This window comes from Nesterenkonia sp. Act20 (genome assembly GCF_019173455.1).
Taxonomy (GTDB): Bacteria; Actinomycetota; Actinomycetes; order Actinomycetales; family Micrococcaceae; genus Nesterenkonia.
This window is the reverse complement of sequence record NZ_JADPQH010000001.1, coordinates 1,089,380-1,146,463: the sequence shown is the minus strand read 5'-3', so window position 1 is coordinate 1,146,463 and position 57,084 is coordinate 1,089,380. Positions and strand designations below refer to the sequence as shown.

Sequence of the window (57,084 nt, the reverse complement as noted above, 5' to 3'; positions counted from 1 at the left end):
TCATGGCGGCGTCGGCAGGGGTGGCCACGCCGCCGGCGACGAAGAGCACCACCGGGAGGCGTCCTTCGCGGGCGACCTGCTTCACCAGGGCGTAGGGTGCCTGAAGATCCTTGGCGGCGAGGTAGAGCTCATCCTCGGCCAAGGAGGTCAGCCGGGCGATCTCGGCGTTGATGGTGCGGATGTGCTTCATCGCCTCAGAGACATCCCCGGTGCCAGCCTCACCCTTGGAGCGGATCATCGAGGCGCCTTCGGTGATGCGGCGCAGCGCTTCGCCCAGGTTGGTGGCGCCGCAGACGAAGGGCACCTTGAACTTGGACTTGTCGATGTGGTGGACATAGTCGGCGGGGGAGAGGACCTCGGACTCGTCGATGTAGTCGACCTTGAGGTGCTCCAGGATCTGCGCCTCGACGAAGTGGCCGATGCGGGCCTTGGCCATCACGGGGATGGACACCGTCTCGATGATGCCGCTGATCAGATCCGGGTCGGACATCCGGGCGACACCGCCGGTGGCGCGGATGTCGGCGGGCACGCGCTCGAGAGCCATGACGGCGACGGCGCCGGCCTCTTCGGCGATGCGTGCCTGTTCGGGGGTGACCACGTCCATGATCACGCCGCCCTTGAGCATCTGGGCGAGCCCGGTGTTGACGGCGGTGGCGCCGGTGGCCTCGGTGGCGGGCGTGGTGGCCTCAGTGGTCACGGATATCTCCTGAAGTGTTGGATGCTGCGGTGTCGACGGAGTGCCGGGATGATGAACGACGGCGGCGACGACAATGGGGAGTGAACGTCGAGTTCACCCCCCATTGTTTCATCACTTCGGCGGGCTCATCGCCCGCACGTCATACTCTGTTCAGCCGCGCTCGCGGTCCTCGGCTTCAAGCTGGGCAAAGTCTCGCTCGTCGACTCCGGTATCGGCGCTGTCGGCGCTGCCGGTGCCTGCGCCGAGGGCGCCCTGTGAGGAGCTGCCGCTCTTCAGCGCTGCGAGGCGCGCATCGACCTCGGCCTGCTCGCCCAGGTCCTCCAGGGACTCGAACTGCGCATCCAGGGAGGAGGCGGCGAGCTCGTTGCGCCCGCGCACCCGGGCCTCTTCGCGACGGATCTTCTCTTCGAAGCGTCCGACCTCCGAGGTCGGGTCCATCACGTCGATGGACTTCACGGCGTCGTGGACCTGGGACTGGGCGTGGGCGGCGCGGGAGCGAGCGATGAGCTCATCACGCTTGGACACGAGCTGCTGACGCTTGGTCTTCATCTGCTCAAGACCGGTCTTGAGCCGGTCCACGATCTCGCGCTGGGAGGTGATAGTCGGCTCGGCGGACTTCGCCGAGGACTCAGCCTCCATCTGGCGCTGGATCGCGACCTTGGCCAGGTTGTCGAACTTCTGCGCGTTCTCGGTGTTGCCGCTGTCGCGGAACTCGTCGGCCTTGCGGGAGGCGGCGAGGGCCTTCTGGCCCCAGGAGCGCGAGTTCTCGAGATCCTCGCTGTAGTCGTCCTCCATCATGCGCAGGTTGCCGATGGTCTGAGCGATCGCTTCTTCGGCCTCCGAGATGTTGTTGGTGAAGTCTCGGACCATCTGGTCGAGCATCTTCTCCGGGTCCTCGGAGCGATCCAGCATGGCGTTGACGTTCGCGCGTACCAGCTGGGACATGCGACCTAAAATGGACTGCTTGCTCACGGTGCTCACCTTTCCTCAGGCGTCAGGTTCTATGAATTGCTCACGGTGTCGATACTAGTCACGGCTCCTGGTCACGGCCATGACACTGGCGCAGAAGTTCTCCCAGGGAGTAGGGGCTGGCGTGCGGGACGGTGGTTTGGGCGCAGGGGCGGGTGAAGGCGCGGGGCAGGTTCAGAACATCCGACGACGGCGCCCGAAGCCGCCCATCGAGCCGCGGCCAAAACCTCCGCGTCCCATATGCCCGTAGCCGCCGGGCATGCCGAAGCCGCCGAAACCACCTCCATAGCCGCCCCCGCTGCCGCCTCCCATCAGGGCATCCTCGGCGGACTCCTGTCGGGCGATCTGTGCGGCCTGGACTCCAAGAGTCTTCGCCTGGGTGGCCAGCTCCAGGGCTTTCGCGGGTTGGGTGTCGCCGAGGGACTCGGCTTCGGCGAGGCTGCGCTCGGCCTCGGCCATGCGGGTCCGGGAGGTCGAGCCGCCGCGTCGGGCGCGGAGATAGTCCCGCGAGGACTGGACCTGGTGCCGGGCGGTGAGGATCTCGGTCTGCAGCACTTCCCGGGCGCGGCGGTCTCGTGCCTGCTGATCGCGGACGGCGTTGAGCGGTTCGTCCAGCTCCCGGTGGGCGACCTCCAGGGAGTTCAAGAGATCCAGCGGGTTGATCTTCTGACCGGAATCCAGATCCCGGCGCACCTGGGTGACCGCCGCCTGGGCTGCGGCGATGGGCCCGGCAAGATCGTGTGACTGGCCCGCCTCCAGGGTGGCGCGCGCCTGGGCGATGTCCTGCTCGGTCTGGTCCAGACCGATGCTGAGGTTCTGTTCAGCGCTGCGCAGCCGCAGCTGGGTCTCTTCGAGTGACTCGATCAGTTTTCCTGCCTCGCCGGCGGATTCCTCGCCGGCGTGGATGGCGACCACCGCCTCTGAAGGTTCGGCGGAGTCGAGCGCGGACTCCGCCGTGTCGGCCGCAGCGGACGCCGCCTGCAGACTGTGTGCGGAGTGCTCCAGACCCTCGATGAAGGACGTGAGTGCCTCGTCGTCGTACTTGGACTGCAGGTCGGGGAGGCGTTTCTGTGCCTGGGCGCGGCGCTGGTTCAGCTCCTCGATGCGTGTTCGCAGCTGGCTCAGCGCGGGTCGTGGATCAAGCTCCAGGCTTCGCAGCGATTCGAAGTCCTGACGGTGGGATTCCAGCGTCTCGCTGACCCGCTGGCAGTTGGCGATGACGTTGCGCAGCAGCTCGCGCGCCTCATCCTCGGACTCCGGCGGATCACGGTCCACCTGATGCTGCATCCGGAAGGACTCCTGGAGGTGCTCGCGAGCCTCTTCGACATCACGTTGGAACGGCGCCACCTGGTCATCTCCGTAGGCGGCGCTGGCGAAGAGGATCTCCTGCTCTGAGGAGTTCACTGCATTGTCCGCGGCGATCAGCAGCGACCCCGCCTCGCGCCGCAGCTCCTCGAGACTCATCTGCTGCAGACGCCGCTGCTCGGCGGTGAGCTGGCGAGCTGCCTCGCGGCGACCGCCGAACTCCTGTCCGCCCGCGGCGCCCTGGAGGCGGCGGGTCTGTTTCTTGCCGCCGGAGAGCCATACTGCGCCGAGTCCGATCAGGCCGAGGATCACTGCGCCGATCAGCAGCGGGCCGATGAAGATCGCGCCGAGGGTGATGGGTGGATTGAGGACTGCGTCGGGCACCATGGACCGAGTGTATAAGTGCCCCCTGACACCGTCCATTGAGAAGCTGTGACACCCTCGAACGAGGCCCCGTGAGGCTGACTGACGCCGGCGGCGGTGATGAATTATGCGTCCACTGGAATCGTCCAGCAGGCGTCCAGGAGGCTATCGTCATCGGTACAGGGTGAGCGCAGACAATAGCAGGCAGACCAATCATTGAGTGCTCGCATCACACTCCCGCTCTATTGCTTCGCAAGACCGCAAAGGTAGGTTTCATCATGAGCTCAGATCCGAATCACACCGGAGATCGCGATCCGATCCATCCCGCTGAGGATGCCACGCAGCGGATTGACCCGGTCTCCTCCGCGCAGGACTCCCCGCAGCACGCTGCGCAGGGCCCCGCGCAGGACCCCGCTGCCGGCGGTGAGCACAGCGTCCCGCAGGTCCCTGCTCCGGAAGCCGCGCAGGAGACCTACTCCGCAGGGTGGCCCGCCGCCGCGTCCACGCCGCAGCACCAGGCAGACGCTGAGCGTGCTCAGCCCCCGGCCTATGACCCGACCTCGCCGCAGGGTGAGCCGACGCCGCCCCCGGCATATGAGCAGGCTCAGCCCTTCTACGGTCAGCAGACCTATGGGCAGGAACAGTATGGCCAGCAGCCCTACGGCCAGAATCAGTACGGGCAGCAGCCGTATGGCCAGCAGTCCTATGGTCATGAGCCGCATGGCAACGACCAGTATGGCCAGCCAACCTATGGGCAGAACGCACACGGTCAGCAGGCAGGGTTCAGCCCCTACGCCTATGGCCAGGCTCCGGGGGGCGCGCAGACGCCTCCCGGACAGCGGCCGCCACGCGCCAAGCGCACCGTAGGCGTTGGCGGACTGGCGCTCGCCGTCGTCCTCGCGGGTCTGTTGGGCGGGGGAGTCGGAGCCGGCACCGCGGCCCTGCTCGATGACGATGGGGTGACCACCTCCTCGGCGGGGGGAGTGGAGATCAACAATCCTGAGAGTGCCACCGTCGTGACAGCGGCTGCGGCCAAGGCATCGCCCTCGGTGGTGACTCTGGCGGTCAGCGAGGGCGGTCAGGGCGGCTCCGGCTCCGGAATCATCCTCGATGACCAGGGCCATGTCCTGACGAACACCCACGTGGTGACCCTCGGCGGCGCGGCGGCCGACCCAGAGATCCAGGTGCGGATGGATGATGGCTCGGTCACCAGTGCGGAGGTCGTGGGCACTGATCCGCTCAGCGACCTGGCAGTGGTCCAGCTCGAAGACATCGAGGGCATCCAGCCCGCCGAGCTCGGCTCCTCCGCAGACCTCAATGTGGGCAACCAGACCATCGCCATCGGCTCCCCACTGGGCCTCACCGGCACCGTCACCGACGGCATCGTCTCGACGCTGAACCGCACGATCTCCGTGGCATCCTCCGCGGTGGAGGATGAGGCAGCCGACGCCCCCGACGCGCCGGAGGAGGCCCCGGACAGCGAGGGCTTCGAGTTCTACTTCCCCGACATGGAGGGCTCACCCACTCAGGGCTCCATCCACCTGAACGTCATCCAGACCGACGCCGCGATCAACCGCGGAAACTCCGGTGGCGCCCTGGTCGATGATCAGGGTCGCGTGATCGGCGTCAACGTGGCCATCGCCTCCTCCGGCGGTTCGGCCGAGACCGACGCGGGATCGATCGGTGTCGGTTTCGCGGTACCCATCGACTATGCGCAGCGGGTCGCCGAGGAGATCATCGCCAACGGCGAGGTCTCCCATGGGCTCCTCGGCGTGACCGTCGCGGCCGCCGGGTCCCAGTCCGGTGCCGAGCAGAACGAGTCCGGTGCGCCCACGATGTCTGGCTTCACAGTGGGCGCGCTGATCGATGATGTGCCGGACGGGTCACCGGCGCAGGAGGCCGGCCTCCAGGCGGGAGACATCATCACCGCGGTCAACGATCGCCGGATCGAGGACTCCATCGCGCTGACGGCCACCATCCGCGAATATGCCGCCGATGAGTCCGTCACCGTGACCTACCAGCGCGACGGCCAGCAGGACGAGGTCGAGGTGACCCTTGGCACCATCTGAGTCGGCGCTGAAGACCCCCGATCAGCTCGTCCAGCAGCATGGGATCACCCGGGTCCTGGCCTTCGGCGCACACCCCGATGACATTGATTTCGGGGCGGCAGGCACGATCGCCGGTCTCACCGCCTCCGGCGTCCAGGTCACGGTGTGTCTGCTGACCTCCGGGGATGCCGGCGGCTTCGAGCTGGGACGCGACTCCGCCGAGATGGCCCGGCTGCGAGAGATCGAGCAGCGCGAAGCCTCGGCCCTGCTCGGAGTGCACGACGTGATCATGCTCGACGAGCGCGACGGGTTCGTGGCACCCACCGACGAGCTCGTCGGCAAGATCGTGCGGGTGATGCGTCAGGTCCGGCCCGAAGTGGTCATTGCACCGCATCCCGAGCGGGCCTGGGACCGGCTGCAGAAGTCCCACCCGGACCATATGGCCTGCGGGGAGGCCGTGGTCCGGGCGGCGTACCCGTTCGTGGAGAATCCCTTCGCCTACCCGGAGCTGCAGGCCGCGGGTCTGGAGGCGTTCAAGATCCGGCATCTGCTGCTGACCACAGCGCCGCAGCACCAGGTGAACCTGCGCCTGGACGTGACCGGGCAAGAAGCCGTGAAGATGGCTGCCCTGCGCCAGCATTTCAGCCAGCACCCGGACGCCGCACGCATGGAGGGATTCGTGCTGGATCAGATGCGCCAGATCCATGCCGGGGACGGATTCGCCGAGGAGTTCCACTGGGTCACCGTCAACGCTGCGGACACGATCAGCGGATTCTGATCTCCCGGCCCGGCGGGTTCGGATCAGCCTCTTCCAGGGAGCTGGGTCGTCCCTCCGGCCGGGTCAGGCGGGGGTGACCAGCACCCCATCCTCATCGGACCACAGCGTGGCTCCCGGGACGAAGGTGACCCCACCGAACTGCAGCGGAACGTCGATCTGCCCCAGTCCGTCCTTGACGGACTTGCGTGGATTGGACCCCAGCGCGCGCACGCCGAGATCCATCTTCGCAAGGTCCACGCGGTCGCGGATGGCGCCGTGGACGACCACCCCGGACCAGCCGTTCTTGATCGCGGAGGCTGCCATCAGGTCTCCCATCAGCGCGGAGTCGACGGATCCAGCGCCGTCGACGACCAGCACCGAACCGTCGCCGGGGGAGTTCAGCAGCTCTTTGACCAGGCCGTTGTCACGGAAGCAGCTGATGGTGCGCACCCGTCCGGTGAAGCGTTCTCGACCGCCGAGGTTGAGCAGCTGCAGCGACAGCGACTGCAGCGACTCATCGGCGTCGTAGAGGTCGCAGGTGGTGAAATCGGTGTCCATGAAGTCTCCCGCCCTAGGTTCGTGGCTGATCAGCCGCTGCTGCTCAGTTCTGCTCCTCGTCCTCCGGTGATCCGCCGTACTGGGGGCCGTCGGTGATCCTCTCGCGCAGCTGGACCTCGGCCACGGTCTCGCCCATGGGCCTTTCGACCCCGCGGATGTCCTCCACCGTGATCTGCAGGGCGCGGTGCGAGGAGATGCCGTCCACGGTGACGACCTCCTCTTCCAACTCCTCCGCGGTGAAGTTGCCCAGCGAGCTGGGCTGACCCGTCTCATGCGGCATCAGCCACAGCTGGTAGGTGTCCTCACCCTCGAGTTCGCCGACGTCGGAGAAGTCCACGTAGCCGACGTCCTCGGCGGAGGACATCACTGCTCGGGCGGTGCCGCCCTGGGAGAGTTCGATGTCCTCGGTGACGCGAGCCTCGGGGTCCCCATCAGCGGTGGCCTCGATGTCCTGACCTGCGGTGAACCCCCAGATCAGGAGCACCGCGGCCAGCACGACGACGGCGAGGCCCGTCAGGATCATCCACCGCTTCATGAGCGGCTCGCGCTTCGGCGCCTCTTCGGTATGGCTGGAGATCGATTCCACCATTCCCATCCCGACCTCCTGGTCGGAGAGGTTGTGCAGGACCTCATCGAGCAGGTGGCTGGGCGGGACCACCGGATGGGCGGTGAAGATCTCGGCAAGCGTGCGTCGAGCGGCCAGCACCCGGGTGTCCCAGGCGCGTGAGGTCGCCTCGTCGGCGGTGAGCGCCGCCTCATCGAGCAGCGCACGTTCGCGGGTGTCGATCGCGTCCAGCGCGTGGATCTCGGCGAGCTCCACGAGCAGTCCGTGCTCCACGTCGGAGCTGATGTCCTCGGTGAAGTTGCGGTTCACCCCTCCGGAGCGTTCGACGTCTCGCTTGGTCACCGCAGCGCGCAGGATCGGATCAAGCTCCGATTCCCGCGTCGTGCGTTGGGCGTGCATACGGGTCATGCCGTCGCGCAGCCGGGACTTCACGGCGGGGACGGCCGCACCGACAGCCTCGGCGACCTGCTGGTGGGTGCCGCCGGCCAGGTAGCTCAGCGCGAGGGCCTGGGTCTGCGAGTCCGAGAGTGAGTCGATGTCCTCGATGATCTCCTCGGGCAGACCCGCCACCCCTCCACCTTGTTCGGGGGGCACTGCTGAAAGCGTGATCGGGGTGGCCATACCCTCGCGAAAGCGCTCCACCATGATCTGGTGCGCCAGGGGAATGAGCCATTCCAGCACGAGCTCGTACTCCGTGGGCCGGTAGGCGTTCTCGGGATCCACCTCGTCGGCGGCGTGCTCATCGGTGAGCAGCTCCGAGGCCTGCGACTGCAGACGCAGATCCTGGGCGCGCTCCTCCGCCTGGTCCCACAGCTGGTGGTAGACGGCGAGGGTCGAGTCCTGGGCGCCTTCGGCGTCGGCGTGCATGAGCAGCGCAAGACCATAGACGACGTCGGAGGTCGCCTCATAGAACGTGGCGAAGGAGGGCTGGTCTCCGCGCGCCGAACCGGCGAGCAGCTCACTGAGCGTGGGATCGCTGAGCTGCTCCGGGGCATCCTGGTCCGGCATGTCCTCCGGGAACGTCTCATCCTCGGAATCGACGTATTCGACGTGCTCATCTTCGGTGTGATCCGAGGGTGTCGCGGCACCGTCAGGACGGTCCTCGGGGCGGTCCGATGCGGGGCGGTCAGAGGCGGTGTCCATGATTGCTGAGTTTAGCGATGCTCAGCTGGTCCCAGCGCCACCAACACCCTCACGGGAATCAGACGGAGCCGGTGAAACCGTCCTGACGCCAGGCCTCGTAGACGGCGATGGAGACCGAATTCGCCAGATTCAGCGATCGTCGGGACGCCAGCATGGGAATCCGCACGCGTTCCGTGATGCGCGGATCAGCCTTCACCGTGTCGTCCAGCCCGGTCGACTCCCGTCCGAAGAGCAGCACATCGCCGGCCCGGTAGCTGATGGAGGTGTGCGAGACCGAGCCGTCCCCGGTGAAGGCGAAGATCCGCTCCGGTGAGAGAGCGGCGTAGGCGGCCTCCAGGCTTGGGTGCACCGTCATCACCGCGAGGTCGTGATAATCCAGGCCAGCCCGGCGCAGCTTCGCGTCGGCGAAGTCGAAGCCCAACGGTTCCGCGAGGTGCAGCTCAACCCCGGTGACCGCCGCCAGTCGGATCAGGTTACCGGTATTGCCGGGGATTTCAGGCTGGTCCACCAGCACACGAATCGGAGTCTTCACGCCGGTCATCCTACCGTCGGGTGTCCTCGTCCCTGACGGCTCAGGCGATGAGACATCAGCAGGCCGTCGGGCGTCTTCGCCCCTGGTGGGGTTTGTTCAGTCCTGCGGGTGCTGAAGCTGAGCGCGGAGCGCGGCGAGCAGGTGCCGGTCGATCACGTTGGCCTGCTCCGAGGCGGCGAGCTGCTCGCGGATGCTGCGGAAGGCCCGCGCAGGAGCCAGCGGGGTGCGCACGCCACCGGAGGGCGTGCCGCGCGTCTCCACCACAGGACTCTGCATGCTCTGGTCCGGCGCGTACAACACGACCTGCTGGCCCAGACTCAGACTCGTCTCGCGCCCGGTCTCGCGCATCGCCGCCTCCAGGAGTGTGCGCAGTGCGCGGGACTGCCCGGTGAGGTCCGGCATGGCGAGCGAACGGCCGGCCGCGTGCAGGGAGCGTCCGTCGAAGGATGCGGTGGCGGCGTGGACCTCCAGCGAAGAGACGACGACGAGCGTGTCGCCGCAGACCAGCACGTGATCTGCTGCTCGTCCCTTCGGGGGTCGAGCCTGGCCCCGGCGATCGCGAACGGAGGGCTGCAGCGCCACCGTGTTGAACAGACGGGCTGTGGGAAGGTCCGAGAGGACGTGCTTCTCCAGCAGGTCCGCGGTCTGCTGGGCCCGGCGCAGCGCGCGGCCACCCCCAAAGAGACCAGCTGACCGGAAGCCCCCGTGGGTGCGCTGACTGGTCAGCGGAAGCGAGAGCGGCTCAGGGCTGGAGAGATCGGGGATGTAGACCGGTGCGAGGTGCGCCGCACCGGAGGGCGTGCGCGCTGAGTCAGAGCTGCCTCGTGTGGGGGAGGTGCTTCCTGCCGCGGTGGTCCTGAAGCCGCCGAAGCTGGAGCCGCGCCCGTAGTGGGGTGCGTCCTCCGCCTGGTCTGCGTCCTCGGCAGAGTCGGCTCCACGTGCGGGGCGGCGCAGTTCGCGATCATAGGCGGCCCGGGCCTCGGTATCGCCGAGCACCTCCCAGGCGGACTGCACCTCGTGGAACCTCTCGGCAGTGCCCCCGGCATCGGGGTGGGCACGTCGCGCCTGCCTGCGGTAGGCCGCGCGAACGGCCTGCGCGTCGGCGTCGGGGCCGATGCCCAGGACGCTGTAGAGATCTGTGGGTTGACTGCTCATCGAGGATTCACGATATCCCCAAAAGCGTAGAATCGTGGACACGATGTCATCTGCAGACCACGCCCTGAGCTCCTACTTCGACCACGCGGCCACCACGCCGGTGAAGCCCACCGCCATGCGCGTGCTCACCGAGGTCATGCCCGCGCTCTCCAACCCCTCCTCGCTGCATGGATCCGGACGGCGTGCCCGGCTCGCAGTCGATTCGGCCCGCGAACAGCTGGCCCACGCAGTCGGGGCTCACGCCTCTGAGGTGATCTTCACCTCCGGCGGCACCGAGGCTGACAACCTCGCGGTCAAAGGCCTCTACTGGCAGCGCCGCGAGCAGAACCCCGCTCGGACGCGGGTGCTGCTCCCCGGGATCGAGCACCACGCGGTGCTCGAGACCGCCGAGTGGTTGGAAGCCCACGAAGAGGCCGAGCTGGGAATCATCCCGGTGGACGCCGACGGGATCGTGGATCTGGTGCAGCTGGAGGCCATGCTCACCGAGTCTGCACCGCGCGTGGCCCTGGTGACCGTGATGTGGGCCAATAATGAGACCGGCGCCGTCCAGCCTGTGGCGCAGATCGGCGAGCTCTGCGCCCGTTTCGACGTGCCGCTGCACACCGACGCGGTCCAGGCCCTCGGGTCCGTGCCCGCCGGTGCCGCGCCGATGAGCTTTCGTGAGTCCGGCGCCGCCACCATGGCGATCAGCGGGCATAAGATCGGCGCCCCGGTGGGCGTCGGCGCGCTGCTGGTGCGCCGGGACGTGGTGCTGACCCCTGTGCTTCATGGTGGCGGGCAGGAGCGCGACATCCGTTCCGGGACCCTGGACGTGGCAGGGATCTGCGCCTTCGCGGCGGTGGCCGAGGAGCTGGTGGCCTCTCAGGTGGAGGAGTCCCAGCGGCTGGCGCAGCTGCGAGACCAGCTGCTGGCCGCCGTCGTCGGACTCGAGGGTGTGACCCTGCGCGGCCCGGACCCCAGGACGCACCCGGAGCTGCGGCTGCCGAACAACCTGCACATCACCGTGGATGCGGCGGAGGGGGATTCGCTGCTGTTCATGCTGGACATGGCGGGCTTCGACACCGCCACGGGCTCCGCCTGCACGGCGGGCGTGCCGCGTCCTTCGCAGGTGCTGCTGGCGATGGGCCTGAGCGAAGAGCAGGCACGCGGCGCGCAACGCTTCACCCTGGGCTGGACCACCACCCGGCGCGAGGTCGAGGCGCTCGCCGAGGCGCTGCCGGGGGTCATCGCCCAGGCGCGCACCGCGGGGATGGCCGCCGGCCGCCGCTGAGTTCAGTCTTCGCGCCCCACCGATGGAGAATCGGGCAGGAGAGGCGGGGAGTGAGGTGGCGGGGTCGCGAGGTGACGGAGCGCGCCGCGGGGAGCGGGCGAGTCAGCTCGCGCGGGGAGCCTGCGGCAGCACGATCTCGTTGACCTCACCCGGAGCCCACGCGATCTCCCAGCGGAATCCACCGGGATCCGCAAAGTACCCGGTGTAGCCGCCCCACGCGCGGTCCTCAGCGGGGAGGACCTGCTCCGCGCCGGCGGCACGCGCCTGGTCCAAGACCTGATCGACCTCCCGCGCGGATCCCACGTTGTGCGCCAGGGTCAGCGGCGCGATCCCTGAGCCGATCGGTCCCACCTCGGCCTCGAACTCGCGGCGATCCCAGAAGGAGAGCAGCAGGTGTTCTCCCGCGCGCAGCATCAGGACTCCCGGTGCCTCCACTGCGGGCTCCCATCCGAGGCCCTCGATGTAGAAGGCCCGAGTAGCGGGCAGATCTTCCACTGCCAGGGTCACCAGCGACAGTCGCTGATCCATGGTGCGGTCCCCTCGGAGTACTAACATCGATTGGGCGAGAATCGTCGGAATGCGGCTCTCCCGCGGACTCATTCCGACAGATTATGCCCAATGGATGAAAGCGGGAAGATGAAAGCGGGAAGATGAAAGCGGGAGAGGGGGTCAGGCTTCGCGGATCTGCTCGCGCAGCGCCTCGGAGGTGTCCCGGACGCGGGTGAGCACCCGCATGGCGGAGGGTTCACCCAGTGAGGCGACATGGGACCGAGCGGGCTCTCCTCGGTGTCGATCCGAGGAGCCGACGAGTAGGAAGTTCTCCAGCCCGTCCAGCGGCATCCCGAGCCGATGCCAGGGCTGCTGCACACGCCTGGACAGCTCGCTGACCTGGGGCAGCCCCGTGGTCGCAGCCGCCGCGGTCTCCGCGCCGGTCAGCATCGAGGCGAGCACCGTGGCCCCGGATTCGACCAGCTCGGCGGTGCGCTCCCATCCGGCCGCCTCCATGACGGGCAGGTCCACGCCGAAACCATGCACCGAGGGGCCGCGTCCTGCGCGGAAGTCTTCGAGATGTTCGGACTCCACGACGCCGCCGAGGTCCAGCAGGACCTCTTCCACGCCTGAACTCTGCAGGGCCTCGATCATCAGCCCGATATGCCCCCGGGTCTCATCGCGGTCCAGCGAGCGAATGGTCCGGTAACCGCTGACCGTGGGAATCTTCCCGCCTCGGGCGCGGGCGTAATCGGGTTCGGTGATGATCACGGTCAACGACGACGGCGCGCAGGCCCGTCTGACATGGGCGACATGTTCTGCGGTCCCGTTCGCCAGGGAGGCGGCCAGATCGCGGCGCGCCCCGTGATCGATCAGGACCTTCTCACCGGAAGGCAGCGCAAGCCCCGCCATGAGGCTGATCGGGCCCATCAGCTCGAGCACCAGGGGAGGGGCGAGGCCGTCGTCGTCGGGGTCTGCGCCGGTTTCGGCACGGTGCCCGCGCACATCGGCGAGCGTGTCCACATCCGAGCGCAGCCAGCCGCGGATGCGCTGATCATCGGCGCCGGGGCGCTGGGTCAGCCGCCAGCCGTATGAGGTCAGCTCGGCGGAGAGCTCGGAGAGCTGGGCCAGGCCGCGGGCGAGCAGGCCCGAGTGCAGGCCGCGGTCGGGAAGCTCGGGCAGGCCTGGCAGGTGCGGTGCGGGCAGCTCGGCGGCCTGAAGTCTGGCGCTGCGCATCAGATCGGTGCCGGGCATGACCCCGGCCGCGGCAGAACGCAGCGTCATCGGTTCTCGGTCTCCGCCGCATCGGGTGCAGAATCGGGCCCGGACTGAGCCGCTGCCGCGGTGCCGTGGGCGGTGGGAGTGTCGGCAGCCGCGTCGAGGTCGCCGGTGGTGGCCCCGGCCGAGGCGGAGATCGCCTGATGGTGGCGGATGACCTCTTCGATGATGAAGTTCAGGAACTTCTCCGCGAACTCGGGGTCCAGCTGGGCGTCGTCGGAGAGCCGCTTGAGCCGTTCGATCTGCTTCTTCTCGCGAGCCGGGTCGGCCGCGGGGAGCCGGTGCTTGGCCTTGAGCACTCCCACGCGCTGGGTGGCCTTGAAACGCTCAGCGAGCAGATAGACCAGGGTCGCGTCGATGTTGTCGATGCTGGCGCGCATGGACACCAGCTCGTCGAGGATCTCGGGCTCTACATAGGCTGCGGCCTCGCCGGCGCGGGGATCTGTGCTCATGCCTCCAGCCTACTTGCCGGGCACCGGTCGGTTCAGCTGGCCACGGGGTGGTAGTTCTTCGAGCGGGCGGTGTCGATGGTGGCCTGTCCCAGCACGCGGGTTCCCTGGTACATCACGGCCGTCTGGCCCGGGGCGACCCCCTGGAGAGCCTCCTGCAGCTCGACCATCAGCCGCGGGGCGCCGTCCTCGGTCTCCGGGTCCAGCGTCTCGACTCGTGCGCGGGCCGGGACCGGATCCGCATGGGCGCGGATCTGCAGGTCCAGGTCGAACCATTCGCCCGTGGAGGACTCCGCCACCGGGGCGCCCGCCCAGGAGAGCCGGATGCCGGAGAGCCGGTCGATCTCGAGCAGCTCGCGAGGACCGGCGACGACGGTGTTCTCCTTCGGCCTGATCTCCAGCACGAACCGGGGCTTGCCGTCCGGGGCGGGATGTCCGAGCTTGAGGCCGCGCCGCTGCCCGACGGTGTACGCCTCGGACCCCTCATGCTCACCGATCTGCTGACCCTCGGCGTCCAGGATGGGGCCGTTGCGCAGCTCGATCTGCTCGGCGAGCCAGCCGCGGGTGTCACCGTCGGGGATGAAGCAGATGTCATGGGAGTCCGGCTTCTTGGCCACGGAGAGCCCGCGCTCGGCGGCCTCGGCACGGACCAGGTCCTTCGACGGGGTCTCACCGAGCGGGAACATGCAGTGCTCCAGCTGCTCGGTGGTGAGCACGCCGAGCACATAGGACTGGTCCTTGGTCCAGGTCGCGGCGCGGTGGAGTTCAGGGTTGCCCTCAGCGTCCCGGAAGACCTTGGCGTAGTGCCCGGTGGCCACGGCGTCGAAGCCCAGCGCGATCGCCTTGTCGAGCAGCGCCTCGAACTTGATCTTCTCGTTGCAGCGCATGCAGGGGTTGGGGGTCCGGCCGGCGGCATATTCACTGATGAAGTCATCGACGACGTCGGCCTTGAAGCGTTCGGAGAAGTCCCATACGTAGAAGGGGATGCCGAGCTTCTCGCAGGCTCGCCAGGCGTCGGAGGAGTCCTCGATCGTGCAGCAGCCGCGGGAACCGGTGCGCAGGGTGCCGGGCATGCGGCTCAGCGCCAGATGCACGCCGACCACCTCGTGGCCGGCGTCGACGGCGCGGGCCGCGGCCACGGCGGAGTCGACTCCGCCGGACATGGCTGCCAATACCTTCATGAGATGACTTTCAGTTCGAGGATGCGCTCGGCGGCCGTGCCGAGGCTGGTGCCCAGTATTCAGCAACCCAGGGGGTCGGCGCATTCCCGCCGGTCAGGACGGTCTCACAGCCGACCGGAAGCCTTGAGACGGATATAAGTGTCGGCGAGCTGGGGCGGCAGCTGGTGGGGCGTGGCCTCGACGACCTCCACGCCGAGCGAGCTCAGCTGGCGCCGCAGCGCCTCCTTCTCGATCAGTCCACGTTCTGCGGCCGCCGCTCGATAGACCTCGCTGGTGGTCTCCCGCGCCCGAGCTCGGCGGTCGAGCTCGGGGTCGCGCACCGCCGCCAGGACGACGAGGTGCCTTTGCACGAGGGCGGGCAGCACCGGCAGCAGACCCTCTTCCAGGGAACCGGAGTCCAGCGAGGTCAGCACCACGAGCAGGCTGCGCTGAGCGGTGACCGCGCGCACCTGGGCCGGCAGCTGAGAGAAGTCCGCCTCGACCAGCCGCGGCTGAACTGAAGACATCGCATCGGCCATCCGGTGCAGCAGGTCACCGCGCATCCCCGACCGAGCCTGGCCGCTCAGCCCTCGGTCAAAGGCGAAGAAGTCCACTCGGTCACCGGCTCCGGAGGCCAGGGCGCCGAGCAGCAGCGCCGCCTCCATTCCCGAGTCCAGCCGCGGCTCGTCCTCGATCCGGACCGCGGAGGTGCGGGAGGAGTCCAGGGCGAGGATCACCCGGCGATCCCGCTCGGGACGCCACGTCCGCACCACCAGATGTTGACCCTGTGAGGACTGACGGCGCGCGGTGGCCCGCCAGTCGATGGAGCGGACGTCATCGCCGCGCACGTAGTCCCGCAGCGAATCGAACTCGTGCCCCGCGCCGCGGATCTGAACCGCGGTGGCGCCGTCGAGCTCCCTCAGCCGCTGCAGCTTCGAGGGCAGATGTCTCCGGGAGTGGAAGGGCGGCAGCACGCGCAGGGTGTGCGGCACCCGGTGGACCACCTGACGGCCAGCCAGACCCAGCGGTCCGATCGAGCGCACGCTGACGTGCTCGCTGTGCAGGTCTCCGCGGCGTGAGGGCCGCAGCGGGGTCTCGATCCGTCGGGTCCGACCCGGGTCCAGGTCCACAGGAGCGATCGGTCGCCGTGCTCCGGCCGAGGGCTGCCAGCCGTCCTTGACCTGCCCGCGCAGCCGACGTGAGCCGTGATGGTGCAGCGCGGTGCTCGCCGTCGTCGGCTGTCCGAGCCGCACGGGTGTGCTCGGCAGCCGCTCCACGCTCACGCGGCGCGGAGACCCTGCCAGCGCCATATCGAGAGCCGCGAGCAGCACCAGCAGCACCGCGCAGCCGAGCAGGGTCTCCCATCCAGGCAGCACGACGACGACGGCGCTGAGTCCCAGCGTCACGTACAGGAAGCGTCGGGTCAGCACCATCGGGACGCCTCAGCGCGGAACCGGCACGGTGGCCAGGATGGACTGCAGCACATCATCGATGCTGACCCCGTCCATCGCGGCCTCGGGACGCAGCGCGACGCGGTGGCGCAGACAGGCCGGGGCCAGCGCCTTGATGTCATCCGGGGTGATGAAATCGCGCCCGGAGAGCCAGGCCCAAGCGCGGGAGGCGTTCATCAGAGCCGTGGCGCCGCGGGGTGAGACGCCCAGCTGGAAGCTGGGGGTCTCCCGGGTGGCTCGGGCGAGATCGACGATGTACGCGAGCACCTCGGGCGCGATCGAGACCTGACTGACCTGCGCGCGTGCGGCGATCACATCGGCGGCGCCGGCCACGGCGGTGACCCCGGCGCCGGCGAGGTCCGAGGGGTTGAAGCCTGCGGCGTGGCGGCGAATGACCTCGATCTCCTCACCGCGCTGGGGCAGATCCAGGTGCACCTTCAACAGGAAGCGGTCCAGCTGGGCCTCCGGCAGCGGGTAGGTGCCCTCATACTCCACGGGGTTCTGCGTGGCGGCCACCAGGAAGGGATCCGGCAGCGGGCGGCTGATCCCGTCCACCGAGACCTGACGCTCCTCCATGGCCTCGAGCAGCGAGGCCTGGGTCTTCGGCGGCGTGCGGTTGATCTCATCAGCCAGCATCAGGTTCGTGAACACCGGTCCCTCGCGGAAGCTGAAGTCTCCCGTCGTGGAGTCATAGACCAGGGAGCCGGTGACGTCACCGGGCATGAGATCCGGAGTGAACTGGACCCGAGCCGTGTCCAGGCTCAGCGAGGCAGAGATCGCGCGGACCAGAAGGGTCTTGGCCACGCCGGGGACACCTTCGAGCAGCACGTGGCCGCGCACCAGCAGCCCGATCAGCACGCTGGTCACCGCCGTGTCCTGACCGACCACGGCCTTCGCCACCTCGACGCGGACCTGCTGAAACCTGTCGCGGAGCTGATGCTGCTCCTGCGTAGACGTTCCGGTGTGTCCAGGCGAGGCTCCCGCAGCGGGGTAGCCGGGCGCGGACGCTTCCTGGGTGTGTGGGGAGCCGTTAAGAGGTTCAGTCATTGCTGCTGTTCTTCCCTTGCTGAGAGTCGGGCTGGGTGTTCCGGGGTGGATTCTGCTGGAAGTCCGACAGGGGGTCTGCGGCTGGTCCCGGCGATGGGTCTGCTGCTGGGTCTGGTGGAGCCTCTGGCCGGGCGGGTACGGTGCGGGACCGGGTGTGCGCAGTGAGCACCGCATGCTCGGCGTCTGCCTCCAAGGTCCCCAAAGCCTGCGCATAGGCCACCAGCTCGGCGTTGTTGCGCGGCCGCCGGCCGAAGAGCTCGGCAACCTCGGCGGGATCGCGGCGCACCTGCCGCGCGGCTGCCTCCAGGATGCTCGATTCAGCTGGAGCGGAGCCCAGACGGAGCAGCCGGGCGAGTCGGATCAGGTGCGCGCTGCGCAGGGTCTGCGCCGAGGCCTCCACGGCATTGGCGCTCTGATACATCCGTCCGCGTCCCTCGGCGGTCTCCGCTCCGGGGACCCGGACCGGCAGCGGCTCACCGACCACCGGGCCCGGACGGCGACCCATCACGAGCATCAGCACGAGGGCGCACAGCAGCAGCCACCAGGCCAGCGGAAACACCCAGCCGGGAAGCAGCTCGGTGGGAGAGGCCCAGTCCTCGGCGCCCAGCGCGTCCAATCCCATCGGGGTGTACCAGATGAGCTCCTCGCGCTCGCCGAACAGCGAGAGCGCCAGTGCGGCGTTGCCGACTTGGGTGATGTCGTGATTGCTGAACGCCTCGGGGGCTCCGAAGAGCAGCCCTGCCGGAGTCTCCACGAGAGCCTGGGCCGGCCCTGTGCCGTCCTCGAATCCGGTGAAGCATCCGGGGCCTTCGCTGTAGAAGAGTGCTCCCGGGGCGCGCAGGTCTTGCGCTGTGACGGCCGCAGGAATGGAACACTGCGCGCCGGCCTCCAGGGTCGCCTCCTCCATCGGGCCGCCCCCTGCGTGGGCCCCGGCGTAGCTGACCTCTGCTTCGAGAAACAGGGCGCTGACCAGCTGCGCAGATTCATCCAGCAGCACCACCGGGCGATCCGGGCCCTGGCGCAGCCGTTCCAGGAACTCCTCGTCCGGCACGTCTCCCCGGGAGAGGACCGCCAGCGCAGCCTCGGGGTGCTGCTGCATGAGCTCCTCGGCGGTCTGTGCGGAGGTGGCGGGGTGCAGCGTGACTCCCTGGTCTGCGAGGACCTGCGCCAGTGCGGCATAGCCGTCCAGCGAGGTGTTCTCCAGGCCGTACCGGTCCATATCCTCCTCGGCCATGGCCTGGACCAGCATCACGGAGAGAAGACCGAGCACCAGCAGGAGCAGCCAGAACTGCCAGCGCTGGAAGCCGGAGCGCACCGCGGAGCCCAGCGTCGCCGTCGTCATCTGCTCACCGCCTGCTCTGCGCCGTGCTCTTCATAGTGCTCTTCGCGGGGCTGGCCCGAGAGCTGCCCGGGACGTTGACCCACCGGCCGCTCGAGGCGCTGGTCGAAGGCGAGCAGCGTGTCGTAGTCGGCTCGTTGCAGAGACCGGCCGCCGTAGCGCGAGTAATTGAACAGCTCCGCGGCGCGCGCTGCGGGTGCAGCCTCCTCCGGGTGAACCTGCGCCAGCGCCTGGCCGGCCTCGGTGGCGGTGCGTCCGGCCTGTTCCGCGAGGTCCTGCCGCTCCTCGGCGGCGCGGATGATCGCGCGGAAGCGCTCGCGGCAGGCCTCATCGAAGCGGCCGACGGCGGCGTGGGCCTCTGCCTGCCCACGCAGCGCCGCCGCGGTGACACTCGCCGGACTCAGGCCCAGCTCCTCGGTCTCTGCCCCGCGCTGCAGCCGCGGACGGACCAGCACGATGCAGAGGATGATGGCGGCCAGCAGCAGGCCCAGCAGCAGGATGGGACCCAGCGGAAGCTCCACCGGTCCCAGGTTCAGCTGCATCTGGTCCAGCCAGGCGAAGAATCGGTCCGCCGTCTCGCGCAGCGGGCCCGTCGCGTCGCGCTGATATCGTGGGTCGCTGAGCTCCTCCTCGAGCAGCCGACTGGCCTCATCACGTTCGAGCTGCATGCTGATCCACCCCCTGATGCTGGGTGGCCGGGTGCTGCGGGGAGGGCTGTTGCGGGGAGGGCTGCTGGAAGTGCTGGTGGAGGTGCTCGATGGAACCGGGGACCAGCTGGTCCTCCTGGGGCCGCTCTCGCCAGCTCGGCGTGGTCTCCGCGGCCGCGAGCAGCGTCACGTCCAGTGCCTCCTGCCGGATTCTGGCGTTGAGGTACATCAGAGCGACCACGGTCCCGACGACGCCGATGAACAGCGTGGTCACCACGGTGCCGTAGAGCTCGGTGAGCGCGAAGACCAGGAACCCGGCCCATTCGCCTGAGGCGGCGGGCAGCGCCGAGCCCTGCAGGAGGTCGGCGGCGGCCACGGTGATCATCAGCGGGGCGGAGGCGATGGTGAACACGATGCCCAGGATCACGTAGAGCAGCGCCACCAGCCCGATGTTCCTCCACCAGCGGCCACGGTTGAGGCGCCAGGACCGTGCGATCGCCGCCAGCGGACCCCGCCGTTCCACGATCACCGCGGCAGGGGAGTACATCACCGCGGCCGTGACCCAGCACAGGGCGAGGAAGAGCGCGGGGAAGACCACCACGGCGCCGATGAACAGCGTGATGACCAGCAGCAGCACGGCGACGACGATCACCGGCAGCGCGAAGACGCTCAGCAGCAGGCCGAGCACGATCAGGTTGACCACGACGGGGCCGATCCTGCCCCATCGAAGTCGCATGGTCTGCCCCATGGAGGTGGGCAGGCCATAGGCGGCCCGCAGCGTCGGAAGGATCATGAAGGCCGCGGCTGTCGTGAGCACCAGCGAGGTCAGCATTCCGCTGGCGAGTGTGAGCCAGATGAATGCTGTGTCGGAGGCTATGCCCAGAGCGAGGTCCGGATCCTCGAATGCCGCGGGATCGGTGAGCATGCGCATGAAGGAGGATGAGGGCATCAGCACCATCAGCGCGAGCGTGAAGCCGAAGTTCAGCAGGCCAGCCAGGAACGGGACGCCGAGCACTGCCCGTGGGGAGCGTCGGATCACCGCCACGGCGGCGCTGAAGAGCTCGTCGGCGACCATCCGGCGCAACGGGAAGACGCTTCCTGGACTCAACAGCTCTGCGTCGGGTGAGCCGTCGGACAGGCCCGGGGAGGACGGCGAAGAAGTGGTGCTCGACGCACGTCGAGCACCACGGTGTGTCGCCGCCGTGCGGATCATTGCCCCTCCTCAAGCGCGCCTGCGCGAGTGCCCTCCGCGCCCAGCCTACCGCTCTCATATATCCTGAACGCGGTGCTGTGTGGAAACGCGCACCAACCTGCGCGCGTGAGGCGCTGTGCCGCAGGACCTCAATGGACGGAGAGCAGATGAAAGCCAGGATCCTGGTCGTCGACGACGACGAAGCGTTGGCCGAGATGATCGGCATTGTGCTGCGCAATGAAGGATTCGAGCCGACGTTCTGCTTCAACGGTGACGATGCCCTGGAGACCTTCCACAGCTCCAAGCCCGATGTGGTCCTGCTGGACCTGATGCTTCCCGGCAAGGACGGCATCGAGGTATGCCGCCAGATCCGCGATGAGGCCGATACTCCGGTGATCATGCTGACGGCCAAATCCGACACCGCCGACGTCGTCCGTGGACTTGAAGCCGGTGCCGACGACTACGTGCCCAAGCCGTTCAAGCCTGCCGAGCTGGTCGCTCGCGTGCGGGCTCGGCTGCGTCCGGCCGATCACGGGGCCCGTCCGGAGGGGGAGACCCTGTCCATCGGCGACCTCAGCATCGACGTCGCCGGCCACGAGGTGCGTCGGGGAGAGAGCCGCATCTCGCTAACCCCGCTCGAATTCGACCTGCTCACTGCCTTGGCGAAGAAGCCCTGGCAGGTGTGGAACCGCGAGATGCTCCTCGAGGAGGTCTGGGGCTACCGCCACCAGGCGGATACTCGTCTGGTCAACGTCCACGTGCAGCGACTTCGTTCCAAGATCGAGAAGGATCCGGAGAACCCCGAGATCGTGCAGACCGTGCGCGGCGTGGGCTATAAGGCCGGAGGGCAGGGGTAGTCATTCCTCCTGAATCGGAGAACTCCACAGATCACCTCGCCTCTCGAGCCTCAGCGGCCTCGACGGGCAGCATTCCGGTCATCCGTGACCGGGTGAGGTCCCCGCAGGCCGGTGACCAGGACGCTGTGGCCGGAAGCGGGGACACCAGCGCAGCGGGCGGGCGTGCCCACGCTGATTCGTCGGGGCCTGACCGGGGCCGGGTGTCGCGCGGCATCCGTCGGGTCACGGAGTTCCCCAGGATCTGGGCGCGTTCGCTGCTGATCCGTGCGGTCTTCTTCACGGGTCTGCTGACCATGATCAGCACGCTCGCAGTGGCGGCCTTCCTGGTGCAGCAGGTCACCTCTGGTCTCTTTCAGGAGCGCTTTGATCAGGCGGAGCGCGAGGCCACGGCTGGCCTCGACGAGGTGCGGAGCAACATCTCTGCGCTAAACGCCGGAAGCCGCTCTGAGGCTCAGCAGGACATCGGGGCCGTCCTCCAGGATGTCGGCGAGAGCGGTGCGGACATTCGGCGTGACGCCATGCTCCTGCCCCTGGAGAGTGGAGAGAACCTCTATATCGATGGCATCTCCAGCAGCGAGGCCCTCTCCACCGCGATCTCCCCGGAGCTGCGTGATGCCATCGCCGAGGGTCAGGGGCAGTACTGGCAGGCGGTGGCACTCGAGGATGAGGAGAGCGCCGGCGTGGCGCCCGGGGTCGCCTTCGGCACTCAGGTGGATGTTCAGGGCAACCCCTATGCGCTCTACTTCGTCTACGACTTCTCCCCAGTACAGGAAAATGTCTCCTTCGTCTTCCGCACCATGCTGGCAGCGGGGGTCGCGATCCTGTTGATCAATATGGCCATCGCCGCCTGGGTGGCACGCTCCGTGGTGCGTCCGGTCTCGCAGGCGGCTGAGGTCTCGGAGCGCATCGCTGATGGCCAGCTTGATCAGCGTCTCGCCGTGCGGGGTGAGGACGAGATCGCCCGACTGGGGCTCTCCTTCAACCGCATGGCCTCGAATCTGCAGGAGCAGATCACCCGGCTGGCGAATCTCTCCAAGATGCAGCAGCGCTTCGTCTCCGATGTCTCCCACGAGCTGCGAACACCGCTGACCACGGTGCGGATGGCTGCCGAGGTGCTGCATGAATCACGCGACGATTTCGATCCCATCAACCAGCGCTCCGCCGAGCTGTTGTACCACCAGGTCGAGCGGTTCCAGGCGCTGCTCTCGGATCTGCTGGAGATGTCGCGCTTCGATGCCGGCGCCGCTGAACTGGCCACCGCGGAGATTGACCTGCTGGCCCTCTGCCGCGAGGTGCTGGTGAGCTCGAAGCCTCTGGCGGAGAGCTCGCACACGCCTCTGGGACTGGTGATCCAGGGAGAGGGCTTCTTGGCCGAGGTGGATGCGCGCCGGATCAGTCGCATCCTGCGGAATCTGGTGAACAACGCCATCGAGCATGCAGAGGCTCGTCCGGTGGATCTCATCATCGCGTCCAGCCCGACCGCCGTCGGCATCTCGGTGCGTGACCACGGCATCGGCATGAGCCCCTCCGAGGTGGCGCACGTCTTCGACCGCTTCTGGCGCGCAGACCCCGCCCGGGCGCGCACCACCGGCGGCTCGGGGCTCGGTCTCTCCATCGCCACCGAGGACACACGTCTGCACCAGGGCGCCCTGGACGCCTGGGGCCAGAAGGGCCAGGGCTCCTGCTTCCGACTCGTCCTCCCGCGACGGCAGAGCGTGCCCTACCGTGCCTCGCCCATGGCGCTGCCGCCGGTCTACCGCGCCTCTGACCGGCACCGCATCGAGGCCATTCCGCAGGCCACCGTGACGGGCGACCCTGAACATGACCGGATCAATGAGCAGGCGCTCTACCCGCACAAGGAGGAGTCATGAGTCGTCGTCGTCCCGCTGCGGCCTCTGGGCGCCCCGCCGCGCCTGCCCGTCTGGTGGCTGTCATGACGGCGGTGATGCTGATGCTCGGTGCGTGCTCTCCGATGCTGCCCACAGACGGCCCCGTCGGGACCTCGGCTCCCGATGCCGATCCCGGATTCAACTACGCGCCCCTGGCTGAGCCGCCGAAGCCCGACGCCTCCCCGGAAGAGATCGTCGATGGATTCATCCGCGCCGGGGCGGGCCCCCAGGATGACTACGCCGTGGCACGGCAGTTCATGTCGCCGGAGGCCGCGAGGGAGTGGCGGCCCGACGCGCGCACTGTCGTCTTCACGGAGGATCAGTTTCCCATCCAGTTCTCCGGTGAGAACACCCGGAACGTCCAGCTTTCCGTCGAGTCGATCATCGATTCCAGCGGCATCCGGACCCGTCTTCCAGAACGCTCCACGGAGAGCCTTGACTTCACGCTGGAGCAGGTCGGGAGCCAGTGGCGCATCACCGATGCGCCGGACGGGACGATGCTGCTCGCTGGCACCGTGGATCAGGTCTTCCGGCCGCACACGCTGTATTACTTCGATCCGCAGCTGCGCTATGCCGTGCCGGATCAGCGCTGGTTCCTCAATCGTCCGGGCATCTCCTCCGCGATCGTCGCGGCGCTGCTCGAAGGACCGGCTCCCTACCTGGAGCCCGCCGTGGTCTCGGCGTTCCCGGACGGAGCTGAGCTCGAACGTGCCTCGGTGCCGGTGGATGAAGGCACCGCGGCCGTGGACTTCGCGGCCGAAGGCATCGCGGCTGCGGAACCCGCTGAGCGGGCGCTGATGCAGGAGCAGCTGGACCTTGCGCTGGGCTCACTGACCAGCGTCCAGGAGGTCGAGCTCTTGGTGGAACAGCGCGAGTTGGAGATCCCCGTGGAGGCCGATCTCCCGGAGGAGGACAGGCTGGACATCAACGCCTCGCCGCAGGTGGATTCCACCCAGGTCGGCATCGAGGACGGGGAACTCAGACGGCAGAATGACCAGGTCAACCTCACCGTCGCGAATCTTCCCGACATTTCGGATCTCGACCCGCAGGATCCTGCCGTGCCCCATGAGGCCAGTGATATCTTCGCCTTCCTCGACGGCGAGGCAGAGGAGCTCTACCATCTGCGCCCCAACCGGGAGCCCGATCTGGTGCTGGAGGAGGAGAACCTCACCCGGCCCTCCATGGATAACTTCGGCTGGACCTGGGTCGCTTCCGAGTCCGGGGGCGAAGCGATCGTCCACGCCGTGGCCTATGACGAGTCCCTTGAGCCCGGTCGCGCAGAGGTCAGCGCCGACTGGCTGGCAAACCGGACGATCACCTCGCTGCGCATCTCACAGGATGGCGCCCGGGCAGCCATGATCCTCGACGACGACGGCGAACGTGGCCTCTACGTGGCAGGCGTCATCCGCAACTCCGCCGGCGTCCCCCAGGGGCTTGGTCAGCCGATGCGCGTGCAGACCTCCGTGGAGCTCGAGGAGGTCCGCTGGCAGGGCCCGGACGCCCTCTACGTCTGGGCCAGCTCCGAGGAAGAGCCGATGACCCCGGAATGGGTGACGCTCACCGGCGCCAATCGGGTGGACCCTGCGCTGCTGGGACTGCTGAACATCTCAGTGGGTGAGGGTCAGGACATCATTTTCGCAGAGACGGTGGATGTGCCTTTCCAGAACCTTGCCAGCGACGCCTGGGTGGCAAGCGAGGACATCGAGATCCGGGACCTGGCGTACCCGGGCTGAGGACCTGCCTCGGTGTGTGGTGGCAAGTGGCAAGTGGCGCTGCGCCCCGCTCGCCGTGAGTGTTCCCCAGAGCCGGCGCCGCGTCGGGGGCACGTCCTGCTCTCCACAGCCGCAGCGTCTGGATCGCTCGGAGGCCAGGGTGCGCCCACACTGTGTTCATGCTTCGTGCCGTTGATATTGCGGACTCCGCGGACCGAGCCTGGTTCTCCGCCGCCGGGCGGTCCGCGCGTTCCGCGGCCAGCGGGGCCCTGGGCCTGCTCAGTCCCACCTGGTGTCACGGCTGCGGTGCCGAGGAAACAGTGTTCTGCCTCGAGTGCTCCGAAGACCTCCATGCGCTGACCCGCCACCCGTTCCCCGCAGAACAGCAGGCGCTGGCTCTGCCGCTGCTGTTCCACGGCGAGGGTGTTCTGGTGATGCCTGTCACCGCTGCTGGCCGCTACGAGGGTCTTCTCTCGCGTGCTCTGCTGGCATTCAAGGATCATGGTGCCATCACGCTCGCCCGCCATCTCGCGCCGGCGCTTCGGCGCTCGGTGGAGCTCGCGATCGAGCGGACCGGGCCCGGGACGCCGGGCCCTGGACCCGCTGGGTGGACTTTGGTGACTCCACCGCCCTCGCTGAAATCGAGGCTCAGCCGTGGATTCGATCCTCTGCAGCTGCTGCTCCAGCACGCCCTGTCGTCTCCTGGAGGGGGTGTCCTGAGTGGACATCGACAGCTCGTCTATACCCCTGGGGTGCTTCGGCAGTCGAGAAAGTCGTCCCTGCGTTCGTTGAATCCTCGCGGGGGGAGACAGAAGTCCCGGGGTGCCCGCGCGCGGCGTCGTTCTCTCGTCGGCTCGTTCGAGATCACTGCCCGAGGCGCCCGGGTGCTTCCGGGCGCCGATGTCCTGCTCCTCGACGACGTGCTCACCAGCGGATCGACCCTGGGGGAGCTCTACCGGGTGCTCGAAGCTGCGGGTGCCACGGTCCACGGTGCCGCCGTGATTGCCGCAGCGCCGTCGCCTGGGGCTGATGACGAGTTTCTGCTGGTGAGCGCTTCGCCCGAGGCATAAAGGGTGACGTGAATCGCGTCGTGCATCTAGTCTGAGGTATGGGTACTTCGATACGGTCCCATCGCGATGGCGACGGGGACAGCACTCCCGTCACCGTTGCGTCTGACATCGGATACGAGGAGGACAGAATGACTCTGCAGGTCAACTACACTGGCCGAAATATCGCGATCCCCTCCACTTTCAAGGAGCATGTCGAAGAGAAGCTCGGCAAGATCGAGCAGCTCGCGGATAAGGGACACCGCCTTGAGATCAAGGTTTCCAGTGAGAACTCCCACCGCCGAGCCGATACCAGCATCACCGTTGAGCTGACGGTCATCGGACGCGGCAAGGTCATTCGCTCTGAGGCGCAGGCGGGGGACAAGTTCGCCGCCTTTGAGATCGCCATCAACAAGCTCACTGAGCGTCTTCGCCGCACCCGAGACAAGAAGAAGTCCCGCGCCCACGCGTCACATAATGGCGCCCCCGACGTGGCCGCAGCGATGGCGAGCGTCGCCCCGGCAGCCACTGATCGGCCGCTCTACGAGCAGGTCCTCGACGCGGAGCAGGCCGATGACGTCCCGCCCACCGAAGAAGAGGCGGAGTCGCAGTCCACGGTCAAGATCCGGCGCAAGGTGTTCCCGGCACGTCCGGTCAGTGTGGATGCCGCAGTGGACGCCATGGAGCTGGTCGGCCACGACTTTTACCTGTTCGTCGACGCGGAGACCGGTCAGCCTTCGGCCGTGTATCGCCGTCGCGGATGGACCTACGGGGTGATCTCGCTGGACGAGCACTCCGATGGAGCCGAGACTCCGGTGGTGGAGGAGCGCGACTACCACGCCGACAACGGCGCACCGGCGCACTACGCCGACGCCCTCTGACCTGTCACCACCCCACCCCAGCGTTGAGCGGCGGGTTCTCGGGGCATCTCATGCGGAGATGAGCCCCATATGGTCGGAGAATCCGCCGCTCACGTATGGGTGAAGGTGAGCGCGTAGACTTGTTGCTGGCGTTTCATGTCCGTCATGAATCCCCGCCGTACCAGTAGACACCGATGGAGAACTGGCTGTGCCCACTCTGCTTGAACGAATCCTCAAGACCGGGGATAAGAAGGTCCTTAGGACTCTGCGCGCCTATGCGGACGCGGTCAACCTCCTGGAGGACGAGTTCAAGGAACTCAGCGACGCCGAGCTGCGCGCCGAGACTGAACGCTTCCGTGAGCGGCTGCGCGACGGCGAGACGCTGAACTCGCTGCTGCCGGAGGCCTTCGCCACGGTGCGCGAGGCCGCGGACCGGACCCTCGGTCAGCGCCACTACGACGTCCAGCTGATGGGCGGCGCGGCCCTGCACCTCGGCAACATCGCCGAGATGGGCACCGGTGAGGGCAAGACCCTGGTCGCCACCGCACCGGCGTACCTCAATGCGCTCACCGGCAAGGGTGTTCACGTGGTCACGGTCAACGACTATCTGGCGAAGTACCAGGCTGAGCTCATGGGACGCGTTCACCGCTTCCTGGGCCTGGACGTCGGGATCATCACCAATGACATGCCGCCCGCCGAGCGCCGCGAGGCCTATGCCGCGGACATCACCTACGGCACGAACAACGAGTTCGGCTTCGACTTTCTGCGCGACAACATGGCCCAGTCGCTCGACGACGTGGTGCAGCGCGAGCATCATTACGCCATCATCGATGAGATCGACTCGATCCTCATCGACGAGGCCCGCACCCCGCTGATCATCTCGGGCGCGGCCTCCGGGGACATCTCCCGCTGGTACACCGATTTTGCGACACTCGTGAAGAAGCTGACCATCGACGAGGACTACGAGGTCGACGAGAAGAAGCGCACCATCGGTGTGCTCGAGTCAGGAATCGACAAGGTCGAGGACTACCTCGGCATCGAGAACCTCTACGAGACGCAGAACACCACCCTGATCCAGTACCTGAACAATGCGATCAAGGCCAAGGAGCTCTTCAAGCGCGACACCGACTATGTGGTCGCTGAGGGCGAGGTGCACATCGTCGATGAGCACACCGGTCGCATCCTGAAGGGGCGTCGCTACAACGAAGGCCTGCATCAGGCGATCGAGGCCAAGGAGCAGGTCCGGATCAAGCCGGAGAGCCAGACCCGGGCCACAGTCACCCTGCAGAACTACTTCCGCAGCTACGCGAAGATCTCCGGCATGACCGGCACGGCCGAGACCGAGGCCGGGGAATTCATGTCCACGTACAACCTCGGCGTGGTCCCGATCCCCTCGAACCGGCCGCTGCAGCGCATCGACCACAACGACCTCGTCTACAAGAACGAGGTGGTGAAGTTCGACGCGGTCATCAAGGACATCATCGAACGCCATGAGAAGGGCCAGCCCATCCTCGTGGGCAGTGAGTCCGTGGAGAAGTCGGAGTACCTCTCCAAGAAGCTCGCCAAGGCCGGCATCCGCCACGAGGTGCTCAACGCGAAGAACCACGAGCACGAGGCCGCCATCGTGGCTCAGGCGGGTCGCAAGGGTGCGGTCACCGTGGCCACCAACATGGCCGGTCGAGGCACCGACATCATGCTCGGCGGCAACGCCGAGTTCAACGCGGTCCGTGAGATGGAGAAGCTGGGTCTGGACCCGGTGGAGGACGCCGAGGCCTACGAGGCCAAGTGGGACGAAGTCTTCGACAAGGCCAAGGCCGAGACCAAGGCCGACGGCGATCAGGTCCGCGAGCTGGGCGGACTCTACGTGCTCGGCACTGAGCGCCACCAGTCGCGCCGCATCGACAATCAGCTGCGTGGTCGCTCCGGCCGCCAGGGTGATCCCGGCGAGTCACGTTTCTACATCTCGCTCACCGATGATCTGATGCGCCTGTTCAACCAGGCGGCTGCCGCCCGCATCATGAACTCCAAGGCGATGGACGATGAGATCCCGGTGGAGCACAAGTTCGTGTCCTCGGCGATCGCCAATGCCCAGCAGCAGCGCGAGGGGCAGAACACCGAGACGCGCAAGAACGTGCTCAAGTACGACGACGTGATGAACCGCCAGCGTCAGGCGATCTACTCGGATCGCCGCCGCATCCTCGAGGGCGACGACGTCCACGAGAAGGTCCAACACTTCATCGAGGACGCCGTGACCCTCATGGTCGAGGAGAAGACCACGGCCAACTCTTCCGAGGACTGGGACCTCGAGACGCTCTGGGAAGAGTTGAAGTCCCTGTACCCGGTGTCACTGAGCATCGAGGACCTGGTCGAGGAGGCCGGCGGAATCGATCAGCTCAGCGTGAAGATGCTCAAGCGTGAGCTCATCTCCGACGCCAAGATCGCCTATGAGAAGAAGGCCCAGGAGATCGGCGAGAACGCCATTCGCCAGCTCGAGCGCCGAGTGCTGCTGACCGTCATCGACGAGAAGTGGCAGGAGCATCTCTACGAGATGGACTACCTCAAGTCAGGCATCGGTCTGCGCTCGATGGCGCAGCGCGATCCGCTGGTCGAGTACCAGCGCGAGGGCTTTCTGCTCTTCCAGACCATGGCTGACAGCGTCCGGGAAGATTCGGTCCGGCTGCTCTTCAGTGCCGAGGTCACCGCAGCAGCACCGGTGACGAAGGCGCCGAACCTGCCCGGCGTCAAGGATGGCCGCATGTTCGCCGCGGGCAAGCGACTTCGGGTTCCCGGCCTGCAGGACACGACCTCGACCCAGGGCTGATCCTCGCAGCTGACTCCGGTCGTCTCGTCCGCTCAGCCGAGTTCCATGGCGACCACGCGCCAGCGACGGCGGTGCGCCTCCAGGCGCATGGCGCAGGCACGGATGCGTGTGGCGTCCCCGAACACCACTGAGACCTCCCACGCACCCCGGGCTGCGCGTTGGGCGCGGACCGTGCCGAACCGCAGCGGCTGGGGTCGTGGCACCCTTGCGCCACGGTCAGCCGCAGCTCGCTCAGGTGGTGATGCGGGGGTGCGTCTGTGCGTAGGGCTCCGGCGCGCCTCCGCCAGCACCGCAGCACGCTCCTGCACCTTCTGCTGGACTTCGAGATCCATCCAGCGACTCAACTGGGTCGCGGGTCGAAGCCCCAGAAGCACCTCGCTGGTCACCTGACACACGATTCTGGAGATGGCGCAGATCTGGCGCCGCTCCTCCCGAAAGGTAGCCAGGGTCGTCGGCGGCTCAGTAGGGCTCGATGGCTGAGGCTCTCCCCGAGGGGCGCCACGGAGTCGTCGGAGGAGGGCCGGCACTTCGTCTTCACGCCGCAGTCGGTACCTGACGCCGTCCTGGTCGGACGGCTCGGTCGCCCAGGGTCCCATGGTCCGTGGCGCCGGGATGACTGTGGTCCGACCGCGCAGGAGCGGGTCGGCATCGAGGAGTGACCTCAGCATCGTGATCGCCTCCTGCGTCTCGGACGGTGTCGGCGAATGTTGTTGACCTGCAGGGCTGGCAGACATGGGATTCTCCTGGATGGGCGGATGACGGGTCCTTGAAGTGTCGGACCAGGTCAGAGGGTCAGGTTCTGAGGTTCAGGTGGGCGGGAGCAGGACCATGCCGGGCTGGATGAGCGCGGGATCATCGCCGATGGTGTGTCGGTTCGTCTCGTACCAGCGCGGCCAGCTTTCAGCGACCTCCCCATCAGTGGCGCCTGATCCCAGATGCTCTGCGGCAATGTCCCAGAGTGTGTCGCCAGGCCGCACGAGAACCTCCTCTGCGGAGCCCGATGCGTCTCGAGGAGGCTTCGTCTCAGGTGTCGAGTTCCGCTGGTGTGGCGTGAAGAGTCCGGACATCGGTGTCTCCTTCTCTTGTGTCTCTTCTGCGTGCCTTTCTCTGAAGAGGGCAGTGTCGAGACCGGGGTCGCTGGCCTCGGCGGTCAGCACGACCGCGGGTGTTGCGTGACTCGGTGGACCCGCCGTGTGACTCGCTGGACCTGCCCAGACGCCCGCTGCAGTGGAGGACAGGGCGAGACCCGCGCTCAGCGCGAGGGTTGCGGCTCGCTGGAGAAACTTCGGGGTCAGTCCTGCCAAGACATGTTCGATTCGAGCCGCTCCGTGGTGGCGGGCCAGCGCCTGGGACAGGCATGTCCCCACGGCCAGCACCGAGATCAGCGAGCCCAGCAGCCCGGCGCTGGCGGCGAGCAGTCCGATCGTCACCTCCGCGGAGTACATCCCCGACCTGCCCAGGCTGGACCATGTGGTGGTTGCCATCTCCATCAGGGCCGCAGCGGGATCTTCTGCGCTGGAAGGCCAGGTCGGAGCGGAGGGGAGGCGACTGTTCAGAATGATGCTTCCGCAGGCCCAGAGAGCTGGACCGCTTCCGATCATCGCCGCGCTCAACAGCAGATCAACGACGGCCTGTCGTTGTACCGACCGGGCGGCTGAGGGAGCTGGAAGTGGAGACACAACGTTCACCGCAGGATTCTTTAGTGTGCGTTTGATAACGTTTGATATCGATAAATTGTACACAGTGCGCCCGGGTCGTCAAGCGTCGTGCTTCACGGGGTGTGTACGCTGGGCACCTGACGGCCGGTTCTGGAGACGAGGCAGTGATGCGCTGGGACGCCCTTTTCGCCGATCTTCAAGCACAGCTGGACGCTGCCCAGACGGCGGAGTTCGACGCCGCCGTCGCAGAGGCCGCCCGCCTGGAGTCCTCTCGGTTGGAGCTGGCTGACCGTCTCCGTGCCCATCAGGGCCAGCAGCTGAGTCTCGTGCTGCCGGGCAATCGGCGGCTCGCGGTGCGCGTCGGGGCCGTCGGCAGTGACTGGCTCTCCGGGACGCTGACTCAGCACAGCGTGCTGGTGCCTCTGTCGGCACTCCGCGCTGTGGATGGGATGCAGCGATCTGCGGCTCGGGCGGAAGCCAGCGTGACTCGTCGTCGCCTGGGCATCATGGAGCCGATTCGTCGGCTGAGTCGGGACCGCTCGGTGGTGCAGGTGCACGGAGGCGAGGGGCTCCTGGCCCAGGGCCTGATCGCCGGCGCGGGTCGAGACTTCCTGGAGATCGTCGAGTTCACGGCGGGTGAGCCGCACCGTGGCTCCGCGGCCTCCTCCGCTGCCCGTCGCACGCTGCCGCTCCACTCTGTCTGTTGGCTGCAGAGTGAAGAGCAGGGGTCGGAGCCCGGGTAGTCAGGAGCCAGAGGGTTTGGTGGACGTCGTGTGGCTCTCGGAGTCTGAGGCGCGGGAGGCTCGCTGTGCGGCGTACTGCCGCTCGATGTACTCGTCGAGCTTTGCCTCCTCGACTCTCCATTGGCCGCGTCCGCCGATCTGAATTCCTTCGAGGTCACCGGTCTTGATCAGTGCGCGTGTCTGTGACATCGAGATGTTCAGTGCTTCTGCCACATCCGGCAGGGTCAGAAAGCGACGCATGGTGATCCCCCGTGGTGCTGAGCGTGTGGATAGCTGGACCCGAGGGTCCGGGACTGGATGGTGACGTTTGATGATGTTTCATTCATCATGCCACAGCGGCCAGCGTCTCCGGCGGGTATTCCCACCACGGAACGGGGCCTTCCCTCCACATTTTTCGGCTCACTGGTTCCATGCCGGGCGAGCTGTATTATTCTGAGCCTGTGCGCCCCCGTCGGCGGCCTCCGGAAGCGCGCTCACCCCCGCCGAAGCACGAGCAGGGCGACGTGCAGGGAGGCCTCATGCCGAATCCGTATTCGCCGAGCACAGACTCGAGCCCCAGGGTGCACAGCAATGGGCCACGTCCTGAGGCCCCGGCGGCCGAGCGCCTTCGACGGCCGAGCTGGCGGGATCCGCGGCTGTTGGTCGGGCTGCTCATTGTTGCGCTCTCAGTCTCCGGGGTGATCGCCCTGCTCGCGGCGCAGAACCGCACCGCGCAGGTCTATGCTGCGGACCGGCTGCTCACCGTCGGGGACCAGCTGAGTGTGGAGGACCTGCGCGTGGTGGACGTGCAGATCGACGAGGTCCAGGACTCCTATCTGTCGGCCGCCGAGCAGCTCCCACAGGAATCGCGGATCATCACCATCGTGCAAGAGGGTGAGCTGGTCCCGCGGCGTGCCGTCGGACCTCACGACCCGCAGGGCCGGCAAGCCGTGACGGTAGAGGTCGATCACGCGCTTGCCCGCGGAGTAGAGCCGGCGCGCATGGTCGATGTGTGGGCGGCCGACGCCGGAGCTGTGGGTCAGCAGCAGGAGGTCGAGGTGCAGCGCATCGCCAGGGGAGCCGAGGTGGCCGCGCTCACCGAGGCGAGCAACACCTTTGGAGCACAGGCTGTCGTCACGGTGGAGCTGCTCGTGGATCCCGAGGAGCTGCCGGCGCTGCTCGCCGCGAGAAGCTCCGCGGCGTCGCTGTCGGTGGTTCCGGCCGGCGGGGAGCCCGACCCTGAGGCTGGATCGCCCGAACCGGAATCACGCGGGTCCGACGCCGATGAGGAGGGTTAGATGCAACGGTGGTCGGTGGTCACCACGGGAGCGCTGCGCGCCGACCATATCGCCGCCGTCGAAGGCCTCCAAGGCCCGGTGACGATCGAGCGTCGCTGTGCGGACCTTGCGGAGCTCGTGGCCGTCTGTCGCACTGGCCGCTCTGACGCAGCTCTGGTCATCGGCAGCACCGAGCTGCTCACGGCCACCGTGCTCGCGGACCTGCAGGAGGGGGATCGCCAGGTGGTCGCCATCTCCGCCGTGGCTGAGGAGCGCGCAAGGCTTCGCAATCTCGGGCTCACCTGCTTCGACGACGACGTCGGCGCCGAGGCACTCGCGGCGGCGCTGCAGGGACGCCAGCCCGCCCGGTCAGCAGCCTCCGCCGAAGACTCCGACCAGGACCCCGCCCCTGATCCCGACCAGGCGCCCTCCCAGTCCCACGGGGCGGAGTCTCGCGCCGGTGCATGGTCTGGTTGGGGTCACGGTGAGGAACCGTCTCCTCTCGAATCAATGGATCCGCCCATGGTCGAGCGCGTCTCCGACGAGGCTGTGCCACCCAGCATCGACCGCTCCAGCGATGACCAGCTGATGGATGACTCGCGCATAGACGACCGAGAAGCCGTGCACTGCATCCAGGGCATCACCGTGGTCTGGGGTGCGCCCGGAAGCCCGGGTCGAAGCACGGTCGCGGTGAACCTGGCCGCTGAGATCGCGCTTCAGGGTCAAGAGGTCCTGCTCGTCGACGCCGATACCGTGGCAGCCTCGCTCGTGCCTCAGCTTGGTCTCATGGAAGAGACCGCAGGGTTGGCGCAGGCCTGCCGGGCCGCGGATCTCGGGCGCCTCGACCCGCAGGCGCTGCAGACGGCCACCTCCGCCGTTCAGGTCAGCGGCGCTCGACTCGCGCTGCTCTCAGGTCTGCCTCGGGCCGCCCGCTGGCCAGAGATTCGCGAGCGCAGCCTGCGGGCTGTCCTCCAGCTCGCGAGAACCCGGTATGACTACGTGATCGTCGACGTCGCCGCATGCGTGGAACAGGATGAGGAGCTCAGCTATGACACCCTCGCGCCGCAGCGCAATGGCGCCGCGCTGACCTGTCTGCGGCATGCGGACCGGGTCCTCGCCGTCGGCGCGGCTGATGCAGTGAGCTTCTCGCGGCTAGTCAAGGCCATCGAGGATCTCCAGCTCAGTCTGCCGGAGACCGCAGCAGCTCAGGTCGACGTGGTCATCAACAAGGTGCGCAGCGAGGTGATCGGGCGTTCACCGCGGGATCAGCTCGGGCAGACCTGGCGCCGACTGGGACCTGATCGCGGGATCGCGGCCTTCCTGCCCATGGACGCCTCCGGCTGCGACGCCGCTCTGCTGGCCGGGTAGGTGCTGGCCGAAGCCGCCGCTGAATCGGCCCTGCGGCGGGGCATTGCGGCGCTCGCCGGGGTGGATCTGGGGCAGCGTCGGAGGGGTCTGCTCCATCGACTCAGAAGGTAGGCTGAATCACACAGGCAGCGTGCGCTCTCCCCAGCGACGAGGAGCTCAGCGCGCACTCGCAATCCGAGGAAAGAGTGAGAGTACAGATGCCCGCTGAGAAGACTCTATGGACCAGCAATGACGCCGACCTTGAGACTTTGACCGATGCCTACTATGCGCACATCGCGCACGATGACCTGCAGCTTGTCAGCAGTGACCATCAGGTGCGCAGGGTCACCGAGCACCTGACACTCGCGCAGTCCCGCACGGACTCCTCACCCGTCATTCAGGTGAGCACCGTGGGGGCCCGCAGCGTGGTCCAGGTCGTCACCGATGACATGCCCTACCTCGTGGACTCGGTGACCGCAGAAGTGACCCGGCATGGACACGGCATCTCTCTGGTGGTGCACCCGATCTTCCTGAGCAGCCGCAGCAGCGGCTCCGGAGAACTGGCAGCCGTGAAATCCCTGCCCGCCGAGCACCGGGGGGTCTCCTCGGGGGACACCCAGACGCTGCCGAACCTGAAGGCGCTGCTCCACGACGATCACCAGGTCAAGATCGAGTCCTGGATCACCGTGGAGCTCGACCGCGTGATCTCCGCGGAGGACGCAGACGAATTGATCGACGGGCTTCGCAGGATCCTGGCAGATGTGCTGGCAAGTCATCGTGATCAGGACCGAATGGTTGCCCAAGTGATGACGGCAGGACGTTCTCTGCGCGGCGCCGAGGACCTCCCAGAGGCTGAGGAGTCCGCTGATCTCCTGGAATGGATGGGCTCCGGAAACTTCCTGTTCCTGGGCTACCGCGAATACGAGCTCGCCGAATACCCGGACGGCTCCGTGCACCTGGATCCGGTCACCGGCACAGGCCTCGGGATCCTCGCCGACAAGAATGGCAAGCCGATCGCGCGGCGCTCCACCGAACTCTCCGCCGCCGGTCGCGAGCGTGCCGGGCAGCGCCGTGCGCTGGTTGTGACGAAGGCCAACTCGCGCTCCACGGTGCGTCGCCGCACCTATATGGACTACGTCGCCGTCAAGACCTTCAACGTGGACGGCACGGTCAAGGGCGAACGCCGCTTCATCGGACTCTTCAGCGAACGCGCCTACAGCCAGTCCATCGTCAACATTCCGCTGCTGCGCTCCCGCGCGGATGAGCTGCTCAAGCGCTCCGGCTTCGCAGCCGACTCGCACTCGGGCAATGACCTGATGCAGATCTTGGAGACCTATCCGCGCAATGAGCTGCTGCAGATGGAGATCGACGAGATCGAGCAGGCCACCTGGCAGATCATGCAGCTTCAGGAACGACGCAGGGTCAAGCTGTTCCTGCGGCGAGACCACTACGGGCGGTTCATGACGGCGCTGGTCTACCTCCCCAGGGACCGGTACAACACTGCCGTGCGCCGCCGGATCGAGCAGGAGCTGCTCGACTACGTGCAGGCCGAGTCCATCGACTTCAACGTGCGACTCACCGATTCCGTGCTGGCGCGGGTCTTCTTCCGGCTGCGCCTGGCCGACGACGCCGCCGAGCCCGCTGGTACCCAGGAGGAGCTCGAGAACCGGCTGACCAGGGCCGTGCGGTCCTGGGCCGAAGGAATCGCGGCCGAGGCGCAGGAGCGCTACTCGAGCAGGCATGCCGAGGCCGTCGCCGCGCGCTGGAGCGAGGCGTTCCCCGATGATTACCGTGTGCTCTACGAGGTCCAGGACGCGCTCTCCGACGCCGCGCAGTTCGAGGCTCTGGAGGAGGCGGCCAAGGAGGGCGAAGCGGTGCCCCGGATGAGCTTCTACAGCTCGCGGGACGGCGGCACGGCGGACATGCGCCTGAAGCTCTACCTCACCGAGCAGAAGACCCTCACCGACACCCTCCCGGTCATCGATGACTTCGGGCTGGAGGTTCTCGATGAGCGCTCTTATACGCTGAACTGCCCGGACGGGGCGACCTTCCACCTCTACGATCTCGGTCTGTTCTACCCCGAGGGGGTCACCGCCAAGGACACCGTCTCGCTGCTGCAGGAGGCCTATCAGCAGGTGCTGATGGGGAAGGCCGAATCCGACGTCTTCTCCCAGCTCGTCCTGCGTCTGGGTCTGAGCATCCGCAGCGTCACGGTCCTGCGCGCCTACGCCAAGTACTACCGTCAGCTCGGCAGCACCAACTCCTACACGTTCGTCGCGGAGTCGCTGCTGCAGAACCCCGAGATGGCCATCGCGCTGGTCGAGTACTTCGAGACGCGCTTCGACCCGGACCTCGATGGGGACCGTGAGCAGCTCAGCTCCTCGGCCCGCGAGAAGGTCCTCGAGGCGCTGGAGCAGGTGCGCACACTGGACGCGGACCGCGTGCTCAGCGCCCTGCTCAATCTGATCGACTCCACCCAGCGGACGAACCTCTATCAAGGACACGACTGGCTCTCGCTGAAGCTGACTCCGGCCACGATCGACGCCGCGCCCAAGCCGCGCCCGGCCCATGAGGTCTGGGTCTATTCGCCCGTCGTCGAAGGGGTGCACCTGCGCTTCGCCAAAGTCGCTCGCGGCGGCCTGCGCTGGTCCGACCGGCGCGAGGACTTCCGCACTGAGGTGCTGGGCCTGGTGAAGGCGCAGATGGCCAAGAACGCGGTGATCGTCCCCTCCGGAGCCAAGGGCGGGTTCTACCCCAAGCAGCTTCCAGATCCGGCGGCGGACCGCTCGTCCTGGTTCGAGGCTGGCCGGGACGCGTACAAGATCTATATCCGGGCGCTGCTCGACATCACCGACAACCAGAGTGAACGAGACTCTCAGATGGTGATCATCCACCCGGACAGGGTCGTTCGCCACGACGGCGACGACGCGTACCTGGTGGTCGCCGCGGACAAGGGCACCGCGACCTTCTCCGACACCGCGAACGAGATCAGCAAGGAATACGGGCACTGGCTCGGCGATGCCTTCGCCTCAGGCGGTTCCGTGGGCTACGACCACAAAGAGATGGGCATCACCGCCCGGGGTGCCTGGGAGTCGGTGAAGTCGCATTTCTCGGAGCTCGGCGTGGACACGCAGAGCGAAGACTTCACGGTCCTGGGGATCGGTGACATGGGTGGAGACGTCTTCGGCAACGGGATGCTGCTCTCCGAGCATATTCAACTGGTCGCGGCGTTCAATCACCTGCACATCTTCATCGACCCCAATCCGGATGCCGCCGCCAGCTTCGCCGAACGGCAGCGGCTCTTCCACGCCCAGCGCTCCGGCTGGGGCGAATACGACTCCGAGCTGATCTCCGCCGGGGGCGGGGTCTTCTCCCGGACCGCCAAGAGCATCGAGATCACCGAGGAGATGCGTCAACGGTTCGATCTTCCGGCAGATCAGGACCAGCTGACCCCGCCGGAACTGATCAAGGCGCTGCTGCAGACCCCTGTGGACCTCTTCTACAACGGCGGCATCGGCACCTACGTGAAGGCCTCCTATGAGACCCATGACCAGGTCGGTGACCGCGCCAACAACGCCATCCGTGTGGATGGGAGTCAGCTGCGGGCCAGGGTCGTCGGGGAGGGCGGCAACCTCGGCTTCACCCAGGCCGGTCGAATCGAGGCTGCGCAGACCGGAACCCTGCTCAACAGCGATGCCATCGACAACTCGGCCGGGGTGGACTGCTCCGACCATGAGGTCAACATCAAGATCCTCATCGACCAGCTCGTGGGGTCCGGACATCTCGAGGCGGGCGAGCGCAGCGAGCTGCTGGGCTCCATGACCGAGGACGTCGCCTCCCATGTCCTGGAGACGAACCGGGACCAGAATGTGCTGCTGATGACGGATCGGCATCGGGTGGGGGAGTGGTCGCCGAGCTTCCAGCGACTCATCACGTGGTTGGAAGAGACGGTGGACCTTGACCGCAGCATTGAGGTGCTTCCCAGCAATGAGATCTTCGCCGAGCGCGCCGCGGCCGGCCAGCGCATCCTGACCTCGCCGGAACTCGCCGTGCTGGCCGCCTACGCGAAGATTCAGCTCAAGGCAGCACTGGTGGAAAGCTCGGTTCCAGATGATGACTGGTTCACCCTGACCCTTGAGGAGTACTTCCCCGCGGCCCTGCGCGAGCGGTTCTCCGAGGAGCTCTCTCGGCATCCGCTGCATCGCGAGATCATCGCCAATGTGGTGGCCAATGATGTGGTCAACGTCGGTGGAGCGGCCTTCGTCTTCCGTGCGATCGAGGAGACGTTCGCGGCCGAGGAACAGGTGGTCCGCTCCTTCGTGGCAGTGCGTCAGCTCTTCTCGCTGGAGGCCTTCGATGAGGCCATGCGCGAGCTCCCGGTGAACTTCGACCGGGACGCCTGGGCGAACACCTACCGCGATATGCGCCGGCTGCTGGATCGGGCCGTCCGCTGGTTCATCAACCACGTGAGCCGTGGCACCTCCGTGCGGGAAGATGTGGAGGCCTATGCCGAGCACATCTCACCGCTCTACGGAGACCTCACCAGCTATCTGCGCGGTGAGGACCGCAGGCGTGTGGAGCAGCGGCGGGCCGAGGCGATGGAGACGGGCATGCCCGAGGAGCTTGCCACCTGGGTCTCCGAGCTCTTCGAGGCCTTCTCGCTGCTGGACATCGCCTCGCTCTCTGCCACCCACGAGCTCGACTCTCGAGAGGTCGCCGGGGTGTACTACGCGGTCTATGCGGAGTTCAGCGCAGACTCGCTGCTGAACCGGATCACGAACCAGCCGCGTGAGGACAAGTGGCAGGCACTGGCTCGCGGAGCGCAGCGCGATGAGCTCTACAGCGCCATGGCCGAGATCACCGGGGCGGTGCTGCGCGGGACCTCCGCGGAGCAGGACCCGACGCAGCGCCTGGAGGAGTGGAAGCAGGCGAATGGGGCCAAGCTCGCCCGCACCGAGCGGCTCATCGCCGAGGTGGATGCCCTGGCCGATGACAACATCGCCTCGCTGACAGTGCTGCTGCGTCACCTGCGTGGCCTGATCGACTCCTGAGTGTTGGGCTCCGGAGCCGTGGTCAACTCCGGAGCCGCCTTCGGGTCCGCACGGTGATCCAGAGATTCCTTTCCCCGCCATCACTCATCGAGGAGAACAGACATGGCCGTCTTCCAGGATCCGCTCGTCGGTCATCGGTATCTCACGCAGGACGACGTCGAATGGCTCCATGCCCTCGTCGGGGACTGGCAGCTGCTCTCTGATCTGGCGTTCTCTGATCTGGTGCTGTGGTTCCCGCACACCGAGGAAGGGTTTCTCTACGCCGAGGAGCGTTCCTTCATCGCCCTGGCGCAGGCTCGCCCCTCGACCACGCAGACCCTGATCCACCGCGACGTGGTCGGGGACCGCATCCGGGCCGATCTGAAGCCGATGGTGGAGCGCGCCTGGACCTCCCAGGTGGAGACGAACTCCTCCGATCAGGGACAGCCCTCGCCGGCGCGCATGCGGGTGCAGGCGCTTCCGCTGCTGCACCGCGGGCGCACTGTCGGCGTGATCACCTTGCACTTCGCGGTGGCTGCCATGCGCAGCCCGTCTCGGCTGGAGCTGACGTATCGACGTTGCGCGGATGACCTGCTTGCCATGGCCGCCGAGGGCCGCTGGCCCGACGCCACTCAGGAATTCACGGGCTACGGGGGAGCGCCCCGGGTCGGCGATGGGCTGCTGCGCCTGGACGAGGAGGGGCGGATCACCTTCGCCTCGCCCAATGCCGTCTCCGCGCTGCTGCGGCTCGGCGTCTCGGACACTCTCGAGGGGCGCTCCCTGGCGGGGATCGGCTCGGAGCTGCAGCGCGCGACCGGCGTCGTCGTCGACGAGTCTCAGCCGATGATGCTGACCGGACGACGGGCGATGCGCGCGGAGCTGGAGGCACACGGTGCCGCGGTGACGCTGCGCTCGATTCCACTCTATCACGCAGCCGGCAGCGAGGCGGCGCGACAAGCTCATGGGGAGCGCTACGCGGCCCTGGTGCTCTGCCGCGACGTCACCGAGCTGCGCCGTCGCGACAAGCAGCTGATGAGCAAGGACGCGACCATCAAGGAGATACACCACCGGGTGAAGAACAACCTGCAGACCGTCTCCGCGCTGCTGAGGATGCAGTCGCGGCGGATGGATTCTCAGGAGGGCCGGGAGGGTCTGCGTCGTGCCATGCGCCGGGTGGAGACCATCGCCATGGTTCATGACTCGCTCTCCAAGGGGCTGGAGGAAAGCGTGGACGTCGATGAGCTGATGCGCCGACAGCTGCGGCTGGCCGCGGAGATGGCGCAGTCGGACAGACAGGTCGTCACTTCATTGGAGGGAAGCTTCGGTCAGCTCCCCCCGGACATGGTGACCCCGCTGGCGCTGGTGATCACGGAGATCGTGGCCAATGCCGTGGAGCATGGATTCGGCCCGGATCCGGAGCGCCGCGAGCTCAACGTGGCGATGACGGTGCATCGAGCCGCCGACGCCGCGGGACGTCAGCGGCTCGAGCTGGAGCTCACCGACGACGGTGTGGGTCTGCCCGAAGAGGAATGGGAGCCCGGCCTGGGGCTGCAGATCGTGCGCACCCTGGTCCGGGGGGAGCTCTCCGGCTCCATCGAATGGGAGCCCGCCTCCCCGGCGGAGCCGGACATGAAAAACGCGGTGAGGACCGGCACACGGGTCAAGCTCCGTGCTCCGATCCTCACCGCGTCAGCAAAGTCTGGCGGGTGAGGCGAAGACTCTCAGGAGGCGCGGCGGGCGCGAGCGGCCCGGCGCTTGAGCGCGCGGCGCTCGTCCTCGCTCATGCCGCCCCAGACGCCGGAGTCCTGTCCGGTCTCGAGAGCCCACTGAAGGCAGGTGTCCATCACGGGGCACCGGCGGCAGACGCTCTTGGCCTCTTCGATCTGAAGCAGAGCTGGTCCGGTGTTGCCGACGGGGAAGAAAAGTTCGGGGTCCTTGTCCAGGCAGGCTGCTCGGCTGCGCCAATCCATGGGATCACTACTCCTAGGGCGCCTCGTGGGCGCCGCTGTTCGGGTCTTAGGGCATTGCGCGGAGCTTCCTCGACCAAGCCTCGATCTGTGGCGGTCCCCGGTGTTGCTTCGGGAGTCACATCCGCGTCCAGGGGGCAGAACGTTCCACAGTCGAATGACCGTGGCGCCTGGACGGCGGTGCATTTCCAGACCTCGGGCGAGGTATTCTGCCATCCCGAATAAGTACGGACTCAAGGCTGGCATGTTAACGCCTGGCAAACAAGACTTCGCACTGCCGAAATGACTGCGAAACAGTGTGTACTTTGTCACATGCTGTTTCGTTCCAAACGTTGCACCAGGTCAGCGGTTGGGGAGCTGCTCCAGTGGAGAACCGTGCACCGGGTGGTTCAATGGTGAGATGGCCCCCGAAGACTCCGTCACCCCGGATTTCAACGCACCGCGTCCGCCCCGACGCTTCACTCAGGCCCGGCCGCGGCCGGTCTCCGTCTGGGTGCTCTTTCTGATCCTCTTCATCCAGGGCATGGCGCTGGCGTTCAATGCCGTGGCCAGCGCGCTGACCTCGCAGGCCCAGGTGCTCGACGCCGCCGGAGCCATTGCGCTGGTGGTGCTCTATGTCCTCTTCGGACTCGTTCTGGTGCTGCTCGGTTTCAGGATCTTCCTCGGAACGCAGGGTGCGCGGACCCCGGCGATGGTCGTGGAGCTGCTGATCGTGGTGCTGTCCTTCAGCTTCTTCTCCGGCGGGCTCCCGGCAGTGGGTGTGGCGTTCGTGCTGCCCGCCGCCGTCGCGCTGGTGCTGCTGTTCATCCGTCCCACACAGGTCTGGCTCAGCGAAGCAGATCCGCAGGACTGAGGTCCCTCACCAGCTGCTCGGCCCAGTGCAGGTAGTGCTCCCGCTGCTCGCCGCTCTCGACCCCTGGAAGCAGTGACAGCAGCACGGCGGCGGTCCGTGCGCGCAGCTCGTCGGGATCGTGATCGATGAGGCAGTGGGAGAAGAATCTGCGAGCCAGGTCGGGGACGGCCGAGTACGCGGCCGGGTTGAAGCTGGGCAGGGTGATCAGGTGCCCCAGCATCGTGGCGAGATCGTCGACCCGGTAGCCCGGCCCCACCGTGTCAGCATCGATGAGTGCCGTGGGTGTGCTCGCGGTTTGGTCCAGGAACAGGTTGGCCGGATGGAAGTCGCCGTGGGTGGGCACCACCGGCCCCGGCGTCGTGCTGAGCTTCGCGGCGATGTCATCTCCCAGCTTTCCGACCCGTTGTGGGTCTGCGCCTGCACCGATGGCCCCAGGTTCGAGGCCGCGGTGACGCTGCGCGGGTGACTCTCGAGCCGGCAGCTCCAGGGCGGACGGCGTCAACGAGTCCAACGCCGAGGTGATCGTCTTCGGGTGTACACGCGGCACGGGCTCGTGATGGTGCGCCTGGCCGCCCCTCGCTGTCGATGGTGTCGGCCGGTACAGGTGGTGGGTCAGGGGCATCCCAGGTGCCTCGGGAATGACGAGGATCCCTTCGCCGGCGTCGGCGGCCGGGGGGCTCAGCCTGGAACAGCGGTGCCGCTGAAGCAGGCCCGGCACTTTGGCGGGTCTCACAACCTTGAGGTAGAGCACCCTCTCGCCCCGAACCGAGGACACCACCGCTCGGTACACGGCTCGGCGCAGCGGGCGCAGCACCAGCCGACGCAGGTCGGTGATGCTGCACTTTTCACCGAGCAGCCGGCTCAGGCGCTCTTCAAGGGTCCCGGATCCACGGTGCTCGGCACCGGCGCAAACCTCGGCACCGGCGCCGACCTCGGCACCCGCTTCGACCACGAGCAGGCCAGGCAGCTCCGGGTCTACCGGGTGCGCCCAGATGTGCACAGTCCCCTGGACGGATTCGGCGCGCACCGCCCCCATCGCCTGGCGCTGCTGATCGGTGAGTGAGACCGTGCTGATCACCAAGGTCAGCGGCATCCCCGGGGTCTCCACCTGGTAGAGGGCGGTGGTCTCCGCCCCCGGACGTGCGTAGACCTGTTCCAGCTTCCAGGCACTCAGGGTGACATCTCCAGGTTCAAGCGCCATCCGCAGCAGCTCGCCAGCGGTGGGACCGCGCAGCACCGAGACGAGGGCGGCGAGCTGATCCATGCAGTCATCCTGCCGCACTCAGATGAAAGAACTCTCATCACCGGAGGGCCGTGTCAGGGGCACCAGGATGAGAAACTGAAGCCCATGAGCCACACGACTACGCCGGGTGAGCCGGAGGTGCCCGCGCGTTCACCGCGGCGTCGGCTGCGAAGGCGCGCAGCCCTGCGTCCGCTGAGTGTGCGAGCGAGGATTCTGGCCGCCGTCGTCGGTCTCGCTGCGCTTGCGCTGGCCGCTGCCGGCTATACGGCTTTCGCGATTCAGCAGGCTCAGGTCGAGGGGCGAATCGACGCGGAGCTTGTCGCCGATGCCGAGCAGTTCCGGGTTCTGCACGAGGTGGGGGTGGATCCCAGCACCGGTGAACCCTTCACCTCGCCCACGGAACTGGTGCGCACAGCCATGGAACGCATCATTCCCACGCGCAACGAGGGGATCGTCGGACTTGTCGACGGCCAGGTGGCCTTCACCTCAGCGGTCACGCGGGTGCGTCTGGAAGAGGATCCTGAGCTGCTGAACCTGCTGGAGGATTATGCCGTGGCGGAACGTGCGACCGTGACCACGCTCGAGACAGAGAGGACCACCTACCGCGTGGCGATCGTGCCGATCCACGGCAGCGCTGCGCCCGAGGATTCGGAGGCGGCGGAGGAGTCTCAGGTGGGAGCCCTGGTCATGGGCTACGACATGACCGCCGAAAAGGGAGTCTTTGCGGATGGATTTCTGATCTACGCCGCCGTGGCGGCGCTCTCACTGGGCGTCGTGGCGATCGTCGGAGGGGTCATCGCCGGACGGCTGCTTCATCCGGTCGGAGTGCTGGCCTCCTCGGCCCGCCACATCGGGAGGGAGGATCTCTCGGAACGGATCCCGGTCACCGGCAAGGACGACCTCACGGAGATGACCAAGTCGGTCAACGAGATGCTGGACCGGCTCGAGGCCTCCTTCCGCTCCCAGGACCAGCTGATCCAGGATGTCAGCCATGAGCTGCGCACGCCGCTGACCATCGTGCGCGGTCATCTCGAGGTGCTCGACGCCGGAGATCGCGATGATGTGCTCTCCACCCGTGAACTGACCCTCGATGAGCTGACTCGGATGAACCGGGTGATCGATGACCTGACCACTCTCGCGCAGGCAGGCAGGCCTGACTTCCTGCGACGGACGCCCACCGAGGTCGGGAAGCTCACCGATGAGGTCTATGACAAGGCGATCGCGCTGGGGGAGCGGCGGTGGATCGTGGACGCGCGCGCTGAAGGTGACTCGTGGCTCGACCGCGAGAGACTCACGCAGGCCTGGCTGCAGCTTGCTGCCAATGCCGTGAAGTTCTCTGCCCCCGGGTCGGTCATCTCGTTGGGTTCGGAGCTCGCGGCGGGGGAGGTGCGGCTCTTCGTACGTGACCAGGGCCAGGGCATCGCGGATGAAGATCAGGAGCGGGTGTTCCGGCGCTTCGGGCGCACAGACTCCAGCAAGCCGGGCTCGGGGCTGGGGCTTCCCATCGTGGATGCGATAGCGCAGGCCCATGGGGGCTGGGTGAAGCTTGAATCGGCCCCCGGCATGGGTGCCCGTTTCACCATGGTGCTGCCGCATTCAGACGAGGACCCGATGGATTTTGTGTCCGAGGCCGCCGACTCGCGAGCAGCCGACAGCCCGGATGCCTCGACCGCCTCTGAGCATTCCACGCAGACGAACAGCACAGGAGGCCCAGCGTGACGCAGATCCTGCTCATTGAGGACGAAGACCGGATCGCCTCCTTCGTGGAGAAGGGGCTGCGTGCGGCGGGCTACGCGGTCCTGCGCGGCGCCACCGCGGCCGAAGGGTATGAGTACGCGCTGAGCAGCGCCGTGGATCTGGCCGTATTGGATCTGGGGCTCCCGGATGAAGATGGCCTGCGCCTCTTGGGCCGACTGCGCGCGCAGGGGTTCACGGCGCCGGTCATCATCCTCACGGCGCGCAGCACGCCGGCGGACACCGTGGCCGGACTGGATTCCGGGGCGGACGATTACATGGCCAAGCCCTTCAGCATCGATGAGCTGCTGGCTCGGATCAGACTTCGGCTGCGCGGTGGTTCCGCGGAGGAGCCGACCAGCTTGACCGCTGGCTCACTCACGCTCGATCTCCACGCGCGGCGGATCACTGCAGGAGAGAAGCAGCACGATCTGTCCTCACGGGAGTTCGCTCTCCTGGAGACCTTCATGCGTCATCCCGGACAGGTCCTCTCCCGTGAGCAGCTGTTGGAACGCGTCTGGGGCTACAGCTTCGATCCGGGGTCGAATCTGGTGGACGTCTATGTCCGCTACCTGCGTGCCAAGGTCGGGGCTGAGCGGATCAAGACCGTGCGCGGCGTGGGTTACCGCCTCGAGGCCTGAGTGGCCTCTCGCAGGTATCGCGCGGGTCAGCTGCCGGCCGAGGGCGCTGACCAGCTCTGGGCGGACACCGAGCTCACCGGTGTCCATGCCGAGTCCGAAGCCAGTGGGGCGGGCTGATACACCGCCGGTGGAGTGGGGCTGATCGTCGCAGGACCGGGTGCGGGATCAGGGGCTGGTGCGGGCTCCGGAATGGGCGCAGGAGCGGGTTCGGGCACCGGATCAGGGGCTGGTGCTGGTTCCGCTGCGTGAGTCGGTGTCGAGCTCGCACGCGGTGCTGCCGATGCACTGGGGTCCTGATCCGCGTCGGTTGTGCGCGAGGGGGACGGACTCCGGCTCGGGGAGGGCTTCGGACTCGCCGAGGTTGGCGCAGCGCTCTGCTCGGCCACCTCCATCGCCGGTCCGAGGTCCTGTTCCGGGCTGTCTGAATTGAGCTGCGCCACTGCGGCGGTGCCACCGAGGGCGACTATGCTCAGTGCGCCGGTGAGGATCCAGCCTGTCTGCCTGCTCATGATGCACTTTTCCTTGCTCTGGTGAACCTCACCAGTTCGACGACGCTTTCTGGTGCTGGTGCTTCGTTCGATCTGTTCTCATCCTGCACCTCGAGAGTGAGGGGACCGTGAAGTCGGGATGAGAAAGTTCTCATCTTCACGCTCCTGGGCATCGAGCAGACGCAGCCTGGCGGCCACCGCGGAATAAGCCGGGCGCACCGCATAGACGCAGCCCAGCCGGAGAGCGGCCGCCTGCTCGTAGACGCGAAGCGCCGAACTCGACACGCCGATCTGAGCGGCCGCAGCGTCGACGGCGGCCACCACGGTTCTCGCCTCGTGTGGCGCCCACAGCTGCTGCAGCACGCGCAGGCGGGCATGGGCGCGAAGATTTCCCAGGTCCAGTGCAGGGTCCGCAAGGCATGCAGTGTCGACGTCGAGCAGTCCAGGACCTGCGTCCGGGCTCCACAGCAGCTGCTTGTCATGCAGGTCGCGGTGCGCTGGTCGCAGCGGCGCGTCGCGAAGCCCGCGCAGCCGCGCGGAGGCGGTCTCGACATTTCTCCAGAGCAGCTCGGGGTTCTCGATGAAGGGCTGCACCAGACCGGCCCAACGGTGCAGGACCTGGACCTCTTGGTCGGGCCCGTGCGTCACTGTCCCACCGCCGTCGGTCAGTCCACCGCCGTCGGTCAGTCCAGGGACCCCGGGCACGTCCAGGCTCCTGGCCGCATCCCGGACGGCTCGCGTCCACGCGCCCATCACCTGGTGCCACGCGCGCTCCCATTCCACCGCGGAGAAGAGAGCGGGATCGTGGAGGGTCAGACCTGGCAGCGCGGAGAAGGTCACGGTTGATTCATCCCGCGCCAGCGCCTCCGGTGTCCTGAACGTCTGGGCGAAGACCCCGGCGCGGGCGATGCCCCGCATGATGGCGGAGCTGCGGCCGCGCCTCACCACTTTGATGTAGCGCTCGCCCTGATGCACGACGGCGCGTCTGCCCCATCGATGGGAGACGACGACGCCGCCCGGTGCGGCTTCTGCCAGTGCACTGAGCTTGGTGTCAGTGGGTTGCAGCCGCAGGCCAGACTGGTCCCAGAGCGCGGCCCTGCGCTGTTCCCCATCCGCGCATTCGAGAATGAGGGTCGACTCTTCCGGGAGGGGCCAGGCGCGGGTCACGCGCAGCTCGACCCCCGCCTGGGTGAAGGTCTCTGGTGGCAGCGGCAGAGGAGTCATCGGTCCAGAGCCTCCTGGCCGAGCCGCAGCATGGTGTGCATCTGAGCGGGCCAGTCGGGTGCACGGTGCCGAAATGGGTCGGAGGCGGCGGCCAGCTGAGCGTAGGCCTCCCACGTCGCTGCGCGCCGATCGTCGGGCTCCGCGTGTTCGCGGTAGCCATCCATGAACCCGACTCTCATGGACTCCAGGTTCTGCCGGCGGCAGGAGGCCAGCCAACTTCCCACATCGCGCATCGGGTCCCCCGAGCCGGAGCGGTCGAAGTCGATGAGGCGGATCTTGTGGCTGCCCGGAGCAGCCATCACGACCTGGTCCGGCGAGAGGTCTCCATGAAGCTCGCACGGAGGGACACCCTGCTCAGCGGTGAGCCGTTCCTGGACCCCTTCCGCGAGACGACTGGCGGAGGCCGCCAACCAGGGAGCGATGATCGAGATCGACCGCTCAGCGCTGCGCAGCTCGGAGGGGATCGGCCTGCGCCGGGAACCCCGGGTGAGCCGATGCAATCGACCCACGACCTCTCCCGCTGCCTGCGCGGCCGGCGCGTGTGGGCTGTTGTTCAAGTCCTCCCACCCCCAGCGGGGTGAACTCATCGCGGTTCCCCGACGCCCCAGGGACGTGCTGCGCACCAGCGGAAGTCCGAGGGCCCTCCACCGCTGAGCCGCCTCGAGCGCAGCCGCCGTTCCCATGGAGGCCACGCGCACGATCTTGTCTCCGTGTCCCGATCGAGGATCCGGCACCACGGCCACCACTCGACGCCGGGGATTATGACGCAGAACCTGCCACGGCAGCGCTGCACCGGCCGCAGCTTCCATAGCCCGGCGTGCCTCTGCGAGGTCTTTGCCGAGCACCGGGTCTGCCCAGAGGCTTCCGCTGAAGAGATACGGTCCGATGTCTGTGTGGACGCGGAAGGACGCCGACTGTCCGCCCTCTGCCGCGCGCACGCGAGCTTTCGCAAGCTTGTCGGTGTCCAGGGTGAGCATCGCCCAGCGTGGGTCCCCGGCCTCGGTCTGAAAGGACGCGACGAGCGAATGTCCCGGTTTGGCGCGGATCCGGGTGATGGTCACCGGCTCGTCCACCAGTGAGGAGAGCTCTGCGGAATCGAGCAGCAGACGGGCGCCCGTCAGACCGACGGCCCTGGCCGCGACCTCGTCTGCCTCGGTCCACACTGATAGATCCTGCTTCATCGCGACACCCCTTCTGGCCGCAGCGCGGACCGTTGTTCTGCCTCTGATGCCTCCCCTGACCCCGTGCCGCTCTCCGCCGAGCCGGCGGGTTCGGGCTCCGCCCCCGCGGCTCCTCGCTGACTCGAAGCCCACTGCGCCAGTCGCGAACGGGGATCTGCGAGCAGCTCCGCCGGGGAGCCGTCCTCACGGATCGCACCGGCCTCCAGCCACAGCACACGATCCAAGCCTTGGATCATGCTGAGGTCGTGGGTGATGGCTACTGTGGTGCGCTCGCGGGTCAACTCCCGGATCGAAGCCTCGACGACCTCTCGAGCGGCGGGGTCCAGACCCGTCGTCGGTTCGTCCAGCAGCACGATCGGCGCGTCGCGGACCAGGGCTCGCGCGATGGCGACCCGTTGACGCTGCCCCCCGGAGAGGGTGTCACCGCGGTTTCCCAGTTCGGTCTCGTACCCCTCGGGCAGCGCCATGATGAAATCGTGGGCGCCCGCTCGCCGCGCTGACTGCTCCACCTCCGCATCGCTGGCGCCCTGGCGCCCGTAGCGGATGTTCTCCCGCACCGTGGTGCTGAAGAGCACTGATTCCTGAAGCAGGATCGCGATATTGCGTCGAAGGTCTGCTCGAGTGAGATTCCGCGCCGAGCAACCGTCGACGAGCACAGACCCGGAGTCGGGGTCCGCCAATCGAAGCAGGTAGCCCGCCAGTGTCGATTTTCCCGCTCCCGAGGGCCCCAGCAGCCCCACACGCTGTCCTGCAGGCACCTGCAGACTCAGCTCGTGGAAGAGCGGTGCGCCCCGATGGTCCCTGGCCGTGACCCTCCAGAAGGTGAGCTCGCCCTCCGCCCGTCCCATCGGCAGTGGATGTGGCGGATCCTGAATCTCGATCTCTTCATCGAGAAGGTCCGCAATGCGCTCGCCCGAAGCCGTGGCGCGGGCGATCCGACCGGTGTATTTAGCCATATCGCGCAGCGGCTTCATCGCGATCTTGAGGTACATCAGGAACAGCACCATATCGCCCGGTGTCATCCCGCCCTGCAGCACCTGCCACCCACCGAAGCCCAGCACCACGGCGGTAGCCGTCCCCACCAACAGGTCCGTTGAACGTTCGAGGCGCGCTGCCAAACGTCGTGCGCGGATCCCGGCCTTCAACGCCTTGTTGTTCCCGGCGGCGAACCCTGACGCGACAGTCTCCTCCAGACCGTAGGACTGCACCACCCGGATCGCGGCCAGCGCTTCGGCGGCATCGCCCACCAGCCGTCCCTCGCCTTTGCGGGTTGACCGCGAAGCGGCAGTGATCATCGGACTCAGCACGCGGCTCGCCAAGAGGTATCCGGCTCCGGTGATGATGACGATCAGAGCCAGCAGCGGATTGAGGATGAGCACGACCACCAGCAGCGTCACAAGCGTCAGCAGGTTTCCGACCAGCGGCAGACCTGCCGTCACGGCGACTTCCTGAAGCCGACCCATGTCCCCGACCAGGCGCTGAGAGGTGTCCCCGATGGATGCCTTGGAGTGATATCGAAGCGACAGTGACTGGATGTGGTCGAAGACTCGTGTGCGCAGACGTGCGGCCACCTTGACGCCCGTTCTGGCGAAGGCGATGGTCGAGGCGTAGTTGCAGACAGCTCGGCCCCCCACGATCAGTGCCAGTGCGAAGGCCCAGAAGATGAGCATGCCTTCAACGTTGTTGCTGGAGTCGATGGTCTCGTCGACGTCGGCACCCAGTGCCTCGGTGACGGCGTCCACTGCAAACTTCACCGGCCACGGCTCTAGGATGCGGAACGCCACGTCACCCAGCAGCGCCAGCAGTCCGGTGGCCACCAGAAGCTTGTGCTCACCCAGGTGGGGGAGCACCATGCGCAGCGTCCTCGAGAGCCCGCGCCGGTGCAGCGTGCGGGAATCCTTCGCCTCGGCCCTTTTTTCCCGGCTCATGCAGAAGCCACCTCCGCAGGGGACGTTTCTGGGGTCCCGGTTTCGAGATTCAACTGCGCAAGGTCATCCAGCAGCTCCTCGGCTCGATGAGCCCAGCTGTGTCCATGCTTGACCTGCAGGCGACCGGAGGCACCCAGTCGTGCCCTCCGTGCAGGGTCTTCGATCATCGAGATCAGCGAAACGGTCAGCGCCTCGACGTCGCCTGGGAGGACCGTTTCTCCCGCAGGTCCCGTCGAAGCAGGGCCAGCAAGCAGCTCTGGAAGCTCCCCCACCGCTGAGGCGAGGACCGGAACTCCGGCGGCGAGGTACTCATAGACCTTCAGCGGTGAGAAATAGTGCGCTGTGCCCGTTGGGGGCGCAGGATATGGGGCCGCCGCGATGTCGAACCGACGCAGCGCCGCCGGCACCTGGTCTGGGGGGAGAGGACCGGTGAACTCCACATCCTCCGCGATGCCCAGCTCCTCGGTGAGCTCTTCCAAGGCGTTTCGCTCCGGGCCCCCGCCGACGATCAGCAGCTTGAGCGCCGGCGAAGCGAGCCGCTGGAGCGCATGCGCGAACGCCTGGATCAGCAGGTCAGTGCCGTGCCATGGTTTGAGCGTTCCCAGGAATCCGATCGTCACCGTCTCACGATCGGAGTGCCGCGACTGCGGGAACACTGAACTCGATTGTCGAAAACGATCAGGGTCCACGCCGTTGGCTGTGATCCGCACCCTCGGCAGTCGGGTCCCCGTGCTGCTCATCTCGCGGGCCCACTCGGCGATGGGCGACGAGACGCAGGAGAGGAGGTCCGCCTGGGAGAAGGTCTCGCGCGTGGCGGCTGTGGCGCCGCCGACGTCGTGAAGAGTGCGATGTCTGGCCTGCTCAGCCAACAGCGGGGCGTTGACCTCCACGACCAACCGGCAGGCGCTGGAGCGCTTGGCCTCTGCGCCGGCGGTGGAGAACAGCGCATAGCGCTCGTAGAGCAAGTCGAATTCACCGTCGCCTGCCAGCGCCGCCATCGTGGACGAGGCGCGCGCGACCGCGACCTCTCGGGCAGCTGCCCCCTTGGCCCCGTCCACCGGGATCACATACACCGGAAGGTCAGCAAGATCGGTCGGCTGCGCCTCACTGTGGGGGTCACCGAACCTGTCGCCGCGTTTGGTGCAGAAGACGGTGACCTCGTGGCCCAAACCGCGGAAGGCGCGGATCATCTCCTGGGCATGCACGCTGGCTCCCTTGGTGCCGAAGATCCCGATGCCAGGGTCCGCCAGCAGGTAGGCGATTCTCATACCGGCTCCTCCACGCGCATCATCGGCAGCGGCACCGTGGTCGTTGCGGTGTCGCTGCCGACCAGGCTCTCCCGGCAGCTCACGCTCTGTGGGTCATGGACCAGCGCACGGAGCGTCGCTGCCTGACTGGTGGAATCGAAGTGGTCCTCGATGCAGCTGCGGGCGGCAGTCAACAGCGCCAGGTGTCCGGCGTCGAGGGTGAGCGCCTCCAGCAGGGCCTTGGTCAGGGCGGTGACGTCCCCGGAGGGCACCAACCACCCGGTCTCTGCGCTGCGCACGAGTTCACCGACCCCGGTCACCTGCGCCGCCACGCAGCGGATTCCGCGTGCCATCGCCTCTAGGAGGACCGTGGGAAGTCCGTCCGCATTGCCATCGGCGCCCACCACGAACGGGGCCACGAACACATCGTGTGTGCCGAGCAGCTCGCCGATCTCTTCCTGTGTGCAGGGACCGAGCAGTCGCACCCAGGAGGTCAGTCCCGCGCCGTCGATCCTCTCCTGGAGCTCGGAACGCAAGGGGCCGTCACCGGCGATGCTGACCTGTGCTGGGACGCCGAGGCTGTGCAGCCGGGACACCGCTTCGATGAGCAGATGGAACCCCTTCTTCTCCACCAGACGTCCGATCCCGAGCAGGCGAGGCGGATCACCGTCGGCCGGTCGGACGTTCCGGCCCGGAGTGAAGGGAAAACGGGAGAGTTCCAATCCGTTGCGGACCAGGTGCAGCCGGGAGGTCTCCGCAGGAAACCGGCGCTGCAGATCCTCCAGATTGAACCCTGAGATCGTGATCGCATGATGGGCGTCGGCCAATTTGGTCTGCAGCTCCGCCGGATCGACATCTTCATGGAAGATGTCCTTCGCATGCGCCGTGAAGGAGTAGGGAAGTCCGCTGATCATCCCGGCGAGACGGGCCACGCTGGTGGCCATCGAGGCGAAGTGGGCGTGGAAGTGAGTGACGCCGGCCTGCTCTGCGGACTGGGCGAGTGCGACCGCCTGCTGAGCGTCATCGTGTCCTGCCTCGAGCAGCTCGGGCAGGGCTCGTTGGAGTCCTTCGGCGAGAGCCGGCGATGCAGCCGCCTCAGCGAACTGCGCCCAGAACCGCGATGCCACGGAGCTCCGTGGGACGTGGACGACGGGAGCCCTCACGCGGGCAAGCTCGGGATGAAACCTTGCGTCGGTGCTGGGGCGCAAAGAGAAGATCACGATCTTCTCGCCGGCAGCTTCGCGAGCCAGGATCTCCGAGACGATGAACGTCTCCGAGAACCGGGGGTACATCTTCAGGACATAGCCGATGGTGTGAGTGGCGGGACTGACAGGATCGGCAGGGCCTGCGGCGCGATCAGTGGAGTCAGCTGACATGAGTCTCGAACCTCGCTTCAATGGCCGGGGCGGGGTCCCCCGTGGATGCAGGTGATGTGGACGCGTAGGAGAGGGGGTGGTGGACAGCAGGGGTGTTCGAAGGGGCCATGGCGGCGGGCGCTCTGGAGAGTTCAGTGGCTGCCAGCAGGCCGATGCGGCTGAGCCCGTCCAGATCCACGGTGTCGCGCACGGTTCGGTGGGTCACTGCCCGGGTGAAGAAGCGGCTGATCCGCTGAGGGGTGAGATTCTCCGGCTCCAACACCTCGACAGCTCCCACGGCCGCCAACGCCGCGGCCCGGCGTGGCTGTTCGGCGCGTCGTCTGCTGCGCGGGACGAGCAGTGCAGGAGTGCTGGTCGCCATGATCTCAGCGGTGGAGTTGTATCCGGCCATGGAGACGACGGCGGCGGCCTCGCGCACCAGCTGTGGAACATGTGGAGCTGAACGTGTCAGTTGGATGCGGTCATGGTCAGCAGAGTCCGCGACGGCGCGGAGCACCTTGTCATAGTCGTGAGGGGGCATCTGTGGGCCGGTCAGAATCACGTGCCGGTGCCCGGAGGGCACTCGCGCCTGTGCAGCGGCGAGAGCCAGCGCCCCGCCGTCGGAGCCCCCGCCGACCATTGTGAGCACATAGGGTCGAGCGGGCCGCAGGCTGGAGTCGAGCATTTCATCGGCGGGTCGGCCGCGGCTGAGGTAGCCGGTGAAGTGAGTCCTCGCCGCCAGCGGAACAGGGATCTCCCCACTGTCCACGGGGCTGTACACCTGTGGATCGCCGTAGACCCAGACCGCTTGATAGAACGCGGCTGCGGCGGCCGCCCCGCCCAGTGCGCGCCACTCGGCCGCGGCGGCGGGTGGCGAGTCCAACACATCACGCATGCCCAACACGCAGCGCGCCCCCCGCGCCCGCAGACCCTCCAATGCGGCGAGCAGCTCACCCCCGACGCCGAACGGGTGACGGTCCGCGATGAAGAGGTCCGGGGACATGGCATTGACCGCGGCCGCGGCTGTCGCGCTGCGGAGGCTGAAGAGGCGATCATTGCTCACATCGAGGCGTCTCGAGGTGTATCCATCGACGGTGCGGGTGAAACCTGGCAGCACGAGCCAGTCCCACCCCTGAGGGAGAGCATCAGCCGTGGCGTCGGGGTGTCCCGCGATGAGCAGGCCGCGGACCGACTGCCCCGTCAAGCGGGGCAGATCGGCGGCAAGCGCGTGGGCCAGTGCCCGGTTGCGGCGGGCATGGCCCAGGCCGACCGAGTCATGCGAGTACAAGATGATGGTGATGCTCATAGATGAACATCTTGCTGACTCCACGTGAAGCAACGATGAGAGGCGCATGAGAAAAACCGAGGGTTTCTCTCATGCGCCTCTCATCGGGCTCTCATAGAGCGACGTCAACGAGGTCTGATGCCTCGTGGTGCGGGTCCGGCCCTGTTGGCGTTAGGCCCCTGATCCTCAGTTGACCGGGCCGGTCCACTTCTCGCCCGGGCCCTTGCCCGGGGCGTCCGGGACGGAGGACTCTTCGCGGAAGGCCAGCTGGAGCGAGCGCAGACCATCGCGCAGCGGTGCGGCGTGGGTCGACCCCACCTCGGGAGCGGCTGCGGTGATCAATCCGGCGAGGGAGGTGATCAGCTTGCGGGCCTCATCGAGGTCCTTGAGCTCGTCGGCATGAGGATCATCGGCCAGGCCGAGCTTCACGGCGGCGGCGCTCATCAGGTGCACCGCAACGGTGTTGATGAGCTCTACGGCGGGAACCTCAGCGATGTCGCGTGACTGCTGATTGACCGCCTGGGCCATCGACGAATCGGATCCGTGCTCTGAGCCGTGGTCGTGGGCCTGGCCCATATCGTGGCCATGACCGTTCTCTGCGCCCTCGGCGCGGTTACTCTGCTCACTCTGCATGCTGGTAAGCTTGTCACAGTCTCTTCGGCCGCGCTAAACGCGCAAAGAGGCGTCATACGGGCTCATAAGAGTCCGCACAGCGCATCCGCCGAGAACTCCCCATTCACCGAATTCCTCATACACAGGAGCTAGACAGATCAGCGAACCACGCATCAACGAACGCATCCGCGTACCAGAAGTCCGCCTCGTCGGCCCCCAGGGGGAGCAGGTGGGAGTCGTTCGCATCGAAGACGCCCTCCGGCTCGCCACTGAGTCTGATCTGGATCTGGTTGAGGTCGCGCCGCAGGCCAAACCTCCCGTCTGCAAGCTGATGGATTTCGGCAAGTACAAGTACGAGGCTGCCGTCAAGGCCCGCGAATCCCGGAAGAATCAGAGCACCACGGTGCTCAAGGAGGTCCGCTTCCGGCTCAAGATCGATGACCACGACTACAACACCAAGGTCGGACATGCTCGCCGCTTCCTTGAGGCAGGCGACAAGGTCAAGGCGATGATCCAGTTCCGCGGTCGCGAGCAGCAGCGCCCGGAGATGGGTGTTCGACTGCTCCAGCGCTTCTCGCAGGACGTCGCCGATCTGGGCGCCGTGGAGTCTTCCCCGCGCCAGGACGGCCGCCACATGGTGATGGTCGTCGGACCGCTGAAGACCAAGGCAGAGGCCAAGGCTGCGGCGAAGAACCAGGCCAAGAACCAGGAGCCGGTCGCAGAAGATGCCGAGGCCGAGCAGCCGACGCCCAAGAACGACCGTCGTGCGCGGAAGAACGCCGAGCGACTTCCCACGGAGAAGAAGGACGCTGCGCCGCTCTCGAACTCCATGGCCGACTACCTGCCGGATGAGCTGAAGAACCTCTAGCCAGAGCTTCACCATCGCGGTGAACCTGCGCACCGGTCTCATGACGTAGACTGGTGCGCTGGTGCGTGACCCGACGTCTCGACGTCGTCGTCTCCGCCACTATAAAAGGGGTCCCACGCGTGGACTTCCAGGCGCTGCTTGGCAGCACTGCCACGCACGAGGACCCACCTCTGCGCCGCCGCGGCCGCGAACGGGCCTGACCCATTCATGGCAGAGCACAGGCGTTGCAGGTCCGAACGACATAAGGAGAACGGCACCATGCCGAAGATGAAGACCCACAGCGGGGCCAAGAAGCGGTTCAAGCTGACCGGTTCTGGCAAGATCAAGCGCCAGCAGGCCAACCGTCGCCACTACCTGGAGCACAAGTCTTCACGCCTGAAGCGCCGCCTGGCCGGAGATCACCTGGTCACCAAGGCTGACGAGAAGCGCATCAAGCGGATGCTGGGCATCTGAGCCTCAGCACTTTCATCACCGAAGACTTTAAGACTCAAGGAGATATCACGTGGCACGTGTGAAGAGGGCCGTCAATGGCCATAAGAAGCGCCGCAAGGTCCTGGACAGGGCCTCCGGCTACCGCGGACAGCGCTCACGCCTTTACCGCAAGGCCAAAGAGCAGCTGCTGCACTCGTACGTCTACAACTACCAGCACCGCAAGAAGCGCAAGGGCGATTTCCGTCGCCTGTGGATCCAGCGCATCAATGCTGCTGCCCGCTCGCACGGCATGACCTACAACCGCTTCATCCAGGGCCTCAAGGCCGCTGGCGTCGAGGTTGATCGTCGCATGCTCGCCGAGCTCGCCGTCTACGACGCGAAGTCCTTCGGCGT

General features: G+C 67.1%; 50 protein-coding genes and 1 pseudogene (2 of these 51 only partly in view). 21 read left to right on the top strand and 30 right to left on the bottom strand.

Translation table 11 applies throughout. The features are described 5' to 3' along the window. The 3 genes from pdxS to IY716_RS05300 form a co-directional block, all read right to left on the bottom strand. Positions 1–697: the 5' portion of a pyridoxal 5'-phosphate synthase lyase subunit PdxS gene (pdxS, locus tag IY716_RS05310; RefSeq protein WP_369699596.1), read on the bottom strand. It extends 215 nt beyond the left edge of the window; the window shows 697 of its 912 coding nt (coding positions 1–697); the start codon lies at positions 695–697; its stop codon lies beyond the left edge, outside the window. Between the two features lie 150 nt (positions 698–847). After that, positions 848–1,669 carry a PspA/IM30 family protein gene (locus IY716_RS05305; RefSeq protein ID WP_218220526.1) on the bottom strand — a complete coding sequence of 274 codons (822 nt, stop codon included), beginning with the start codon at positions 1,667–1,669 and terminating at the stop codon, positions 848–850. A 171-nt stretch (positions 1,670–1,840) separates the two neighbouring features. Continuing rightward, positions 1,841–3,358, bottom strand: a complete 1,518-nt coding sequence (locus IY716_RS05300) for a hypothetical protein (protein ID WP_218220525.1) — start codon at positions 3,356–3,358, stop codon at positions 1,841–1,843. Positions 3,359–3,612: 254 nt separating this feature from the next. Here IY716_RS05300 and IY716_RS05295 point away from each other — a divergent pair, with 254 nt between their 5' ends. Further along, the gene (locus IY716_RS05295; RefSeq protein ID WP_218220524.1) at positions 3,613–5,403 is read left to right on the top strand and encodes a S1C family serine protease; all 1,791 of its coding nucleotides are present in this window, start codon (positions 3,613–3,615) and stop codon (positions 5,401–5,403) included. Then, complete coding sequence (locus IY716_RS05290; protein WP_255316436.1) at positions 5,390–6,160, top strand: PIG-L deacetylase family protein; 771 nt, start codon at positions 5,390–5,392, stop codon at positions 6,158–6,160. Before IY716_RS05295 ends, IY716_RS05290 begins: the two co-directional genes overlap by 14 nt. 63 nt (positions 6,161–6,223) lie before the next feature. On the opposite strand, the gene rraA is transcribed toward IY716_RS05290, so the two are convergent. From rraA to IY716_RS05270, 4 genes are all read right to left on the bottom strand, one after another. After that, positions 6,224–6,697, bottom strand: a complete 474-nt coding sequence (rraA, locus tag IY716_RS05285) for a ribonuclease E activity regulator RraA (RefSeq protein ID WP_218220523.1) — start codon at positions 6,695–6,697, stop codon at positions 6,224–6,226. A 43-nt stretch (positions 6,698–6,740) separates the two neighbouring features. Beyond that, positions 6,741–8,405, bottom strand: a complete 1,665-nt coding sequence (locus tag IY716_RS05280) for an anti-sigma factor domain-containing protein (protein WP_218220522.1) — start codon at positions 8,403–8,405, stop codon at positions 6,741–6,743. 58 nt (positions 8,406–8,463) lie between these two features. Beyond that, entirely contained in the window at positions 8,464–8,946 is a 483-nt protein-coding gene (locus IY716_RS05275) for a tRNA (cytidine(34)-2'-O)-methyltransferase (RefSeq protein ID WP_218220521.1), read from the bottom strand. A gap of 87 nt (positions 8,947–9,033) precedes the next feature. Beyond that, positions 9,034–10,092 carry a DnaJ domain-containing protein gene (locus IY716_RS05270; protein WP_218220520.1) on the bottom strand — a complete coding sequence of 353 codons (1,059 nt, stop codon included), beginning with the start codon at positions 10,090–10,092 and terminating at the stop codon, positions 9,034–9,036. A gap of 43 nt (positions 10,093–10,135) precedes the next feature. Between IY716_RS05270 and IY716_RS05265 the strand changes: the two genes are divergently transcribed. After that, positions 10,136–11,362, top strand: a complete 1,227-nt coding sequence (locus tag IY716_RS05265; protein WP_255316435.1) for a cysteine desulfurase family protein — start codon at positions 10,136–10,138, stop codon at positions 11,360–11,362. 102 nt (positions 11,363–11,464) lie between these two features. Here the strand turns inward: IY716_RS05265 and IY716_RS05260 are convergent, their stop codons facing one another. The 9 genes from IY716_RS05260 to IY716_RS05220 all read right to left on the bottom strand — a co-directional run bounded on the left by IY716_RS05260 (position 11,465) and on the right by IY716_RS05220 (position 20,435). Next, entirely contained in the window at positions 11,465–11,890 is a 426-nt protein-coding gene (locus tag IY716_RS05260; protein ID WP_218220519.1) for a VOC family protein, read from the bottom strand. Positions 11,891–12,031: 141 nt separating this feature from the next. Further along, the gene (locus IY716_RS05255) at positions 12,032–13,135 is read right to left on the bottom strand and encodes a hypothetical protein (RefSeq protein ID WP_218220518.1); all 1,104 of its coding nucleotides are present in this window, start codon (positions 13,133–13,135) and stop codon (positions 12,032–12,034) included. Beyond that, positions 13,132–13,581 carry a chorismate mutase gene (locus IY716_RS05250; RefSeq protein WP_218220517.1) on the bottom strand — a complete coding sequence of 150 codons (450 nt, stop codon included), beginning with the start codon at positions 13,579–13,581 and terminating at the stop codon, positions 13,132–13,134. The genes IY716_RS05255 and IY716_RS05250 overlap by 4 nt, the downstream gene beginning before the upstream one ends. A 32-nt stretch (positions 13,582–13,613) precedes the next feature. Then, positions 13,614–14,759 carry a tRNA 2-thiouridine(34) synthase MnmA gene (mnmA, locus tag IY716_RS05245; RefSeq protein ID WP_218220516.1) on the bottom strand — a complete coding sequence of 382 codons (1,146 nt, stop codon included), beginning with the start codon at positions 14,757–14,759 and terminating at the stop codon, positions 13,614–13,616. 104 nt (positions 14,760–14,863) lie between these two features. Continuing rightward, complete coding sequence (locus IY716_RS05240) at positions 14,864–16,171, bottom strand: DUF58 domain-containing protein (RefSeq protein WP_218220515.1); 1,308 nt, start codon at positions 16,169–16,171, stop codon at positions 14,864–14,866. 9 nt (positions 16,172–16,180) lie between these two features. Further along, on the bottom strand, positions 16,181–17,236 hold the full coding sequence (locus IY716_RS05235) for a MoxR family ATPase (RefSeq protein WP_218220514.1): 1,056 nt from the start codon (positions 17,234–17,236) through the stop codon (positions 16,181–16,183). Next, on the bottom strand, positions 17,229–18,578 hold the full coding sequence (locus IY716_RS05230) for a DUF4350 domain-containing protein (RefSeq protein ID WP_218220513.1): 1,350 nt from the start codon (positions 18,576–18,578) through the stop codon (positions 17,229–17,231). The genes IY716_RS05235 and IY716_RS05230 overlap by 8 nt, the downstream gene beginning before the upstream one ends. Continuing rightward, a complete protein-coding gene (locus tag IY716_RS05225; RefSeq protein WP_218220512.1) occupies positions 18,575–19,243 on the bottom strand; it encodes a DUF4129 domain-containing protein in 669 nt (222 codons plus the stop codon). Before IY716_RS05225 ends, IY716_RS05230 begins: the two co-directional genes overlap by 4 nt. Then, positions 19,227–20,435 (bottom strand): hypothetical protein, encoded by a 1,209-nt coding sequence (locus tag IY716_RS05220; protein WP_218220511.1) that lies wholly within the window; start codon positions 20,433–20,435, stop codon positions 19,227–19,229. The genes IY716_RS05225 and IY716_RS05220 overlap by 17 nt, the downstream gene beginning before the upstream one ends. Positions 20,436–20,581: 146 nt before the next feature. Between IY716_RS05220 and mtrA the strand changes: the two genes are divergently transcribed. Next, the gene (gene mtrA, locus IY716_RS05215) at positions 20,582–21,271 is read left to right on the top strand and encodes an MtrAB system response regulator MtrA (RefSeq protein ID WP_218220510.1); all 690 of its coding nucleotides are present in this window, start codon (positions 20,582–20,584) and stop codon (positions 21,269–21,271) included. Positions 21,272–21,302: 31 nt separating this feature from the next. Here the strand turns inward: mtrA and IY716_RS05210 are convergent, their stop codons facing one another. Beyond that, entirely contained in the window at positions 21,303–21,566 is a 264-nt protein-coding gene (locus tag IY716_RS05210; protein ID WP_218220509.1) for a hypothetical protein, read from the bottom strand. Between IY716_RS05210 and mtrB the strand changes: the two genes are divergently transcribed. The 5 genes and pseudogenes from mtrB to secA form a co-directional block, all read left to right on the top strand. After that, the gene (gene mtrB, locus IY716_RS05205) at positions 21,565–23,142 is read left to right on the top strand and encodes an MtrAB system histidine kinase MtrB (RefSeq protein ID WP_218220508.1); all 1,578 of its coding nucleotides are present in this window, start codon (positions 21,565–21,567) and stop codon (positions 23,140–23,142) included. The two genes, IY716_RS05210 and mtrB, sit on opposite strands and share 2 nt — an antisense overlap. Further along, entirely contained in the window at positions 23,139–24,893 is a 1,755-nt protein-coding gene (locus IY716_RS05200; RefSeq protein ID WP_218220507.1) for an LpqB family beta-propeller domain-containing protein, read from the top strand. The genes mtrB and IY716_RS05200 overlap by 4 nt, the downstream gene beginning before the upstream one ends. 158 nt (positions 24,894–25,051) lie before the next feature. After that, positions 25,052–25,942 carry a ComF family protein gene (locus IY716_RS05195; protein WP_218220506.1) on the top strand — a complete coding sequence of 297 codons (891 nt, stop codon included), beginning with the start codon at positions 25,052–25,054 and terminating at the stop codon, positions 25,940–25,942. A 128-nt stretch (positions 25,943–26,070) separates the two neighbouring features. Beyond that, complete coding sequence (hpf, locus tag IY716_RS05190; protein ID WP_218220505.1) at positions 26,071–26,799, top strand: ribosome hibernation-promoting factor, HPF/YfiA family; 729 nt, start codon at positions 26,071–26,073, stop codon at positions 26,797–26,799. 187 nt (positions 26,800–26,986) lie between these two features. Further along, positions 26,987–29,572, top strand: a pseudogene (gene secA, locus IY716_RS05185) (preprotein translocase subunit SecA); the annotation flags it as partial. A 59-nt stretch (positions 29,573–29,631) separates the two neighbouring features. On the opposite strand, the gene IY716_RS13710 reads toward secA, so the two are convergent. Together IY716_RS13710 and IY716_RS05175 are read right to left on the bottom strand one after the other, a co-directional pair. Then, positions 29,632–30,195, bottom strand: coding sequence for an Rv3235 family protein (locus tag IY716_RS13710; protein ID WP_255316630.1), 564 nt, complete (start codon positions 30,193–30,195; stop codon positions 29,632–29,634). Between the two features lie 210 nt (positions 30,196–30,405). Continuing rightward, positions 30,406–31,083 carry a LysM peptidoglycan-binding domain-containing protein gene (locus tag IY716_RS05175; protein WP_218220502.1) on the bottom strand — a complete coding sequence of 226 codons (678 nt, stop codon included), beginning with the start codon at positions 31,081–31,083 and terminating at the stop codon, positions 30,406–30,408. 341 nt (positions 31,084–31,424) lie between these two features. On the opposite strand from IY716_RS05175, the gene IY716_RS05170 reads away from it, so the two are divergent. Next, positions 31,425–32,000: a hypothetical protein gene (locus tag IY716_RS05170; RefSeq protein ID WP_218220501.1), complete on the top strand. Its 576-nt coding sequence runs from the start codon at positions 31,425–31,427 to the stop codon at positions 31,998–32,000. Here IY716_RS05170 and IY716_RS05165 read toward each other — a convergent pair whose 3' ends face one another. Beyond that, the gene (locus IY716_RS05165; protein ID WP_218220500.1) at positions 32,001–32,240 is read right to left on the bottom strand and encodes a helix-turn-helix domain-containing protein; all 240 of its coding nucleotides are present in this window, start codon (positions 32,238–32,240) and stop codon (positions 32,001–32,003) included. Between the two features lie 278 nt (positions 32,241–32,518). On the opposite strand from IY716_RS05165, the gene IY716_RS05160 reads away from it, so the two are divergent. From IY716_RS05160 to IY716_RS05145, 4 genes are all read left to right on the top strand, one after another. Next, positions 32,519–33,277: a hypothetical protein gene (locus tag IY716_RS05160; protein ID WP_218220499.1), complete on the top strand. Its 759-nt coding sequence runs from the start codon at positions 32,519–32,521 to the stop codon at positions 33,275–33,277. Further along, positions 33,278–34,624, top strand: coding sequence for an AAA family ATPase (locus tag IY716_RS05155; protein ID WP_218220498.1), 1,347 nt, complete (start codon positions 33,278–33,280; stop codon positions 34,622–34,624). 197 nt (positions 34,625–34,821) lie between these two features. Continuing rightward, positions 34,822–39,654: an NAD-glutamate dehydrogenase gene (locus IY716_RS05150; RefSeq protein WP_218220497.1), complete on the top strand. Its 4,833-nt coding sequence runs from the start codon at positions 34,822–34,824 to the stop codon at positions 39,652–39,654. A gap of 102 nt (positions 39,655–39,756) precedes the next feature. Then, positions 39,757–41,343: a sensor histidine kinase gene (locus tag IY716_RS05145; RefSeq protein WP_218220496.1), complete on the top strand. Its 1,587-nt coding sequence runs from the start codon at positions 39,757–39,759 to the stop codon at positions 41,341–41,343. An 11-nt stretch (positions 41,344–41,354) separates the two neighbouring features. On the opposite strand, the gene IY716_RS05140 is transcribed toward IY716_RS05145, so the two are convergent. Continuing rightward, the gene (locus tag IY716_RS05140; protein ID WP_036474112.1) at positions 41,355–41,603 is read right to left on the bottom strand and encodes a WhiB family transcriptional regulator; all 249 of its coding nucleotides are present in this window, start codon (positions 41,601–41,603) and stop codon (positions 41,355–41,357) included. A 397-nt stretch (positions 41,604–42,000) separates the two neighbouring features. Between IY716_RS05140 and IY716_RS05135 the strand changes: the two genes are divergently transcribed. Next, positions 42,001–42,453 (top strand): hypothetical protein, encoded by a 453-nt coding sequence (locus IY716_RS05135; RefSeq protein ID WP_218220495.1) that lies wholly within the window; start codon positions 42,001–42,003, stop codon positions 42,451–42,453. Here IY716_RS05135 and IY716_RS05130 read toward each other — a convergent pair. After that, positions 42,428–43,717 (bottom strand): phosphotransferase, encoded by a 1,290-nt coding sequence (locus IY716_RS05130; RefSeq protein WP_218220494.1) that lies wholly within the window; start codon positions 43,715–43,717, stop codon positions 42,428–42,430. The genes IY716_RS05135 and IY716_RS05130 overlap by 26 nt on opposite strands. 84 nt (positions 43,718–43,801) lie before the next feature. On the opposite strand from IY716_RS05130, the gene IY716_RS05125 reads away from it, so the two are divergent. Together IY716_RS05125 and IY716_RS05120 are read left to right on the top strand one after the other, a co-directional pair. Next, entirely contained in the window at positions 43,802–45,415 is a 1,614-nt protein-coding gene (locus IY716_RS05125) for a cell wall metabolism sensor histidine kinase WalK (protein ID WP_255316434.1), read from the top strand. Further along, entirely contained in the window at positions 45,412–46,071 is a 660-nt protein-coding gene (locus IY716_RS05120; RefSeq protein ID WP_218220493.1) for a response regulator transcription factor, read from the top strand. Before IY716_RS05125 ends, IY716_RS05120 begins: the two co-directional genes overlap by 4 nt. Positions 46,072–46,097: 26 nt before the next feature. Here IY716_RS05120 and IY716_RS05115 read toward each other — a convergent pair whose 3' ends face one another. The 8 genes from IY716_RS05115 to IY716_RS05080 all read right to left on the bottom strand — a co-directional run bounded on the left by IY716_RS05115 (position 46,098) and on the right by IY716_RS05080 (position 55,355). Continuing rightward, entirely contained in the window at positions 46,098–46,580 is a 483-nt protein-coding gene (locus IY716_RS05115) for a hypothetical protein (protein WP_218220492.1), read from the bottom strand. Between the two features lie 78 nt (positions 46,581–46,658). Then, on the bottom strand, positions 46,659–47,783 hold the full coding sequence (locus tag IY716_RS05110) for a phosphotransferase family protein (protein ID WP_218220491.1): 1,125 nt from the start codon (positions 47,781–47,783) through the stop codon (positions 46,659–46,661). After that, a complete protein-coding gene (locus tag IY716_RS05105) occupies positions 47,780–48,964 on the bottom strand; it encodes a phosphotransferase family protein (RefSeq protein ID WP_218220490.1) in 1,185 nt (394 codons plus the stop codon). Before IY716_RS05105 ends, IY716_RS05110 begins: the two co-directional genes overlap by 4 nt. Continuing rightward, positions 48,961–50,892, bottom strand: coding sequence for an ABC transporter ATP-binding protein (locus IY716_RS05100; protein WP_218220489.1), 1,932 nt, complete (start codon positions 50,890–50,892; stop codon positions 48,961–48,963). Before IY716_RS05100 ends, IY716_RS05105 begins: the two co-directional genes overlap by 4 nt. Continuing rightward, the gene (locus tag IY716_RS05095) at positions 50,889–52,160 is read right to left on the bottom strand and encodes a glycosyltransferase family 4 protein (RefSeq protein ID WP_218220488.1); all 1,272 of its coding nucleotides are present in this window, start codon (positions 52,158–52,160) and stop codon (positions 50,889–50,891) included. Before IY716_RS05095 ends, IY716_RS05100 begins: the two co-directional genes overlap by 4 nt. Further along, a complete protein-coding gene (locus IY716_RS05090; protein WP_218220487.1) occupies positions 52,157–53,515 on the bottom strand; it encodes a glycosyltransferase in 1,359 nt (452 codons plus the stop codon). Before IY716_RS05090 ends, IY716_RS05095 begins: the two co-directional genes overlap by 4 nt. Then, the gene (locus IY716_RS05085) at positions 53,505–54,800 is read right to left on the bottom strand and encodes a glycosyltransferase family protein (protein ID WP_218220486.1); all 1,296 of its coding nucleotides are present in this window, start codon (positions 54,798–54,800) and stop codon (positions 53,505–53,507) included. The genes IY716_RS05090 and IY716_RS05085 overlap by 11 nt, the downstream gene beginning before the upstream one ends. A 165-nt stretch (positions 54,801–54,965) precedes the next feature. Further along, entirely contained in the window at positions 54,966–55,355 is a 390-nt protein-coding gene (locus IY716_RS05080; RefSeq protein WP_218221413.1) for a DUF1844 domain-containing protein, read from the bottom strand. Between the two features lie 193 nt (positions 55,356–55,548). On the opposite strand from IY716_RS05080, the gene infC reads away from it, so the two are divergent. The 4 genes from infC to rplT all read left to right on the top strand — a co-directional run. Further along, positions 55,549–56,259 (top strand): translation initiation factor IF-3, encoded by a 711-nt coding sequence (infC, locus tag IY716_RS05075; RefSeq protein WP_218221412.1) that lies wholly within the window; start codon positions 55,549–55,551, stop codon positions 56,257–56,259. Between the two features lie 65 nt (positions 56,260–56,324). Beyond that, positions 56,325–56,459 carry a hypothetical protein gene (locus IY716_RS13705; protein ID WP_255316433.1) on the top strand — a complete coding sequence of 45 codons (135 nt, stop codon included), beginning with the start codon at positions 56,325–56,327 and terminating at the stop codon, positions 56,457–56,459. Between the two features lie 58 nt (positions 56,460–56,517). After that, positions 56,518–56,712: a 50S ribosomal protein L35 gene (rpmI, locus tag IY716_RS05070; RefSeq protein WP_218220485.1), complete on the top strand. Its 195-nt coding sequence runs from the start codon at positions 56,518–56,520 to the stop codon at positions 56,710–56,712. 49 nt (positions 56,713–56,761) lie between these two features. Beyond that, a protein-coding gene (gene rplT, locus IY716_RS05065; RefSeq protein ID WP_192591000.1) for a 50S ribosomal protein L20 crosses the window boundary here: on the top strand, positions 56,762–57,084 show its 5' portion. 58 nt of this gene lie beyond the right edge of the window; 323 of the gene's 381 nt are visible here — the first part of the coding sequence; its start codon is at positions 56,762–56,764; its stop codon lies off the right edge, out of view.

Coding starts and splice junctions, on each gene's coding strand:
- IY716_RS05300 (WP_218220525.1), bottom strand. CDS start 3,358: ATGGTGCCCGACGCAGTCCTCAATCCACCCATCACCCTCGGCGCGATC.
- IY716_RS05295 (WP_218220524.1), top strand. CDS start 3,613: ATGAGCTCAGATCCGAATCACACCGGAGATCGCGATCCGATCCATCCC.
- rraA (WP_218220523.1), bottom strand. CDS start 6,697: ATGGACACCGATTTCACCACCTGCGACCTCTACGACGCCGATGAGTCG.
- IY716_RS05280 (WP_218220522.1), bottom strand. CDS start 8,405: ATGGACACCGCCTCTGACCGCCCCGCATCGGACCGCCCCGAGGACCGT.
- IY716_RS05275 (WP_218220521.1), bottom strand. CDS start 8,946: ATGACCGGCGTGAAGACTCCGATTCGTGTGCTGGTGGACCAGCCTGAA.
- IY716_RS05270 (WP_218220520.1), bottom strand. CDS start 10,092: ATGAGCAGTCAACCCACAGATCTCTACAGCGTCCTGGGCATCGGCCCC.
- IY716_RS05265 (WP_255316435.1), top strand. CDS start 10,136: ATGTCATCTGCAGACCACGCCCTGAGCTCCTACTTCGACCACGCGGCC.
- IY716_RS05260 (WP_218220519.1), bottom strand. CDS start 11,890: ATGGATCAGCGACTGTCGCTGGTGACCCTGGCAGTGGAAGATCTGCCC.
- IY716_RS05255 (WP_218220518.1), bottom strand. CDS start 13,135: ATGACGCTGCGTTCTGCCGCGGCCGGGGTCATGCCCGGCACCGATCTG.
- IY716_RS05250 (WP_218220517.1), bottom strand. CDS start 13,581: ATGAGCACAGATCCCCGCGCCGGCGAGGCCGCAGCCTATGTAGAGCCC.
- mnmA (WP_218220516.1), bottom strand. CDS start 14,759: ATGAAGGTATTGGCAGCCATGTCCGGCGGAGTCGACTCCGCCGTGGCC.
- IY716_RS05240 (WP_218220515.1), bottom strand. CDS start 16,171: ATGGTGCTGACCCGACGCTTCCTGTACGTGACGCTGGGACTCAGCGCC.
- IY716_RS05235 (WP_218220514.1), bottom strand. CDS start 17,236: ATGACTGAACCTCTTAACGGCTCCCCACACACCCAGGAAGCGTCCGCG.
- IY716_RS05230 (WP_218220513.1), bottom strand. CDS start 18,578: ATGACGACGGCGACGCTGGGCTCCGCGGTGCGCTCCGGCTTCCAGCGC.
- IY716_RS05225 (WP_218220512.1), bottom strand. CDS start 19,243: ATGCAGCTCGAACGTGATGAGGCCAGTCGGCTGCTCGAGGAGGAGCTC.
- IY716_RS05220 (WP_218220511.1), bottom strand. CDS start 20,435: ATGATCCGCACGGCGGCGACACACCGTGGTGCTCGACGTGCGTCGAGC.
- mtrA (WP_218220510.1), top strand. CDS start 20,582: ATGAAAGCCAGGATCCTGGTCGTCGACGACGACGAAGCGTTGGCCGAG.
- mtrB (WP_218220508.1), top strand. CDS start 21,565: ATGATCAGCACGCTCGCAGTGGCGGCCTTCCTGGTGCAGCAGGTCACC.
- IY716_RS05210 (WP_218220509.1), bottom strand. CDS start 21,566: ATGGTCAGCAGACCCGTGAAGAAGACCGCACGGATCAGCAGCGAACGC.
- IY716_RS05200 (WP_218220507.1), top strand. CDS start 23,139: ATGAGTCGTCGTCGTCCCGCTGCGGCCTCTGGGCGCCCCGCCGCGCCT.
- IY716_RS05195 (WP_218220506.1), top strand. CDS start 25,052: ATGCTTCGTGCCGTTGATATTGCGGACTCCGCGGACCGAGCCTGGTTC.
- hpf (WP_218220505.1), top strand. CDS start 26,071: ATGACTCTGCAGGTCAACTACACTGGCCGAAATATCGCGATCCCCTCC.
- IY716_RS13710 (WP_255316630.1), bottom strand. CDS start 30,195: ATGGGACCCTGGGCGACCGAGCCGTCCGACCAGGACGGCGTCAGGTAC.
- IY716_RS05175 (WP_218220502.1), bottom strand. CDS start 31,083: ATGGCAACCACCACATGGTCCAGCCTGGGCAGGTCGGGGATGTACTCC.
- IY716_RS05170 (WP_218220501.1), top strand. CDS start 31,425: ATGCGCTGGGACGCCCTTTTCGCCGATCTTCAAGCACAGCTGGACGCT.
- IY716_RS05165 (WP_218220500.1), bottom strand. CDS start 32,240: ATGCGTCGCTTTCTGACCCTGCCGGATGTGGCAGAAGCACTGAACATC.
- IY716_RS05160 (WP_218220499.1), top strand. CDS start 32,519: ATGCCGAATCCGTATTCGCCGAGCACAGACTCGAGCCCCAGGGTGCAC.
- IY716_RS05155 (WP_218220498.1), top strand. CDS start 33,278: ATGCAACGGTGGTCGGTGGTCACCACGGGAGCGCTGCGCGCCGACCAT.
- IY716_RS05150 (WP_218220497.1), top strand. CDS start 34,822: ATGCCCGCTGAGAAGACTCTATGGACCAGCAATGACGCCGACCTTGAG.
- IY716_RS05145 (WP_218220496.1), top strand. CDS start 39,757: ATGGCCGTCTTCCAGGATCCGCTCGTCGGTCATCGGTATCTCACGCAG.
- IY716_RS05140 (WP_036474112.1), bottom strand. CDS start 41,603: ATGGATTGGCGCAGCCGAGCAGCCTGCCTGGACAAGGACCCCGAACTT.
- IY716_RS05135 (WP_218220495.1), top strand. CDS start 42,001: ATGGCCCCCGAAGACTCCGTCACCCCGGATTTCAACGCACCGCGTCCG.
- IY716_RS05130 (WP_218220494.1), bottom strand. CDS start 43,717: ATGGATCAGCTCGCCGCCCTCGTCTCGGTGCTGCGCGGTCCCACCGCT.
- IY716_RS05125 (WP_255316434.1), top strand. CDS start 43,802: ATGAGCCACACGACTACGCCGGGTGAGCCGGAGGTGCCCGCGCGTTCA.
- IY716_RS05115 (WP_218220492.1), bottom strand. CDS start 46,580: ATGAGCAGGCAGACAGGCTGGATCCTCACCGGCGCACTGAGCATAGTC.
- IY716_RS05110 (WP_218220491.1), bottom strand. CDS start 47,783: ATGACTCCTCTGCCGCTGCCACCAGAGACCTTCACCCAGGCGGGGGTC.
- IY716_RS05105 (WP_218220490.1), bottom strand. CDS start 48,964: ATGAAGCAGGATCTATCAGTGTGGACCGAGGCAGACGAGGTCGCGGCC.
- IY716_RS05100 (WP_218220489.1), bottom strand. CDS start 50,892: ATGAGCCGGGAAAAAAGGGCCGAGGCGAAGGATTCCCGCACGCTGCAC.
- IY716_RS05095 (WP_218220488.1), bottom strand. CDS start 52,160: ATGAGAATCGCCTACCTGCTGGCGGACCCTGGCATCGGGATCTTCGGC.
- IY716_RS05090 (WP_218220487.1), bottom strand. CDS start 53,515: ATGTCAGCTGACTCCACTGATCGCGCCGCAGGCCCTGCCGATCCTGTC.
- IY716_RS05085 (WP_218220486.1), bottom strand. CDS start 54,800: ATGAGCATCACCATCATCTTGTACTCGCATGACTCGGTCGGCCTGGGC.
- IY716_RS05080 (WP_218221413.1), bottom strand. CDS start 55,355: ATGGGCCAGGCCCACGACCACGGCTCAGAGCACGGATCCGATTCGTCG.
- rpmI (WP_218220485.1), top strand. CDS start 56,518: ATGCCGAAGATGAAGACCCACAGCGGGGCCAAGAAGCGGTTCAAGCTG.